This window comes from Shewanella sp. SM95, from assembly GCF_025653595.1.
GTDB lineage: Bacteria > Pseudomonadota > Gammaproteobacteria > Enterobacterales > Shewanellaceae > Shewanella > Shewanella oncorhynchi.
Genome location: NZ_JAKKSE010000022.1, coordinates 1 through 57,671 on the forward strand (window position 1 = coordinate 1; position 57,671 = coordinate 57,671).

General features: G+C 45.2%; 57 protein-coding genes (1 of these 57 running past the window's edge). 32 read left to right on the forward strand and 25 right to left on the reverse strand.

Going from position 1 to position 57,671, the window contains the following annotated elements; all coding sequences use genetic code 11:
• Positions 1-300: 300 nt before the first annotated feature.
• Positions 301-849 (forward strand): gamma carbonic anhydrase family protein, encoded by a 549-nt coding sequence (locus L5M29_RS19010; protein WP_168827558.1) that lies wholly within the window; start codon positions 301-303, stop codon positions 847-849.
• 134 nt (positions 850-983) lie between these two features.
• Here the strand turns inward: L5M29_RS19010 and L5M29_RS19015 are convergent, their stop codons facing one another.
• Entirely contained in the window at positions 984-1,259 is a 276-nt protein-coding gene (locus L5M29_RS19015; RefSeq protein ID WP_113941387.1) for a DUF1488 domain-containing protein, read from the reverse strand.
• 5 nt (positions 1,260-1,264) lie between these two features.
• Positions 1,265-2,113, reverse strand: coding sequence for a shikimate dehydrogenase (aroE, locus tag L5M29_RS19020; protein ID WP_263169528.1), 849 nt, complete (start codon positions 2,111-2,113; stop codon positions 1,265-1,267).
• Positions 2,114-2,266: 153 nt separating this feature from the next.
• Between aroE and L5M29_RS19025 the strand changes: the two genes are divergently transcribed.
• Positions 2,267-2,704 carry a group II truncated hemoglobin gene (locus tag L5M29_RS19025; RefSeq protein ID WP_263169479.1) on the forward strand — a complete coding sequence of 146 codons (438 nt, stop codon included), beginning with the start codon at positions 2,267-2,269 and terminating at the stop codon, positions 2,702-2,704.
• Between the two features lie 33 nt (positions 2,705-2,737).
• Here L5M29_RS19025 and hemF read toward each other — a convergent pair whose 3' ends face one another.
• From hemF to L5M29_RS19055, 6 genes are all read right to left on the reverse strand, one after another.
• Positions 2,738-3,646, reverse strand: coding sequence for an oxygen-dependent coproporphyrinogen oxidase (hemF, locus tag L5M29_RS19030; protein WP_259216072.1), 909 nt, complete (start codon positions 3,644-3,646; stop codon positions 2,738-2,740).
• A gap of 25 nt (positions 3,647-3,671) precedes the next feature.
• A complete protein-coding gene (locus L5M29_RS19035) occupies positions 3,672-4,238 on the reverse strand; it encodes an L-threonylcarbamoyladenylate synthase (RefSeq protein WP_263169481.1) in 567 nt (188 codons plus the stop codon).
• 147 nt (positions 4,239-4,385) lie between these two features.
• A complete protein-coding gene (locus L5M29_RS19040; RefSeq protein ID WP_105253028.1) occupies positions 4,386-4,949 on the reverse strand; it encodes a type I DNA topoisomerase in 564 nt (187 codons plus the stop codon).
• Positions 4,950-5,068: 119 nt separating this feature from the next.
• Entirely contained in the window at positions 5,069-5,542 is a 474-nt protein-coding gene (locus L5M29_RS19045) for a DUF494 family protein (protein WP_006083793.1), read from the reverse strand.
• Between the two features lie 2 nt (positions 5,543-5,544).
• Entirely contained in the window at positions 5,545-6,561 is a 1,017-nt protein-coding gene (gene dprA / locus L5M29_RS19050; RefSeq protein ID WP_263164793.1) for a DNA-processing protein DprA, read from the reverse strand.
• An 83-nt stretch (positions 6,562-6,644) separates the two neighbouring features.
• The gene (locus L5M29_RS19055; RefSeq protein ID WP_131524499.1) at positions 6,645-7,775 is read right to left on the reverse strand and encodes a LysM peptidoglycan-binding domain-containing protein; all 1,131 of its coding nucleotides are present in this window, start codon (positions 7,773-7,775) and stop codon (positions 6,645-6,647) included.
• Between the two features lie 125 nt (positions 7,776-7,900).
• On the opposite strand from L5M29_RS19055, the gene def reads away from it, so the two are divergent.
• From def to L5M29_RS19080, 5 genes are read left to right on the forward strand one after another with little or no spacing between them, the layout of a single operon-like run.
• Entirely contained in the window at positions 7,901-8,413 is a 513-nt protein-coding gene (def, locus tag L5M29_RS19060) for a peptide deformylase (RefSeq protein WP_217363072.1), read from the forward strand.
• A gap of 8 nt (positions 8,414-8,421) precedes the next feature.
• Positions 8,422-9,378 (forward strand): methionyl-tRNA formyltransferase, encoded by a 957-nt coding sequence (gene fmt / locus L5M29_RS19065; RefSeq protein WP_131524501.1) that lies wholly within the window; start codon positions 8,422-8,424, stop codon positions 9,376-9,378.
• 2 nt (positions 9,379-9,380) lie between these two features.
• Positions 9,381-10,667 (forward strand): 16S rRNA (cytosine(967)-C(5))-methyltransferase RsmB, encoded by a 1,287-nt coding sequence (gene rsmB, locus L5M29_RS19070; RefSeq protein ID WP_173496116.1) that lies wholly within the window; start codon positions 9,381-9,383, stop codon positions 10,665-10,667.
• Between the two features lie 15 nt (positions 10,668-10,682).
• Positions 10,683-12,092 carry a Trk system potassium transporter TrkA gene (gene trkA, locus L5M29_RS19075; RefSeq protein ID WP_105250826.1) on the forward strand — a complete coding sequence of 470 codons (1,410 nt, stop codon included), beginning with the start codon at positions 10,683-10,685 and terminating at the stop codon, positions 12,090-12,092.
• 20 nt (positions 12,093-12,112) lie between these two features.
• Positions 12,113-13,555, forward strand: a complete 1,443-nt coding sequence (locus tag L5M29_RS19080; RefSeq protein WP_263169483.1) for a TrkH family potassium uptake protein — start codon at positions 12,113-12,115, stop codon at positions 13,553-13,555.
• Between the two features lie 69 nt (positions 13,556-13,624).
• Here L5M29_RS19080 and hemG (L5M29_RS19085) read toward each other — a convergent pair whose 3' ends face one another.
• Positions 13,625-14,176 (reverse strand): menaquinone-dependent protoporphyrinogen IX dehydrogenase, encoded by a 552-nt coding sequence (gene hemG, locus L5M29_RS19085; protein ID WP_113941396.1) that lies wholly within the window; start codon positions 14,174-14,176, stop codon positions 13,625-13,627.
• Between the two features lie 199 nt (positions 14,177-14,375).
• Here hemG (L5M29_RS19085) and L5M29_RS19090 point away from each other — a divergent pair, with 199 nt between their 5' ends.
• On the forward strand, positions 14,376-14,684 hold the full coding sequence (locus L5M29_RS19090) for an ArsR/SmtB family transcription factor (protein ID WP_105250823.1): 309 nt from the start codon (positions 14,376-14,378) through the stop codon (positions 14,682-14,684).
• A gap of 63 nt (positions 14,685-14,747) precedes the next feature.
• Here the strand turns inward: L5M29_RS19090 and hemG (L5M29_RS19095) are convergent, their stop codons facing one another.
• From hemG (L5M29_RS19095) to pepQ, 4 genes are all read right to left on the reverse strand, one after another.
• The gene (hemG, locus tag L5M29_RS19095; protein ID WP_168827577.1) at positions 14,748-15,272 is read right to left on the reverse strand and encodes a menaquinone-dependent protoporphyrinogen IX dehydrogenase; all 525 of its coding nucleotides are present in this window, start codon (positions 15,270-15,272) and stop codon (positions 14,748-14,750) included.
• Positions 15,273-15,274: 2 nt separating this feature from the next.
• Positions 15,275-16,732: a TrkH family potassium uptake protein gene (locus tag L5M29_RS19100; RefSeq protein WP_105250821.1), complete on the reverse strand. Its 1,458-nt coding sequence runs from the start codon at positions 16,730-16,732 to the stop codon at positions 15,275-15,277.
• Between the two features lie 77 nt (positions 16,733-16,809).
• On the reverse strand, positions 16,810-17,424 hold the full coding sequence (locus L5M29_RS19105) for a YigZ family protein (protein ID WP_168827579.1): 615 nt from the start codon (positions 17,422-17,424) through the stop codon (positions 16,810-16,812).
• A 27-nt stretch (positions 17,425-17,451) separates the two neighbouring features.
• Positions 17,452-18,774 carry a Xaa-Pro dipeptidase gene (gene pepQ / locus L5M29_RS19110; RefSeq protein WP_263169487.1) on the reverse strand — a complete coding sequence of 441 codons (1,323 nt, stop codon included), beginning with the start codon at positions 18,772-18,774 and terminating at the stop codon, positions 17,452-17,454.
• A gap of 490 nt (positions 18,775-19,264) precedes the next feature.
• Between pepQ and fadB the strand changes: the two genes are divergently transcribed.
• The 6 genes from fadB to L5M29_RS19140 all read left to right on the forward strand — a co-directional run bounded on the left by fadB (position 19,265) and on the right by L5M29_RS19140 (position 28,356).
• The gene (fadB, locus tag L5M29_RS19115; RefSeq protein WP_263169489.1) at positions 19,265-21,415 is read left to right on the forward strand and encodes a fatty acid oxidation complex subunit alpha FadB; all 2,151 of its coding nucleotides are present in this window, start codon (positions 19,265-19,267) and stop codon (positions 21,413-21,415) included.
• A 22-nt stretch (positions 21,416-21,437) separates the two neighbouring features.
• Entirely contained in the window at positions 21,438-22,601 is a 1,164-nt protein-coding gene (gene fadA / locus L5M29_RS19120; RefSeq protein WP_006083808.1) for an acetyl-CoA C-acyltransferase FadA, read from the forward strand.
• A gap of 239 nt (positions 22,602-22,840) precedes the next feature.
• The gene (locus L5M29_RS19125; protein WP_113941402.1) at positions 22,841-24,007 is read left to right on the forward strand and encodes a diguanylate cyclase domain-containing protein; all 1,167 of its coding nucleotides are present in this window, start codon (positions 22,841-22,843) and stop codon (positions 24,005-24,007) included.
• A gap of 175 nt (positions 24,008-24,182) precedes the next feature.
• Positions 24,183-24,428 (forward strand): sulfurtransferase TusA, encoded by a 246-nt coding sequence (tusA, locus tag L5M29_RS19130; protein WP_168827595.1) that lies wholly within the window; start codon positions 24,183-24,185, stop codon positions 24,426-24,428.
• 48 nt (positions 24,429-24,476) lie between these two features.
• Positions 24,477-24,923, forward strand: a complete 447-nt coding sequence (locus L5M29_RS19135) for an MOSC domain-containing protein (RefSeq protein ID WP_168827597.1) — start codon at positions 24,477-24,479, stop codon at positions 24,921-24,923.
• A gap of 244 nt (positions 24,924-25,167) precedes the next feature.
• Positions 25,168-28,356: an amidohydrolase family protein gene (locus tag L5M29_RS19140; protein ID WP_263169491.1), complete on the forward strand. Its 3,189-nt coding sequence runs from the start codon at positions 25,168-25,170 to the stop codon at positions 28,354-28,356.
• Between the two features lie 171 nt (positions 28,357-28,527).
• Here the strand turns inward: L5M29_RS19140 and L5M29_RS19145 are convergent, their stop codons facing one another.
• Entirely contained in the window at positions 28,528-29,118 is a 591-nt protein-coding gene (locus L5M29_RS19145; RefSeq protein ID WP_263169493.1) for a DNA-3-methyladenine glycosylase I, read from the reverse strand.
• Between the two features lie 117 nt (positions 29,119-29,235).
• Between L5M29_RS19145 and glyQ the strand changes: the two genes are divergently transcribed.
• Together glyQ and glyS are read left to right on the forward strand one after the other, a co-directional pair.
• Positions 29,236-30,141 carry a glycine--tRNA ligase subunit alpha gene (gene glyQ / locus L5M29_RS19150; protein WP_263169494.1) on the forward strand — a complete coding sequence of 302 codons (906 nt, stop codon included), beginning with the start codon at positions 29,236-29,238 and terminating at the stop codon, positions 30,139-30,141.
• A 10-nt stretch (positions 30,142-30,151) separates the two neighbouring features.
• A complete protein-coding gene (gene glyS / locus L5M29_RS19155; protein ID WP_263169496.1) occupies positions 30,152-32,221 on the forward strand; it encodes a glycine--tRNA ligase subunit beta in 2,070 nt (689 codons plus the stop codon).
• 87 nt (positions 32,222-32,308) lie between these two features.
• Here glyS and L5M29_RS19160 read toward each other — a convergent pair whose 3' ends face one another.
• Positions 32,309-33,349 (reverse strand): HDOD domain-containing protein, encoded by a 1,041-nt coding sequence (locus tag L5M29_RS19160; protein WP_263169498.1) that lies wholly within the window; start codon positions 33,347-33,349, stop codon positions 32,309-32,311.
• A gap of 333 nt (positions 33,350-33,682) precedes the next feature.
• Between L5M29_RS19160 and L5M29_RS19165 the strand changes: the two genes are divergently transcribed.
• Positions 33,683-34,603, forward strand: coding sequence for a biotin-dependent carboxyltransferase family protein (locus tag L5M29_RS19165; RefSeq protein WP_263169500.1), 921 nt, complete (start codon positions 33,683-33,685; stop codon positions 34,601-34,603).
• A 94-nt stretch (positions 34,604-34,697) separates the two neighbouring features.
• Here the strand turns inward: L5M29_RS19165 and L5M29_RS19170 are convergent, their stop codons facing one another.
• From L5M29_RS19170 to L5M29_RS19185, 4 genes are read right to left on the reverse strand one after another with little or no spacing between them, the layout of a single operon-like run.
• On the reverse strand, positions 34,698-35,033 hold the full coding sequence (locus tag L5M29_RS19170; protein ID WP_198573716.1) for a c-type cytochrome: 336 nt from the start codon (positions 35,031-35,033) through the stop codon (positions 34,698-34,700).
• On the reverse strand, positions 35,030-35,413 hold the full coding sequence (locus tag L5M29_RS19175; RefSeq protein WP_263169502.1) for a cytochrome C: 384 nt from the start codon (positions 35,411-35,413) through the stop codon (positions 35,030-35,032). Before L5M29_RS19175 ends, L5M29_RS19170 begins: the two co-directional genes overlap by 4 nt.
• Positions 35,413-36,639, reverse strand: coding sequence for a sulfite oxidase (locus L5M29_RS19180; RefSeq protein WP_263169504.1), 1,227 nt, complete (start codon positions 36,637-36,639; stop codon positions 35,413-35,415). Before L5M29_RS19180 ends, L5M29_RS19175 begins: the two co-directional genes overlap by 1 nt.
• 1 nt (position 36,640) lies before the next feature.
• Positions 36,641-36,943, reverse strand: coding sequence for a c-type cytochrome (locus L5M29_RS19185; protein ID WP_105250807.1), 303 nt, complete (start codon positions 36,941-36,943; stop codon positions 36,641-36,643).
• 240 nt (positions 36,944-37,183) lie between these two features.
• Between L5M29_RS19185 and L5M29_RS19190 the strand changes: the two genes are divergently transcribed.
• Positions 37,184-37,846 (forward strand): glutathione S-transferase family protein, encoded by a 663-nt coding sequence (locus L5M29_RS19190; protein WP_263169505.1) that lies wholly within the window; start codon positions 37,184-37,186, stop codon positions 37,844-37,846.
• Positions 37,847-37,958: 112 nt separating this feature from the next.
• Here L5M29_RS19190 and gyrB read toward each other — a convergent pair whose 3' ends face one another.
• The 5 genes from gyrB to dnaA are packed head-to-tail and all read right to left on the reverse strand — an operon-like array spanning position 37,959 to position 44,185.
• Positions 37,959-40,376 carry a DNA topoisomerase (ATP-hydrolyzing) subunit B gene (gyrB, locus tag L5M29_RS19195; RefSeq protein ID WP_263169507.1) on the reverse strand — a complete coding sequence of 806 codons (2,418 nt, stop codon included), beginning with the start codon at positions 40,374-40,376 and terminating at the stop codon, positions 37,959-37,961.
• Positions 40,377-40,392: 16 nt separating this feature from the next.
• Positions 40,393-41,475 carry a DNA replication/repair protein RecF gene (gene recF / locus L5M29_RS19200; RefSeq protein WP_263169508.1) on the reverse strand — a complete coding sequence of 361 codons (1,083 nt, stop codon included), beginning with the start codon at positions 41,473-41,475 and terminating at the stop codon, positions 40,393-40,395.
• Positions 41,472-41,702, reverse strand: a complete 231-nt coding sequence (locus L5M29_RS19205) for a hypothetical protein (RefSeq protein ID WP_263169510.1) — start codon at positions 41,700-41,702, stop codon at positions 41,472-41,474. The genes recF and L5M29_RS19205 overlap by 4 nt, the downstream gene beginning before the upstream one ends.
• Entirely contained in the window at positions 41,677-42,777 is a 1,101-nt protein-coding gene (gene dnaN / locus L5M29_RS19210) for a DNA polymerase III subunit beta (RefSeq protein ID WP_105250803.1), read from the reverse strand. Before dnaN ends, L5M29_RS19205 begins: the two co-directional genes overlap by 26 nt.
• Positions 42,778-42,796: 19 nt before the next feature.
• A complete protein-coding gene (gene dnaA / locus L5M29_RS19215) occupies positions 42,797-44,185 on the reverse strand; it encodes a chromosomal replication initiator protein DnaA (protein ID WP_006083826.1) in 1,389 nt (462 codons plus the stop codon).
• A gap of 445 nt (positions 44,186-44,630) precedes the next feature.
• Here dnaA and rpmH point away from each other — a divergent pair, with 445 nt between their 5' ends.
• The 5 genes from rpmH to mnmE all read left to right on the forward strand — a co-directional run bounded on the left by rpmH (position 44,631) and on the right by mnmE (position 48,461).
• Positions 44,631-44,768: a 50S ribosomal protein L34 gene (rpmH, locus tag L5M29_RS19220; protein WP_006083827.1), complete on the forward strand. Its 138-nt coding sequence runs from the start codon at positions 44,631-44,633 to the stop codon at positions 44,766-44,768.
• 15 nt (positions 44,769-44,783) lie between these two features.
• Positions 44,784-45,140: a ribonuclease P protein component gene (rnpA, locus tag L5M29_RS19225; protein ID WP_105250802.1), complete on the forward strand. Its 357-nt coding sequence runs from the start codon at positions 44,784-44,786 to the stop codon at positions 45,138-45,140.
• Complete coding sequence (gene yidD, locus L5M29_RS19230; RefSeq protein WP_006083829.1) at positions 45,107-45,361, forward strand: membrane protein insertion efficiency factor YidD; 255 nt, start codon at positions 45,107-45,109, stop codon at positions 45,359-45,361. Before rnpA ends, yidD begins: the two co-directional genes overlap by 34 nt.
• A 3-nt stretch (positions 45,362-45,364) precedes the next feature.
• Entirely contained in the window at positions 45,365-46,993 is a 1,629-nt protein-coding gene (yidC, locus tag L5M29_RS19235; RefSeq protein ID WP_105250801.1) for a membrane protein insertase YidC, read from the forward strand.
• Positions 46,994-47,099: 106 nt separating this feature from the next.
• Complete coding sequence (gene mnmE, locus L5M29_RS19240; RefSeq protein ID WP_263169512.1) at positions 47,100-48,461, forward strand: tRNA uridine-5-carboxymethylaminomethyl(34) synthesis GTPase MnmE; 1,362 nt, start codon at positions 47,100-47,102, stop codon at positions 48,459-48,461.
• Between the two features lie 90 nt (positions 48,462-48,551).
• Here mnmE and L5M29_RS19245 read toward each other — a convergent pair whose 3' ends face one another.
• Positions 48,552-50,105, reverse strand: a complete 1,554-nt coding sequence (locus tag L5M29_RS19245) for an oligopeptide:H+ symporter (RefSeq protein WP_263169514.1) — start codon at positions 50,103-50,105, stop codon at positions 48,552-48,554.
• Positions 50,106-50,355: 250 nt separating this feature from the next.
• Between L5M29_RS19245 and mioC the strand changes: the two genes are divergently transcribed.
• The 9 genes from mioC to atpF all read left to right on the forward strand — a co-directional run.
• Complete coding sequence (gene mioC / locus L5M29_RS19250) at positions 50,356-50,796, forward strand: FMN-binding protein MioC (RefSeq protein WP_219235712.1); 441 nt, start codon at positions 50,356-50,358, stop codon at positions 50,794-50,796.
• 439 nt (positions 50,797-51,235) lie between these two features.
• The gene (gene mnmG, locus L5M29_RS19255) at positions 51,236-53,125 is read left to right on the forward strand and encodes a tRNA uridine-5-carboxymethylaminomethyl(34) synthesis enzyme MnmG (protein WP_263169516.1); all 1,890 of its coding nucleotides are present in this window, start codon (positions 51,236-51,238) and stop codon (positions 53,123-53,125) included.
• A gap of 117 nt (positions 53,126-53,242) precedes the next feature.
• On the forward strand, positions 53,243-53,863 hold the full coding sequence (gene rsmG, locus L5M29_RS19260; RefSeq protein WP_113941418.1) for a 16S rRNA (guanine(527)-N(7))-methyltransferase RsmG: 621 nt from the start codon (positions 53,243-53,245) through the stop codon (positions 53,861-53,863).
• A gap of 73 nt (positions 53,864-53,936) precedes the next feature.
• A complete protein-coding gene (locus L5M29_RS19265) occupies positions 53,937-54,725 on the forward strand; it encodes a ParA family protein (RefSeq protein WP_105250796.1) in 789 nt (262 codons plus the stop codon).
• A 9-nt stretch (positions 54,726-54,734) separates the two neighbouring features.
• Complete coding sequence (locus L5M29_RS19270; RefSeq protein WP_263169517.1) at positions 54,735-55,613, forward strand: ParB/RepB/Spo0J family partition protein; 879 nt, start codon at positions 54,735-54,737, stop codon at positions 55,611-55,613.
• Positions 55,614-55,838: 225 nt separating this feature from the next.
• Positions 55,839-56,222: an ATP synthase subunit I gene (locus L5M29_RS19275; protein WP_126493379.1), complete on the forward strand. Its 384-nt coding sequence runs from the start codon at positions 55,839-55,841 to the stop codon at positions 56,220-56,222.
• A 12-nt stretch (positions 56,223-56,234) separates the two neighbouring features.
• Positions 56,235-57,029 carry a F0F1 ATP synthase subunit A gene (gene atpB / locus L5M29_RS19280; protein WP_263169521.1) on the forward strand — a complete coding sequence of 265 codons (795 nt, stop codon included), beginning with the start codon at positions 56,235-56,237 and terminating at the stop codon, positions 57,027-57,029.
• A 64-nt stretch (positions 57,030-57,093) separates the two neighbouring features.
• The gene (gene atpE, locus L5M29_RS19285) at positions 57,094-57,345 is read left to right on the forward strand and encodes a F0F1 ATP synthase subunit C (protein ID WP_006083840.1); all 252 of its coding nucleotides are present in this window, start codon (positions 57,094-57,096) and stop codon (positions 57,343-57,345) included.
• A gap of 37 nt (positions 57,346-57,382) precedes the next feature.
• Positions 57,383-57,671: the 5' portion of a F0F1 ATP synthase subunit B gene (atpF, locus tag L5M29_RS19290; RefSeq protein ID WP_006083841.1), read on the forward strand. Its footprint extends 182 nt past the window's final position; only the first 289 of its 471 coding nucleotides appear in the window; the start codon lies at positions 57,383-57,385; its stop codon lies beyond the right edge, outside the window.

A 57,671-nucleotide genomic window follows, 5' to 3' on the forward strand; every position in this document is an offset into this window, starting at 1 on the left:
TTGCTTCATCAGCTCAGGGTCGTGTATTTTACGCATTTCCCGTTTCGCGTCAAGGAGTATTTTTCAACTTCTTGCTGCGCTTGAATTAAGTGCTTAAAAGCCACTCAATTCAACTTAACTCGTCAGCTTACTTTCGCTGTCTGCCGTGTCAGTGGATGCGCATTATAGGGAGATTGAGAAAGTCCGCAACCCCTATTTTTAAGATAATTGTCATTTCCTCACTGTTCGTTGGATATTTGACCTGACCCGCTAGTTTTTAACCTTTATAATGCTAAAAACCACTCAATTAGGGACTTTTCTATGTCAGGGCCACTCAGAACTTACCAAGGTATTCATCCTCAATTAGGCAATAACGTATATGTAGATGAAGCTTCGGTGCTTGTTGGCGATATTGCGTTAGATACTGATGCCAGTATTTGGCCTATGGTGGCGGCGCGTGGTGATGTTAACCATATTCGTATTGGTAAGCGCTCGAACGTACAAGACGGTAGCATATTACATGTGACGCGTAAGTCAGCTGCTCGTCCCGATGGTCATCCACTGATTATTGGTGATGATGTAACTATTGGTCACAAGGCTATGCTTCACGGTTGCAAAGTCGGTAACCGAGTATTAGTGGGTATGGGCGCGATTATTCTCGACGGTGCGATTTTAGAAGATGATGTGATCTTAGGTGCGGGGTCTTTAGTGCCACCGGGCAAGGTATTACAGAGTGGCTATTTATATGTAGGCAGCCCAGTTAAGCAGGCTCGCCCATTAACGCCAGCCGAAATTGCCTTTTTGCCAGAATCTGCCGACAACTATGTCAGACTGAAAAACGAATACTTAGTTGAGTTACAAAACATCTAATCACTTATAGCCAATCTCTTATAGTTAGTCGCTTAGTGTCACTATAGCTATATAAGAAAGGCGGTAGAGACTCATTGAGTCTCTACCGCCTTTTGCTATTCGCTGAGTCAGAAAAGTATCTAAGTTCGATAAGTTTAGCCTAAGTGTACTGCCCCAAACTCATCAAACTCTTCGGCTTCAATTAAGTCTTCCGCCATTTCTTCGGCATCAAATCTCACCGCATCAAACAATGCCAGCATAGCGGCGGCTTCATTGGCACTCGGCTGTTCAGAGAAATCATTCAGCTCGGCTAACTTATTCACACTGATATAGCACTTGATGTTCATCCCCTGTGACTGCGCGATAAAGCAGACTCGCTTGTGGGCGTCGTCCCAATATTGCAGTTCGGGGAAAAGAATACTTTGATTCATGCTTCCTACTTAGGCTCGGCCATTAGTTTATCCCTCAAAAGATTTAATACCACTTGAGTGTCGGGCTCGATACCTCGCCATAGGGTAAAACTCTTAGCCGCTTGTCCGACTAACATGCCGAGCCCATCAATAACCTTAGCTGCACCTTGAGATAGCGCCCATTGGTTAAAAGCGGTGACCGAGGCGCCGTACATCATGTCATAACAAACAGTTTGGGTGGTGATGATATGCGCTGGCAAAGTTGGCAACTCGCCCGCAAGACTCGCCGAAGTTGAATTGATGATGACATCGAACTCGCCCACAAGCTCATTCATTTCTACGGCGGTGACTCTATTTGCGAAAGCACCGTTATCCACCGAAGTAAAGATATCGACCAGAAGCTGTACCTTAGTGTGAGTGCGATTACTGATGATCAGCTGCGCAATTCCCGCATTTAATAACGGCAGAATACAACCGCGCGCCGCACCACCAGCACCAATAAGTAACACGCGCTTATCTTGCAGGCTGCCTAAGTTAACGATGAGATCGGCCACCAGCCCTAAGCCGTCGGTGTTATCACCGCGAATAGTGCCATCGGCCAATAAACTTAAGGTGTTTACCGCGCCGGCAAGCTTAGCCTCTGGGCTGAGACTGTCACACAGCGCAAAAGCTTGCTCCTTAAAAGGCACTGTCACATTCGCGCCCTTGCCGCCCGCATTGAAAAACGCCGTCAGTGAGGCTTCAAAACCATCGACCGGAGCAAGAATGGCTTCATAGGTTAATAACTCTTGGGTGGGCGCGGCAAATTGTCCATGAATGAACGGCGATTTACTGTGGCTAATTGGATTGCCAAACACTGCGTATCTGTCTGTCATAGCGATATGAAATTTTAGGTTCAATGGCTTTGCAGTCTACCGCGCTTTTGAGCCTAGGCAAGACGAATTATGTTCAACTAAATTTCACGTTGGGTTTCACGCTATAATGCGCCATCGGCTCAATACTCTCTATTTTAGTGAACGACTATTCCAATGAACTGGCTTAAAAAGATTTTTAGCAAACACACTCCATCGCAGGATGATCGCGATCCGAGCCAATCTAACGCTTACGACTTAATCGGCGGCGAAAAAGTGATCCGCGCTATCACCAAATGCTTTTATCAGAAGATGGCAAGCTCTGCAGAAACGACAACACTGCTTGCCATTCATAGAGCGCCAATTGCGGAATCAGAGCAGAAGTTGTTCGAATTTTTAAGTGGTTGGCTCGGCGGGCCGCAGCTCTACCAGCAAAAATATGGTCATCCCGCATTGCGAGCACGACACATGCATGTCGATATTGATGAAGCGATGCGCGATCAATGGCTGTTTTGTATGAAGTTTGCGATTGAAGAGAATATTAAAAAGCCAGAGCATCGAGCCGCCATCTTTGAGGCGATTTCAACTCTGGCCGATCATATGCGTAATCAATAAAGTGGACATCGCATCCACTTTTTAAAATTAAGGCTAAACCCAGTCGCGGGGTTTGAGGTAGTTATCGTACAAATCTGCCTCTGGGCTTCCCGCCTCTGGTGTATAAGCATATTGCCAACGCACTAATGGCGGCATCGACATTAAGATAGACTCGGTACGGCCGCCCGTCTGCAGACCAAATAAAGTGCCTCTGTCGTAGACTAAGTTGAACTCAACATAACGACCACGACGATAGAGTTGGAACTCGCGCTCACGCTCACCGAATTCAGTCTCTTTACGACGCTCGACAATCGGCGCATAGGCCGTTAAGAAGCCATTACCTACAGCTTGCATAAAGCTAAAGCTTTGCTCGAATCCTGCTTGATTCAAGTCATCGAAAAACAATCCACCCACGCCGCGGGTTTCATTACGATGCGGTAGGAAGAAATACTCATCGCACCATTTTTTATACTTGGGATAAACCTCATCCCCGAAAGGCGCGCAAATATCCTTAGAAGTCTGGTGCCACTCGCGCACATCTTCCTCGAACGGATAATAAGGCGTTAAATCAAAGCCACCGCCAAACCACCACACGGGATCGGCGCCCTCTTTTTGCGCGATAAAGAAACGCACATTGGCATGAGTCGTTGGGATATAAGGATTATTAGGATGAATAACTAAAGAAACGCCCATAGCTTCAAAACTACGACCCGCTAACTCAGGGCGATGCGCCGTAGCCGACGCAGGCATAGCAGCGCCAGTCACATGGGAAAAGTTAACCCCTGCTTGCTCGAACACAGCACCTTGGGTTAATACTCGGCTCGTACCACCACCGCCTTCGGCGCGAGTCCATGAATCGGCGGCGAACGTGGCTTGGCCATCCAGCACCTGTAAACCAGCACAAATTCGGTTTTGTAGATCGATTAAAAACGCTTTTACCACTGCAACATCAGGCACACTCATCTTGTTATCCTTATTATTGGTTTGCTCATTGTCCATTTCGTAAAATCTTACCGCTTCGCGCATCGATAATGGTCGAGGGCTGACCTTGCTCACCGAGTTCACCTAATACGAGTGCATCAATTTTACCTGTAAAATCTGCGAGAATTTCATCGGCAGTTAATGCTGGCTCTTCGCCTGCAAGGTTAGCGCTGGTCGACACTAAAGGTTTATTGAGCGCGCGGCACAGGGCTTGCACCCCAGTATGGGCAGATACTCGCACTGCGATAGAGTCAAATTCACCACAGAGGTATTTTGAAACCTGCGCTTTGATTGGCATTACAAAGGTAAAAGGCCCCGGCCACTTGGAAAATGCAAACTCGAGCTGCTCAGCCGTTAATTGTGATTCATCAACATAAGCTAAAAGCTGCTGAAAATCACTGGCGACTAAGATCAGTCCCTTTTGCCATGGGCGCTGTTTTACCGCCAATAACTTTTGGATAGCAGTGTCGTTATCAGGGTCACAACCTAGGCCATAAACAGCCTCGGTTGGATAAGCGATGACACCACCGTTAAGCACAATATCTTTTATGTCAGATGGGTGCAGCTGCAACATCTTAGGATCACCTTTTGAGTATTGTCGATTTCAACAATCAAATTATTGGATAAATTCGAATACTGACCGCCCCATCAGCGGTCAGCCGAGGATTATACGCAAGCCACTTTCATCGGCCAAATATTAAGATGCAGGTCACACAATAAACTAAAGTGGTCTTTTGTATTTACAGCTTTTTTGCGGGCATTCTAAACGCATCCCAGCCGCACCTTTACGCTCGACTAAGATCCCAAAACCACAACTCGGGCAAGCTTCAGCAACCGGAGGATAATTCACAATAAACTTACACTTAGGGTAAGCACTGCAGGCATAAAAACTCTTTCCGAAGCGACTCGTTCTGTGCTCAAGCTTACCCGCTTTGCATTCAGGGCAAGGAATGTCAGGCTTGTCACTCGCTTGATCCTGTTTTTCAATATGCGTGCAGCTAGGATATTGAGTACACCCAATAAAGATCCCAAAGCGCCCTGACTTTACTGCCAGTTCGTGACCGCATTCAGGGCATACAGAACCTTCAATCACTTGAGTTTCAATAGATTCGTGCTGCACTAAGGGTCGAGTGTAATTACAGCTAGGGTAATTATTACAGCCAATAAAACCACCGTGCTTACTGTGTTTGACCGATAACTCGCTGCCACATTCGGGACAAAGTTCGTATTCTTTTTCCAGTGCGTGTTCGTGGGCACTAAATAATTGTTCATCAATCTTAGACATAATCATTCACCACCTGTCGTAGCGCATTAGGATATCAAGCGCAGTGCCATCAAGGAATTTATGGCATCAAAAAAGGAGGTCTTAGCCTCCTTTCTCTCATAATTCATCTTTCACAACAATTAAGAATGCAGTCGGCCTTCGGGCTGTTCGAAGATTAAATCTTCCATTTGCTCATAAGCGGACTCATGGCCAGGAGCATTAAACAGTACCATTAAGATAACCCATTTGAGATCTTCTAAAATCAGGGTTGGTTCATCCAACTCCATAACTCTATCGATCACCATTTCACGGGTTTCGACATTCAGCACTTTAACTTGCTCTAAAAACAACAAGAAACCGCGGGATTCTACATCTAGCTTGTCCATTTCGTCCTTCGTATAGATACGAAACGAATGCTGATCGTGATTACAAAGATAAGGTTTATCCCCTTCTTGTAATTCAGCTAAGCGCTCTAACCAAGTTAACGCTTTTAAAATCTCGGATTGATGAAATCCGGCACGAGTGAGTTCCTTGGTTAACTCGTCTTCATCAACTAGTAGTTCAACTTCACTGTGAACATAGTTTTCAAATAGATACATGAGGATATCAAACATGGCTAGCTCCTCTTTACTCTGACGTAACCACCGGGTACTGCTATTACCCAACCTTGCAACTCAAGTTCAAGCATTTGTTCTAACACCAGATCTATCGTTTTTCCACTATGTTCAACGACTGCATCAATTGATGTAGTTTCATAACCTACACTAGCTAACAGAGACGAAAATGGCAAATTACAAATCTCGCCTTGCTGTATATGGTGGCATAACTTCAATTCTTCAAGGTGGAAAGCGGTTAAACTTGCCAACTCTTCCACTATATCGGCAGCGGTTTCCACAAGCTTTGCTCCATCACGTAATAAATCATGGCAGCCTTGATGGTAACCACCTAAGATTGAGCCCGGAACGGCAAACACCTCACGCCCTTGTTCCATCGCCAACCTAGCAGTGATTAAAGAGCCGCTTTTGCGACAGGCTTCAACCACAAGAGTCCCTAAAGATAGACCGCTAATAATGCGATTTCGTTTCGGAAAATTACCCGCAAAGGGACCAGTATCGGGCCAAAACTCGCTAAGTATACAGCCTTGCTGCTGAATATCATGATAAAGCTGTCGATGTTTTCGTGGATAAATGATCTCTATGCCCGTTCCTAGTACGGCAATAGTGCGCCCTTGATGGTCAACACAGGCTTTATGGGCCGCCCCATCAATCCCCATCGCCATACCACTACAGATACCAAATCCCATTGAGGACATCTCAGCAGCCAGTTGATAAGCGACCTGCAATCCGCCAGGAGAAGCATTACGACTGCCAACAATCGCAAGATAAGGAAGGGCTAACGCCTCTAAGCAACCTTTAACGAACAGGACGGCGGGCGGATCTGAGAGTTGTTTTAATAATGGGGGATAAAGCGGATCAGAGAAACAAAGCAGATGATGATCGGCGGCTTGCTGTTGCCATTCGAGGGCGACATCCACTTTTTGATAATCAATAACAAGGCTATAGAGCAGATGATCAGATAGAGGTAGCGCTTGTCTCTCATGCTCTAACCTTTGTCTGAGGTCGTCCACTTCCATGTGCGTTAATAATTGTTGGATCCGAGCGGGTCCTAGCCCAGATACAGCACAAACAACTAACCAATCGACCAAATTTTCAGAGATTATAGACCTCTTAAGGCTAAAGATTCTGGGGCGATTAACTTATCGTCGACACGAACAGGCCGCTCGGTGGAGACAATCAAACCTAAGCTCGCCTTATCAAACACTTTAAACACTAACAACTTACCATGATAAACATCCGGCATCTTAACTGCACGATCCGAAGATACTGACGCCATTAGGTTATCATAGGCAGTACGTTCAATTGCAGGAACCGGCATACCGTCATTGTTGATAACAATAACCTCACCATCACGGTAAATAGAAAATACCACCCCAGGCTCGACGCCATCCTGAGTGCCTTTATCTAAGTACACGACATTCAACTTACCCGCTTCACGCAAATTTGATTCTGTTGCTAATACTAAAGCCGGTATCTTTAATTCCGCAGGTTTAGGAGTAAAGTAAGCTGACATCAAGGAATCACTTTCCATCGGCAATACTCTGAAGCCCGCTTTGGTTTCGCGAAAGCTCGTTAGCAACTTAATTTTTGAAACCTTACCAGACTCAATCACTTGCCCAGTAGACGACAAAATGGCTTCTTGTCCTAACGCTTCGCCTGACTCTTTATTGAAAAACTCGCGACCGCGTTCGTAAATACCATATTTTTGGTTTATTGGCAGTTCAGCATCAATATAAATCACATCACCCACAATATGGTGACGCGATGGACTTTCACCTGCCAGCACCATAGGTTGCTCAGTAAGCCAGTGAGTCTCGACGACCCGATTCTGCACTAAATATTGTTCAATCAAGGCTAAATCAACGGCTGGAATAGCATTACTCTTAGCAATGACACGTCCCTCGGGACTCTTTCTTACATGGGGTTTAGCACTATCGACAGTAGCACCATTACGCACAAGGCGGGGCTGACCATCAATAAATACCAGAGTGAGTTGATCGCCAGGGTAAATAAGGTGGGGGTTAGCAATCTGTGGATTTACATCCCAAAGACTCGGCCATTTCCATGGGTCATTCAGAAACGCGGCGGAGATATCCCAAAGAGTATCGCCCTTTTTCACTACATATGACTCAGGATGCCCCGCCTTAAGCGTCAGGGTATCTGCGGCAACAAACGTGCAATTGAATGTCATTAACGCGAGTAAAATTAACCGTTTCATGGGTATTTCCATGTTGTTTAACTCTTAGTTTGAGCTTTTACTGTTATTGGTAGGCACTAAAGATTAAAATTAACTCATTAGCATCAGTCAGTATAACTAACTGGCAGAGATTTGACAGACTTGTTAAGAGTTTATGTATGACACTATTAAAAGTATTACAATTCCCTGACGAAAGATTACGAACACAAGCCACACCCATCACAGAGTTTAATGCCGAGCTGCAGACTCAAATTGATGATATGTTCGAAACCATGTACCAAGAAAAAGGTATCGGTCTGGCCGCGACCCAAGTTGATTACCATAAACAACTTATTGTCATGGACTTACAGGATGAAGTCGAACGACCTAAAGTGTTTATCAATCCCGAAATTATCACCAGCAGCGGTGACTTCTGTAATGAAGAAGGTTGCCTGTCGGTTCCGGGGATTTACGCCAAAGTCGATCGCGCCGAATTTGTCACGGTAAAAGCCTTAGACAGGCACGGTAACGAATTTATAGTTGAGGCCGATGAGCTATTTGCCATTTGTATTCAACACGAAATGGATCACCTCAAAGGCAAATTGTTTGTCGATTATTTGTCGCCGCTAAAACGTCAGCGGATCAAACAAAAACTTGAAAAAGCGGCCCGATTGGACGCCAAAGAAGCATAGGATCAGATTTGAAACCACTCAACATCATCTTTGCCGGAACACCGGATTTTGCCGCTCGCCACTTACAAGCACTTTTAAACTCACACCACAATGTGATTGGCGTTTACACTCAGCCCGATAGACCCGCTGGCCGCGGCAAGAAACTGACCGCCAGCCCAGTAAAAGAACTCGCTATCGCCAATAGTATTCCAGTGTTTCAACCCGGCTCATTACGTAAAGAACCCGCGCAACAAGAACTTGCCGCACTCAACGCCGATATCATGGTGGTCGTCGCTTACGGTCTGATCTTGCCAAAAGTCGTATTAGATACACCGCGTTTAGGTTGTATTAACGTTCATGGTTCTATTTTGCCACGCTGGCGCGGTGCAGCACCGATCCAACGCGCACTTTGGGCCGGCGACAAAGAAACTGGCGTAACCGTTATGCAGATGGATGTGGGTTTAGATACTGGTGACATGCTGCTTAAAACCTATCTGCCGATCGAAGATAACGACACGTCAGCCAGCCTTTACGAGAAACTGGCAGAACAAGGTCCCGTTGCCCTATTGCAAGCACTCGAAGGTTTGGCAAATGGCACCTTAGCCGCTGAAAAACAAGATGAAGCCTTAGCAAACTACGCAGAAAAACTCAGCAAAGAAGAAGCCAGACTCGACTGGAATAAATCCGCTAAACAGTTATGGCAAGAAGTCCGCGCCTTTAATCCTTGGCCTGTGAGTTACTTTGAGCACCAAGGTAACACTATTAAAGTGTGGCAAACCCAAGTCAGCGAAACCACCAGCACAGCTGCTCCGGGCACTATTATCAGCGCCAGCAAAAAAGGCATAGACGTCGCCACCGCTGATGGTGTGTTAACCCTGCTGAGTATGCAGCTTCCGGGGAAAAAGCCACTCAATGTTGCCGATATTCTCAATGCTCGAGGTGAATGGTTTAGCCCGAATACTCGCCTCGCAAACGAGGCACAATAATCATGAACTTGCGCGCGCTAGCTGCGAAAGCCATCTTCGAAGTATTAGAAAAAGGCGTGTCGCTGTCAGTGGCATTGCCTGATCAACAAAAGCATCTTGCCAGCGGCAAAGATAAAGCCCTACTTGCAGAGATCTGCTACGGCGTGATGCGCACTCTGCCGCAAATAGAAAAACGCATCAGTGAATGCCTAGCGAAACCACTTAAAGGCAAACAAAGGATTATCCACCAGCTCCTGATCGTAGGTTGCTATCAACTTTACTTCACTCGCATTCCAAGCCACGCCGCGATTTCAGAAACCGCCGAAGCCTGTCGCCAGTTAAAATTTGAAGGCATGGTCAAGGTCGTTAATGGTGTACTGCGCAACATTCAGCGCCAGCTATCGCCGCTAAGCACAGAATCAGATACCTTAAGCTATAACACACCCGCTTGGTTAATTAAGCGCTTAAAAGAAGCCTATCCCGAGCAGTGGCAAGACATCATTCAACAAAGCCATGAACGCCCGCCCATGTGGCTGCGTAACAATCGCTTATCCCAGAGCCGTGCCGAATACCTCGCTGCCCTAGCCGAAATCGACATTGAAGCGAGCGAAGGCAGCAGTGCCGATGCCATTCTCCTAGCGCAACCAAAGGATGTCGCCACACTGCCACACTTTCATGAAGGTGCGGCATCAGTACAAGATGGCGCGGCACAATGGGCGGCGACCTTACTTGCCCCGCAATCGAATGAATTAATACTCGATGCCTGCGCGGCACCCGGTGGCAAAAGTTGTCACTTACTCGAACTTGAGCCGAGTATCAAATTAGTGGCTGTTGATTTTGATGCCAAACGCCTTGAACGTGTGCAACAGAACCTTGACCGCTTATCATTAAAAGCGGAGCTTATACATGGTGATGCGGCCAACATAGACTCATGGTGGCAAGGCGGACAATTTGATCGTATCTTACTGGACGCGCCTTGCTCAGCCACAGGAGTGATCCGCCGCCATCCCGATATTAAATGGTTGCGAAAAAACCATGACATCGAAGAGTTGGCTGAACTACAACAGCAAATTCTCGATCATTGCTGGAAGTGGCTAAAACCCGGTGGCACGCTTCTTTATGCCACTTGTTCGATTTTACCGCAGGAAAACCGCGACCAGATCAGTGCGTTTTTAGATAGAACGGTAGATGCTAAGCTAGACACACTTGCCCAGCAAAATTCGCCACAGGATATAGGTTGGCAAATCACGCCAGGACAAGACAATATGGATGGGTTTTATTATGCCCGTTTATTGAAAGCGACTGATTAGGAAGTAAGCAAGGCCATGAAAATTATCATATTAGGTGCGGGTCAAGTTGGGGGAACCTTGGCCGAAAATTTGGTGGGTGAGAACAATGACATCACCATTGTCGATTATGACAAATCCAGATTACGCGCCCTGCAAGATAAATATGACCTTCGCGTCGTAGCGGGCCATGCCGCTCACCCTGATGTTCTCAGAGAAGCAGGCGCAGAAGATGCCGACATGCTTATCGCTGTAACCAATAGTGATGAATGCAATATGGCTGCCTGCCAGATTGCCTATACCCTTTTTGGTACGCCGACTAAAATTGCCCGTATCCGCTCAGAACCCTATTTGGCGATGCGCGATAAACTCTTTATCGACAGTGAAACCAAAAATAGCGATGGTCGTCCCCGTGGCGGCTTCGTGATCGATGAATTAATCGCCCCTGAACAGCTAGTGACCGCTTACATCCAACGACTCGTAGAATATCCAGGCGCATTGCAAGTGCTTGAATTTGCGGAAGGCCGCTTGAGCCTAGTGGCTGTTCGAGCCTATTACGGCGGCCCACTGGTGGGGAATGCATTAGCGGCACTTCGCGAGCATATGCCCAATATTGATACCCGGGTCGCGGCGATTTTCCGCCAAGGCCGCGCTATTATGCCTCGCGGAACGACCATTATCGAAGCCGATGATGAAGTCTTCTTCGTTGCAGACAGTCGCCACATTCGCGCTGTCATGAGCGAAATGCAAAAACTCGATAACTCCTACCGCAACATTATGATCGCCGGTGGCGGTAACATAGGCCTAGGTTTAGCAAAACGCCTTGAGCGCACCCACTCGGTCAAACTGATTGAGCATAAATTAGAACGTGCAGAAGCATTATCGGAGCAGCTGGAAAATACCACAGTGTTCTGCGGTGATGCCTCAGATCAAGAATTACTGCTCGAAGAACACATAGACCAAACCGACGTATTTATTGCGGTCACCAATGACGACGAAGCCAATATTATGTCCGCCCTGCTAGCAAAACGTATGGGCGCGAAAAAGGTCATGGTGCTTATTCAACGCGAAGCCTATGTGGATATAGTGCAAGAAGCCAACATCGATATTGCAATCTCACCACAACAAGCGACGATTTCGGCACTATTAACTCATATTCGTCAGGGTGATATCTGTAACGTTTACTCTTTACGTCGTGGGGCGGCCGAGGCAATTGAAGCCATCGCCCACGGAGATGCCAGCACTTCTAAAGTCGTTGGCAAAGCCATTGGTGATATTAAGTTGCCACCGGGGACAACGATTGGTGCCATTGTCCGCAATGATGAAGTGCTAATGGCCCACGACAAAACCGTGATAGAGCAAGGAGATCACGTGATCTTGTTCTTAGTGAATAAAAAGTTTGTCGGCGAAGTCGAGAAGCTTTTCCAACCAAGTGCTTTCTTCTTCTAAGAACCTTAGTAAGCCAACTTATGCTGAACTTTAGACCGCTATTGTTTATTTTAGGGCTTTTTTTGTCCATGCTGACAGCTTTCATGCTGATCCCTCTGCTCCTCGCCGCATACAAAGGTGAGGAAACCGTGGGCTCTTTTATGGTGTCGGCATTAGTCACAGGCATTAGCTCAAGCCTGTGTTTACACAATGGCCAGAGCAAAAGCATTAACCTCAATATCCGCGATATGTTCCTGCTAACCAGCCTAACGTGGTTGATCGTAAGCCTATTCGCGGCCATGCCATTTACCCTTTATCACGGTATTGGTTATACCGACGCCTTCTTTGAAACCATGTCCGGCATCACGACCACAGGTTCTACTGTACTCTCAGGGTTGGATACTATGGATCACAGTATCTTAATCTGGCGCTCTTTATTGCAATGGCTAGGTGGGATTGGTTTTATCGTAATGGCGGTGGCGATTCTGCCCTTCTTAAACGTCGGCGGGATGCGGCTATTCCGCACTGAATCATCCGATTGGAGCGATAAAGCAGTGCCTCGCACCCAAAGCATGGCTAAGTATTTATTCTTTATATATATTTTACTAACGAGTATCTGCTGTGTTGCCTATCATCTGGCGGGAATGACTTGGTTTCAGGCCATCAATCATGCAATGACCACCCTCTCGACTGGTGGCTACTCGACCTCAGATAGCTCAATGGCGGCGTTCTCCAACTCTGCACACTGGGTTGGGATTTTCTTTATGGCAGCAGGTGGCTTGCCACTGCTCATGTTTGTACAAACCATACAGCAAAGGGAGCTACGGATTTGGAACGATGCTCAGGTCAAAGGCTTCTTATTTTTCCTCACATTTGTATCTTGTTCTATTGGCTTCTGGCTGTGGCAAACCCGCGACATTGAGCTTCTAGATGCACTGCGTTTATCCAGCTTTAACGTGGTATCGGTAGTCACCACTACAGGTTATGGCTTAACGGACTACGGTGCTTGGGGCGCCTTTGCCAATATCGCCTTCCTGTTTTTAATGTTTGTCGGTAGTTGCTCTGGTTCAACTTCGGGCGGGATTAAGATCTTCCGTTTTCAAATTGCTGGGGCCATTATGCGCGAGCAATTGAAACAGCAATGTCATCCAAACGGTATCTTTAGGGAACGTTACAACAACCGCATCATCAGTGATGATATCGTGCGCTCTCTGATCACTTTCGTACTGCTGTTTGTGATGGTGATTGTAGGCTTGTCAGTGATTTTAGTGCTCACGGGTCTCGATCCTATGACCAGTTTCACGGGCGCGATTACGGCAGTCACTAACGTGGGCCCTGGTTTAGGCCCGATTATTGGACCTGTAGGTAACTTCTCAACGCTACCCGATGTCGCTAAATGGGCGTTGTCACTCGGCATGCTCCTCGGTCGTTTAGAAATCTTAACCGTGGCGGTGTTGTTCCACCCGAGTTTCTGGAAGTACTAATTCAGTAGAGCTTAAATACTAAAAAGGCGCTTAACTTGTTAAGCGCCTTTTTATTAAGCCTGACCCGTCCTAAATAGCGGTAACGTCGACTAATTCCAATAGATGATCAGCATAAACTTTCACATCTGCCCAGTCGGTATAATCGATAACTGACTTAGGATCAGTTGGACCCTTAGTCATCTTCATAATCAACTGAATCGCCAATCTGTCGTACCAAGGCCATGAAGGATAATCCACTTTGCCCGCAATAATTTTAAGATCAGCAGGCGTCCATGGCGATAACGCAATGAACTTTTGCAGATATTTATTATTTGCAGGGATACGTTTTTCAGGATTTCTCGCCACAACATTGACGCAGAAAAAACTGTTTGGCAATGCGCCCAGAGCCTGTGCATGCTGCTCAATAAATTGAAAAACGCTCTTATCATAGGTGCCATAGAGCACGCAGGCACCTAAGGCAACGACATCATAATCTGGCCAATTAATACAAGTCGCTGCAGCACTGTTGATATCGATGAGGTCAACCTTAGCGTCACGAAATCTTAATTGCTCGGCAATTGCACTGGCAATCTTGGCCGTATGGCCACCACGGGTAAAATAAAGTACGAGGACGCGTGTCATAGGCAATTCCCGATCCACTGAGTAATACCACCATTGTGGCAAGGTTACGTTAAATAAACCTCTGATAGGATCACAAATCAGTCGTATCTCATATTCTGAGATGCAAAAATTGAGATCTGCATTGCCGAGCAGTATGATTGCGTAAACACATGTGTTCAATTAGAATTATCTAATCAAAAGCGATAAAGTGAGTGACCTTATGCAAAATGATATAGATGTAGATGCAATGGTAACTAATGCGGAAAGTGCGGCTAAATGGCTCAAGGCCATAGCGAACCCTTATCGCCTAATGATTTTATGTCTATTACTAGACAAAGAGTTGAGCGTAACCGAGCTCAACGCCACAGTGCCATTAAGCCAGTCGGCCCTATCCCAGCATTTAGCCGTATTACGCGCAGAAGATCTCGTGGATACCCGTAAGAGCTCGCAGATTGTTTACTATAAACTCAAGAACGAGCAAGTCACCCAAGTGATTTCGATTCTGCATAGCCGCTACTGCGCAGCCTAACACTGCAAAATTAGCCTAAATTTAAGCCCTAACCTCTTGCAAGTGATTAGGGCTTAATGGTTTTTAATGTTGGCTAAAACGGTTACCGAAGGCATCGACTTTTGCCCAATCGGTAAACTCAAAAGTGCCAGTGATATCCGTTGGCCCTTTAGTCAACCACATGATAAAACGTATCATGGTCCGGTCGAAGAAACCGTATTTAGGGTAATCAATCTTGCCCGCAAACACTTCTAACAGCTGGGGTTGCCACAGTGAAAGCTTGAGAAACTTTTGCATATAAGGATTGGTTTCAGGCGTATTTTTTAAGGGTTTGCGCGCCACTACGTTAACGGTAAAAAAACCATTAATCTTAGTATCTAGCACTGCATGGTGGCGGTTCACATACTGATAAAGCTCTGGTCTATGTTTACCATAGCGAATACTGGCACCAATCAGCACTTTATCAAAATCCACTAAGCTCAACGCTTCCGCCTGCTCTAATGTGACGAGCGAAACCTGCTCTCCCGCCTGTTCAGCAATCGTCTTCATTTTTTGGCAAATTGCCAATGTTTGGCCATCTATCGTCGAATAGATTATTAACGTCTGCATGATTAATTCTTCCAAAAAGTTGGCGTAAACAAAATCAGTAAGGTAAATACTTCGAGGCGACCAAACAGCATAGCCACGACCAATACCCACTTAGCTCCATCACCAATGCTGGCATAATTGCTCGCGACCTCACCTAAACCTGGACCTAAGTTGTTTAAGCATGCCGCCGTGGCACTAAAAGCCGTAATATCATCTAATCCCATCGCCATGAGTGCAAGCATACAAATCACAAACACCAGCGCATAGGCAGAAAAGAATCCCCAAACAGCATCAACCACGCGGTCGGGTAAGGCTTTAGAGCCAATCCTAATCGAAAACATTGCCTTAGGGTGAACGAGTCGTTTCAATTCACGTGAACCCTGTAGCAGCAGTAAAATTACTCGAATGACCTTAATCCCACCCGCAGTTGAGCCACCACAGCCACCGATAAAACTCGAAAACATTAATAGTATGGGTAAAAATAATGGCCACAGATGGAAGCTATCAGTGCCAAATCCAGCCGTAGTGGCAACTGAAACTGCCTGAAATAAAGCATGATCTAAGGTTTCTTCTGGCGAATCATAAATACCAGAACGATAAAGCGTGAAGAAACAAATCGCTGTGAGAATAAGTTGAATCGCCACAAGCATCTTAAATTCAGCATCTTTAAAATAGACTCTAACGTTAATCCCACGTCGTGAAAATGCCGCAAAATGCACGCTAAAGTTAACCGCAGAAACAATTAAAAAGAACACACAAATAAGATTAATAGTAGGACTATCGAAATAGCCCATACTGGCATCGTGGGTCGAAAAACCTCCGATGGCTATGGTCGAAAATGAATGACAAATGGCGTCAAAAATACTCATGCCCGCCCACCAATAAGCCGTCGCGCAGGAAATCGTTAGCAGTAAATAGATATACCACAGTGCTTTAGCGGTTTCGGCTATCCGTGGGGTCATCTTACTGTCTTTCACTGGCCCCGGAATTTCTGCGCGATAAAGCTGCATTCCTCCCACACCGAGCACAGGTAAAATAGCCACAGCGAGCACAATAATCCCCATGCCGCCAAGCCATTGCAGCATATGGCGGTAAAACAAAATGGCCTTAGGTAAAAAATCGAGCCCGACAATGACAGTGGCTCCGGTGGTGGTTAACGCAGAAAAAGATTCAAAGAAGCTGTCTGTCCAGCTTAAGTCTGGCTGACTCGAAAAGATAAACGGCAAGGCACCAATAGAACCCAGTACAGTCCAGAACAGCACGACAATCAGGAAGCCCTCTCGCGTACGCAATTCTTCTTTGCAGTGGCGGTTCGGATACCAGAGCCAAAAACCAATAAATAGGCTAACAAAAAATGCCTGCATAAACGCCGTGCCGCCGCCATCGTTATACCAAACAGCGATCAGTGCTGGTGGCAGCATAGTGATTGAAAATAAACCAATCAGCAGGCCTATGATTCTAATTATGGTTTTATATTGCATTACGCGAGTTCAATTATTCCATTGGCTGTAAAGGTATTTTCAGCATTTGGGCTATTTTGGCATAATTTACGCAGGCATCACAGCTCAAACTCGGGCCTCAAACTTCCTTGACTCAGTGTCGCCAGCGACTCACAAAGCCATGCCTGTTGCTCTCGCCCTATCTCAAACACAATATCGACTGCTGCGGCAAATTGCTTATCAATGATCACGGCATCCACTTGCTGTAATAGATGCTCGACATCGCGCAGCTGCGCATAATCACAATGCAACTTGGCGGGATACCGTAACTGTTTGAGTTGCGTCGGTAATTGAATCAAGCCTTGCCTTAAGCCCGACGTATAAGCCCGAACGAGTCCACCTACGCCTAGCTTAGTACCGCCATAGTAACGCACGACAACAGCGCCAACTTCGCCAATATGTGCCCCTTGCAACACAGCTAACATAGGGCGGCCTGCACTGCCAGCGGGCTCACCGTCATCACTCGAACCAATCAAGACGCTATCATCCGGTGCGCCAGCAACAAAAGCTGAGCAATAGTGGCTTGCGCCGGGATAGTCACGCTTTATGTCAGTAAGTACTAACTTTAATTTATCGACACTATCGCAATGAAAGAGAAAAGAGATAAAGCGACTATGCTTTATCTCTTCTTCAATGACGATTTCATCACAGGGAACGTTATAACTTTCGAGCACGAATTCGCCCTAATCTATTTTCAAACATCAATCGGCTAAGCCGAGCTCACGGGTCATGTTCTCGTTTCTATCTTGATGCACTATGACGTTATCTTCGATACGAATACCGCCAAAAGGCCTTAACTCATCAACCGTTTGCCAATTGATCTGTTGGCCACGACTATCTTGTTTAAGCTCATTGAGCAAAGTATCTATGATGTATAACCCAGGTTCCATAGTCAGCACTTGGTTTGGCGCTAAAATGCGGGTGCAACGTAGGAATGGATGGGCCTCGGGCGCCGCGATATGGGTACCGCGCTCATCGTGGGAGAAGCCACCCACGTCATGTACTTGTAAACCTAACATATGGCCTAAACCATGGGGGAAGAAAGCACTGGTAATGCCTTGATCAACCAAACCTTGGGCATCCCCCGTGGCTAAATCAAAATCCAATAGCATTTGCGCGACTTTAGCGTGAGTCGCTAAGTGTAAATCAGGATAACGCACGCCGGGGCGCATCATGTCGATAAGCTCCAGCTGCGCCTTATTCATCGCAGCGATCAACTCATCGAAACGATTCTTCTCGAATGCATAGGTTCTAGTGATATCAGACGCATAACCAAAGTAGCTCGCGCCCGCATCGATAAGAAAAGACAAACGTTTCACAGGGCTTTGATGCTCGAGCGCGGTGTAATGCAAAATCGCCGCATTTTGATTAAGAGCGATAATATTGCCGTAGGGCACTTCATTTTCGCTCTGGCCCACGGCAGATAAATAATGCTGTTGGATCTCGAACTCATTCGCACCGTTATAAAACGCATTTTTAGCCGCCAAATGTCCCTGCACCGCAATTTGGTTGGCGCGGCGCATACATTCCAGCTCATATTCAGTTTTAGTGGTTCTGTGGTAATGCAAATAGCTCATCACAGCATCGGGATTGCGACTGGTAAAACCCAGCACTTCGGCTACATCTAAATGCTCACCCAAATAAGCCCAATTAACTGTGTCTTTAGGTAACAGCTCAGCGACCTTATCGGCCTTAGTTAACAGCTTAATATCAAAATGCTCGGTCCAGAACATATCCGGCACATCGGATACTTTGTGCCAAAAATCCACAGGACGATAAAAAATCAGCTGCGGCTTATCGCGACCATTGACGACTAACCAGCAATTCGGATTATCCAACACAGGCAACCATGCCTTGAAGTGCGGGTTTGCTTTAAAGGGATAATTGATATCATCCAAAAACATCCGATGCGGCTGACCCGAATGGATCACTAAACCAGACAAGGCTTCTCGAGACAAAATCTCTGCGACTCGGCGGTTTAACTCGGCAATATGGGCACGATAGTGATGAGCCAACTGATCCATTTGTCATCTCCTGCAATGAATAAAAGTTAATATTATGAGCCAAATTTGCCCACATAATCTTAATCTGATCATGAACAACAGATTCAATCAAAACGTTAAACTGTCACTCAATCTAAAATACATGGCTGCTGAATAAAGAACATTAAAGCGATAACGTCATGATTATTTTTAATAATTCTATTCAACCCTAGCATGGCTACAGCGTTTAAACGTCTAAGGAAAACAGCCACAAAGACCTATTTATCCGCAAAGTGATTTAACGCATTCTAGGTGTTCTACACTCTGTGCAGTGTATCACAAAGGTAAAAAATCACTCTAGCCGACAAGAAATTAAACAGTCGTTTAAATTGGGTGTTGTAATTTATCGAATTTCGAAGCACACTGGCACACAACTGGTCAAATGATGGCCGAAGCTGCTGTGAGATAGAGAGTCGTACTAGCACCAACACATAATGGTGGGTATCACTTTTAAGCCAAAAGGAAGCAAGCAATGATCTACCAAAGTCCTACAATTCAAGTTGAGTTACTCGAGGATAATATTGCCAAGCTGTGCTTTAACGCACCCGGTTCGGTGAACAAATTCGACAGAGAAACCCTCGCCTCGCTCGATGCGGCATTAGACAGCATCAAGCAAGATTCCAATATCAAAGCGTTAGTGCTGACCTCAAGTAAAGATACCTTTATTGTGGGCGCCGACATTACCGAATTTTTAGGCCTGTTCGCACAAGATGATGCCGTATTGCTCTCTTGGGTTGAACAAGCTAATGCAGTCTTCAACAAACTCGAAGACTTGCCTTTCCCAACTGCATCAGCAATCAAAGGCTTTGCCTTAGGTGGCGGCTGTGAAACCATTCTGGCAACGGATTTCCGTATCGCAGACACCACAGCCAAAATCGGTTTACCCGAAACTAAACTCGGCATCATCCCAGGTTTTGGCGGCACAGTTCGTCTGCCACGTGTGATTGGTGCAGATAACGCACTTGAGTGGATCACGACCGGTAAAGACCAACGCGCTGAAGATGCACTGAAAGTCGGCGCTGTTGATGCCGTGGTTGCACCGCAAGCGTTAGAAGCTGCTGCGATTCAAATGCTGAAAGATGCTGTTGCTGAAAAGCTGGATTGGCAAGCACGTCGTAACCGTAAACTGTCTGCACTAACACTGCCAAAACTTGAAGCTATGATGTCATTCACCACAGCCAAAGGCATGGTGTTTGCTGTTGCGGGTAAACACTACCCTGCACCAATGGCTGCAGTAAGCGTAATTGAGCAAGCATCGACTAAAGGTCGTGCTGAAGCATTACAAATCGAACATCAAGCCTTTATCAAGCTCGCTAAAACTGACGTTGCTAAGGCACTTATCGGTATTTTCCTTAACGATCAATTTGTTAAAGGTAAAGCGAAGAAAGCCGGCAAGTTAGCGAAAGAAGTCAACAACGCGGCCGTATTAGGTGCAGGCATTATGGGCGGCGGCATAGCTTACCAAAGCGCCAGCAAAGGCACACCGATTGTCATGAAAGACATTGCCCAGCCAGCCTTAGATTTAGGCCTCAATGAAGCCGCTAAACTGCTATCTGCCCAAGTCGCCCGTGGCCGTTCAACGCCAGAAAAAATGGCCAAAGTGCTAAACAACATCACGCCTTCGTTAGATTATGCCGCAATTAAACACAGTGATGTTGTCGTTGAAGCCGTTGTTGAACATCCAAAAATCAAAGCACAGGTTTTAGCCGAAGTTGAAGGTTATGTGAGTGAAGATGCAATTATCGCGTCAAACACCTCAACAATTTCAATCAACTTACTCGCTAAGAGCATGAAGAAACCTGAGCGTTTCTGCGGTATGCATTTCTTCAACCCAGTGCACAAAATGCCTTTGGTCGAAGTTATCCGTGGCGAGCACAGCTCTGAAGAAACCATCGCCTCTGTTGTGGCTTATGCCAGCAAAATGGGTAAGACCCCAATCGTTGTTAATGATTGCCCGGGTTTCTTCGTTAACCGCGTACTCTTCCCTTACTTTGCAGGCTTTAACGGCTTACTTGCCGAAGGTGGCGACTTTGCTGCAATCGACAAAGTGATGGAAAAACAATTCGGTTGGCCAATGGGCCCTGCTTACCTGCTCGACGTAGTGGGTTTAGATACAGGTCATCACGCCCAAGCCGTTATGGCTGAAGGTTTCCCTGATCGCATGGGTAAATCAGGCACTGATGCGATTGATGTGATGTTTGAGAACAAACGTCTTGGTCAGAAAAATGGCAAAGGTTTCTATGTCTATTCAGTCGATAGCCGTGGTAAACCGAAGAAAGATGTCGATCCTACGAGCTACGGCCTATTGAAAGCTGCCTTTGGCGAGTTAAAAGCCTTTGAAGCCGATGACATTATTGCCCGTACTATGATCCCTATGATCATCGAAACCGTGCGCTGTTTAGAAGAAGGTATTGTCGCATCACCAGCCGAAGCGGATATGGGCCTAGTTTATGGCTTAGGTTTCCCGCCATTCAGAGGCGGCGTGTTCCGTTATTTGGATACCATGGGTGTCGCAAACTTTGTGGCCTTAGCAGACAAATATGCTCACTTGGGCGGTCTGTATCAAGTCACAGATGCGATGCGTACATTAGCAGCCAATAACGGTAGCTACTACCAAGCCTAATTAGCGGGAAAGGAATTTAATCATGAAACAAGCTGTTATCGTAGACTGTATTCGTACTCCGATGGGCCGCTCAAAGGCTGGCGTATTTCGTAATGTACGTGCAGAAACTCTGTCTGCCGAATTGATGAAAGGTCTGTTGCTGCGTAATCCGCAACTCGACCCAAACCTAATTGAAGACGTGATTTGGGGTTGTGTGCAACAAACCCTAGAGCAAGGCTTCAACATTGCCCGTAATGCTTCACTATTAGCCGGCATTCCAAAAACCGCTGGCGCTGTGACGGTTAACCGCCTGTGTGGCTCATCAATGGATGCTATCCATCAAGCGGCGCGTGCGATTATGACTGGCATGGGCGACACCTTTATTATTGGTGGCGTAGAACACATGGGCCATGTGCCTATGAGCCATGGTGTCGACTTCCACCCTGGTCTTGCTAATAACGTGGCAAAAGCCTCTGGCATGATGGGGTTAACTGCTGAAATGCTAGGTAAACTGCACGGTATTACCCGTGAGCAGCAAGATGCTTTTGCGGTACGTTCTCATCAACGCGCTTATGCAGCCACAGTTGAAGGCCGTTTTGCCAAGGAAATCTATGGCATTGAAGGTCACGATGCTAACGGTGCCTTAATTAAAGTCCTGCAAGACGAAGTGATCCGCCCAGAAACCACAATGGAATCTCTAGCAGCACTGCGTCCGGTATTTGATCCAGTCAACGGCACTGTGACTGCAGGTACTTCTTCTGCACTGTCTGATGGCGCTTCAGCCATGCTGATCATGGAAGAATCTAAAGCGCGCGCACTTGGCTTACCAATTCGTGCACGTATTCGCTCTATGGCGGTTGCGGGTTGTGACGCGGCTATCATGGGTTACGGCCCTGTTCCTGCCACGCAAAAAGCGCTGGCTCGTGCCGGTATCACAGTTGCCGATTTAGATGTGATTGAACTGAACGAAGCGTTTGCAGCTCAGTCTTTACCTTGTGTGAAAGATTTAGGTTTAGCGGATGTGGTTGACGACAAAATCAACCTCAACGGCGGCGCGATTGCACTAGGTCACCCACTGGGTTGTTCAGGTGCGCGTATCTCTACGACGCTGATCAACTTGATGGAAGACAAAGACGCGACCTTAGGTTTAGCGACCATGTGTATTGGTTTAGGCCAAGGTATCGCAACCGTGTTCGAACGCGTTTAATTCGTTACTCAAATAATCAAAGCCGGAACTTGTTCCGGCTTTTTTATGCCAAATATTCTGCCATCGTAAATATTAATATTTCTCATTTCTTCTGCTGTTCATTTGAAAATCAGTCCGTTATCGACTTAACTACAAGGGCATTACTGGCTATTGTGGACGACAAGTGGCAGCAATCATCAGCCAAATCTAGGCAGTGTAGTGCAAGGATGCAATTCGTTGTTTTACCAGAGGAATGCCAGATGCTACAAACGGAACAGACCCTTTTCGAACAAATGCGGATCACTGAGCTGGAGATCGAGTCTCGTAAGGCGCTCTTCTCTTTTACAGGGGCGGACGTAAAGGCCCTGCAATCCTTTAAGCCCATCATTGAAGAAAACATAGATAAAATCGTCGACGACTTTTACGGCTTACAAACCAGTGTGTCAGAAATTGCGCTCTTGATTGGAGACTCAGACACCCTTGCCCGCCTACGTACCGCACAGAGAAGATATGTGCTTGATTTATTTAATGGTGTTTATGATCTTGAGTACGTAAACAATCGCCTGCGGATTGGGTTAGTCCATAAACGCATTGGTGTTGAGCCCAAACTTTACCTGTCTGCGGTGCACACACTCAAGGAGTTGATCTATGCAGTGATCAACGGCTCAGTACAAGATGTACGTCAAGCTGAACGTATTCGAGCCGCAATTGATAAACTCGTGCTGTTTGATGTCACACTAGTATTCGATACTTATATTCGCAGCTTAGTCTCCGAGATTGAGAACGCTAAAGATAAGGCTGAGAAATATGCCCAAAGCATGGAAAGCAAAGTCAAAGAGCGGACCCAGCAGTTAGAAGAACTCTCGCAAACCGATCCCTTAACAGGTTTGCTCAACGTAAGGCACTTACAAGAAACCGCAACTCGCATACTCAGAGCTGCCCAAAGACGCGCCGAGCCAGTGTGTGTCATCTACTTAGATGTAGATGATTTTAAATTATTTAATGACACTCAAGGCCATAGATCAGGTGATGAAGTACTTTGTGCTGTCGCAAAAGCGATTAAAGAAACCACTCGTGCTGAAGATCATTGTTTTCGATATGGTGGAGATGAGTTCTGTATCATCATGCCTAACTGTCGTGAGGAACAAGCTCGCGAGAATTTCATCACTCGGTTTAATCAAAAAATAAAACTCAGTCTAAACAATATTTCCTTAAGCTTTGGCATTACAGATACAGGCCCCTATGAATACGAAGAAGCCAATAGCTTAATTCATAAAGCCGATCAAAAAATGTATAGCTACAAACGGGCGTCCAAATTGCAGCAACAAACTATGGCAGCTGCAAATGATTTAGCACCAGAGAATAGTACTGCAGTTATCCATCCGATCTCTCAATCTCAAAGCGCTGCTGATAAAGCCGTTGAGTAATGTTAATTATCATAAGCCATAAGTTTGTTCCACGTGGAACATTTTATCTCTAGCTTTGGTAACGACAAAAAGCACACCAATCAAACCACATCACAAATTGAGACCACCAACTTGGTTTATCATGGGGGCTGGAGTAACATTAGCTAATTCTGCTTAACCGTTCAGTAGAGGTAATATGAACGACGCTTTCTCAACCGCACAGCATAGGCTCGATGCAATAGGCTTACGTTGCCCAGAACCTGTAATGATGGTGCGTAAAACGGTAAGACAAATGGCTGCAGGCGAGACACTGCTGATCATTGCCGATGACCCTGCAACGACACGCGATATTCCAAGCTTCTGTGAGTTTATGGATCACACCCTTATCGCCAGCGAAACGGCTCAGACGCCATACCAATATTTGATCAAAAAAGGACTTTAAGTCGTATCGTTTTAGCGACTTAATCATTAAAAAAGGATGTGAGGAACTATGCCAAAACTGCTGGCAATTGCCTATAAAACTGTAAAGCGCGGCCCAATGAATGAGGTTCTCTGTGCCAATGTCACCCAGTTAAATGGTGTAGAGAAAGATGTATTTGGTCGTCCAGGCAAACGCCAAGTCACTGTGCTTTCCAAACTACAATGGCAACAAGCCTGTCGTGCTATCGAGGCAGAATTGCCTTGGACGACTCGCAGAGCAAATCTGCTCGTTGATGGTCTAGTATTTAGCAGTGCAGATGTTGGTAAACATTTACAGATTGGTGAGTTACTACTTGAAATTACAGGTGAGACCGATCCTTGTAAAAAAATGGAAATTGCACATGTTGGTTTAGAAGCCGCACTCACCCCAGATTGGCGAGGAGGTGTAACATGCAGGGTATTGAATGACGCTATGATCCACTTAGGTGATGAGATAGCAATTTTCTTTCCTAGCTAATCCAATCAGCCTATCTCAGCTAGTTCTCCATACTCCTCTATAAATAGAACCAAATAACTTGGTTCTATTTCTGTTGTCCCAATCCTAATATAAATATCAGCTTTCTAGCTCGAACATCAATTGAAACAGTATTTACGTTTTCCTTCCTATCTATTTATGCGATAACTACACCAAGTATTAACAAAACTTTATCTTGTGATTAATACCGCTCATGTAGCCCATAAGAACGATAACAGGAAGTGACATGTTGAACTCTAAACTTACCCCGCTTTATATTGCCCTCACTCTTGGGATGAATACCCTCGCAGTTAACGCCACAGAAACGAAAGAATCGACTTGGAATGTTAACGCTCCAGCGAATGCTCCCTTAGTGCAAGTCAAAGTTGATGTTAATGAAGGCACTTGGATGAACTTGAGTGTCAGTCCAGATGGTAAGCATATCGTCTTCGACTTACTCGGTGACATCTACCAAATTCCAGTAACAGGCGGTGAAGCTAAGCCATTAGCCCAAGGCATAGCTTGGCAGATGCAGCCCGTCTATAGCCCTGATGGCAAGCACATTGCTTTTACGTCCGATGGTGATGGTGGTGATAACATTTGGATTATGGATGCTGATGGCAAAAACCCAAGAACAGTCACCCAAGAAACCTTCAGGCTGCTAAACAGTCCAGCTTGGAGCCCAGACTCCCAGTATCTGGTTGCCCGTAAGCACTTTACCGCCAGTCGTAGTTTGGGTGCGGGCGAAGTGTGGCTATACCACGTTGCGGGTGGTGAAGGCGTTAAATTGACCGAACGTCCTAATGATGAGAAAGATTTAGGTGAACCCGCGTATTCACCCGATGGTCGCTATATCTACTTTAGTCAGGATGACACGCCGGGTAAAACATTCCATTACTCAAAGGATTCGGTCAACGGTATCTACAAAATAAAACGCTACGATACTCAAACTGGTGAGATTGAGGTATTAATCGAAGACACGGGTGGAGCGATTCGGCCAACGCCGAGCCCAGACGGTACTAAGCTCGCCTATATTAAGCGCGATGATTTCCAGTCATCACTCTACCTACTCGACCTTAAGTCGGGAGAAACAACTAAGCTGTTTGGCGAACTTGACCGTGATATGCAGGAGACTTGGGCCATTCATGGCGTCTATCCAACAATGGCATGGACACAAGATAACAAGGATATTTTCTTCTGGGCTAAGGGAAAAATTAATCGTCTGAATGTTGCCAATAAAACACTCACAGATATCCCCTTTAGTGTAAAAACTGAGTTAGCCGTACAGCCCTCGGTGCGCTTTAAGCAAGATATCGATAAAGACGTTTTCGATGTAAAAATGCTACGTATGGCGCAGGTCTCACCGGATGGTAGCAAAGTCGCCTTCGAAGCACTGGGTAAAATTTGGTTAAAATCCTTACCCGATGGCAGAATGTCACGCTTGACTGAGCTAGACAAAAATATTGCAGAACTTTATCCCCAATGGTCGCGCGATGGTAAAAATATTGTTTTCACCACTTGGAATGACCAAGACCAAGGCACAGTGCAAGTGATCAGCGCCAAAGGTAGCAAACCTAAGCAGCTAACATCTGAGCCAGGAAAGTATGTCGAACCCACCTTTTCACCCAATGGTGAACTCGTAGTGTATCGTAAAACTCAAGGCGGTAACCTCACACCAAGAACTTGGTCGCAGGAACCTGGGCTATATAAAGTCGATATTAAAGGTAAACAAAATAGCAAGATCAGTGCCGATGGCTATCAAGCTCAATTCGGTGCTAATGCCGATCGCGTCTTTTTTATGAATAGCAGCGAAGATGAAACGCCGCAGTTATCATCCATCAACTTAGACGGCTTCGATAAACGGGTTCATTACAGCAGCAAACATGCAACTGAATTTAGGGTTTCACCCGATGGTGAGCAACTCGCCTTTGCTGAACGATTCAAGGTTTGGGTAACACCTTTTGCTAAACACAGCGAGACAGTTGAGATTGGCCCCAATGCCAGCAATCTACCCGTAAGCCAATTGAGTGCCCGTGCGGGTGAAAGTATCAGTTGGAACAGTAAAAGCGACCAACTATATTGGACTCTTGGCCCCGAGTTGTACCAAGCCAAGGTTGACACTCAATATCGCAACAAAGATGAAAAGGCACAACCAAGCATTATCGATTTAGGCTTTACCGAAAAGGCCGATGTTCCACGTGGAACAATCGCGTTTGTCGGTGGTAAAGTGATTACGATGGAAAATGACCAAGTGATTGATAATGGTGTGGTCATAGTCAAAGACAATCATATTGTCGCCGTAGGCGATGCCAATGTTGCGATTCCTAAGGATGCGCAGATCATCGACATCAAAGGCAAATCCATTATGCCAGGACTATTCGATGCCCACGCCCATGGACCGCAAGCAGATCATGAAATTGTGCCACAACAGAACTGGGCGCTGTATTCAGGCTTATCCTTGGGTGTCACCACTATTCACGATCCATCGAATGACACTACAGAAATCTTTGCCGCATCTGAGCAACAAAAAGCAGGCAATATTGTTGGCCCACGAATATTCTCCACCGGCACCATACTCTATGGCGCAAATGCGCCTGGCTACACATCGCACATAGACTCACTGGATGATGCCAAATTCCATCTTGAACGCCTGAAAAAAGTCGGAGCCTTTAGCGTAAAAAGCTATAACCAACCGCGCCGCAATCAGAGACAGCAAGTCATAGCCGCAGCGCGTGAACTTGAAATGATGGTTGTCCCTGAAGGTGGCAGCTTGCTGCAACATAATTTAAGCATGGTCGCCGATGGACATACTACGATTGAGCACTCGCTCCCCGTTGGTTCAATCTATAATGATATCAAACAGTTTTGGAGCCAGACTCAAGTTGGTTACACGCCAACCTTAGTGGTTGCCTATGGTGGTATTTCTGGTGAAAACTACTGGTATGATAAAACCGATGTGTGGGCACATCCACGCCTATCCATGTATGTGCCAGCCGATATTTTACAAGCAAGATCAATGCGACGCCCCCATGCACCAGAGAGCCACTACAATCATTTCAATGTTGCTAAGGTGGCTAACGAACTCAATAAGTTAGGGGTTCACCCAAATATTGGCGCCCACGGTCAACGTGAAGGTTTAGCGGCACATTGGGAAATGTGGATGTTTGCCCAAGGCGGCATGAGCAATATGGAAGTGTTGAAAACGGCCACCATTAATCCAGCGACGACCTTTGGCATGGAGCAGCAACTCGGTTCTATCAAAGAAGGCAAGCTCGCAGACTTGATCGTTATTGATGGTGATCCATTAGCCGACATTCGAGTCACCGACAGAGTCACTCATACTATGGTCAATGGTAAGTTATTTGATGCAGAGACTATGAATGAACTTAATGGGGATAAAGCACAGCGTAAGCCGTTTTTCTTTGAGAAACTCTAAGGGCAACTTTCAAGTCTAAGGAAAATAGCTTTCCTGTTGAGACCGTTTAAGTTTAACAAGATGAGTTCCAGCGAAGCTCAAAAAGCATGTTCCACGTGGAACATGCTTTTTTGTATTTGGATACTCTACAAGAGTTTTCTTTAATATCAGTCAGATCAACGATTAATGATTCTAGTGGCTATGCTCAGCACAGGAATCAACACAGGTTTGATAGGAAATACACTCGACAAGGTGATCGTTCACCATACCCACCGCCTGCATAAAGGCATAACAAATGGTTGGGCCGACAAAATTGAATCCGAGTTTCTTCAACGCTTTTGACATGGCTTCAGATTCTGGTGTTTGTGCAGGAACCTGCGACATTGCCGTAATCTGATTAACTATGGGTTTTCCGCCCACAAAGCTCCATAAAAATGCAGAGAAATCCTTCCCGTCGGCAGTATATGCTAAATAACCTTTGGCATTCTTGATGATAGAGTTCACCTTCAAGCGATTGCGCACTATGCCGGGATCCAGCATGAGCTCCTCCACTTTCGCCTCATCAAAAGTCGCAATAATCTCAGGTTCAAAATTAGCAAAGGCCTGTTCATAGTTTTGTTGCTTCTTCAGGATAGTTATCCAAGATAATCCGGCCTGTTGACCATCTAAACACAACTTAGCAAACAGCTCCTTTGGATCATAAACAGGTCGCCCCCACACTTTGTCGTGATACTCACGATACAAGGGATCATCACTTACCCAGCCACAGCGGATCTCTTCCATGGTATATAACCTTATTGTTTTAATTAAGAAGGTAAAAAATAACCTACATAAGCAGATATCTACAAGGTATAATCGAACCCATTTTCTATTCAGGCTGACGGCAGTAGACAAGTAGACATGACGACAAAACACGACGTAAAAACATTTCAGGGTTTCATTCTCACCCTGCAGGAATATTGGGCACAGCAAGGCTGTGCAATTGTTCAACCTTTAGATATGGAAGTCGGCGCTGGTACATTCCACCCACAAACTTTCCTACGTTCTTTAGGGCCTGAACCTATGAGCAGTGCCTATGTGCAGCCATCGCGCCGCCCTACGGATGGTCGTTACGGTGAAAACCCTAACCGTCTGCAGCACTACTACCAATTCCAAGTCGTGTTGAAGCCTTCACCTAACAATATTCAAGAGCTGTATTTAGGCTCACTGCAAGCACTGGGTATTGATACTCAAATCCACGATATCCGCTTTGTGGAAGATAACTGGGAATCACCAACACTAGGTGCTTGGGGCTTAGGCTGGGAAGTCTGGCTTAATGGTATGGAAGTGACTCAGTTTACTTACTTCCAGCAGGTCGGCGGCATCGAATGCAGCCCAGTCACAGGTGAAATCACTTATGGCCTAGAGCGTCTGGCCATGTATATCCAAGGCGTAGATAGTGTTTATGATCTCGTATGGACCGATGGTCCACTGGGCCTAATCACCTATGGCGATGTGTTCCATCAAAACGAAGTCGAGCAATCGACCTATAACTTCGAACACGCCGATGTGGATTTTATGTTCGCCTTGTTCGATCAATGCGAAAAAATGTGTCAGCATTTATTGTCGCTAGAAAAACCTTTACCTCTGCCCGCATACGAGCAAGTGATGAAAGCCTCACACGCCTTCAACCTGCTCGATGCCCGCCATGCCATTTCAGTTACCGAGCGCCAGCGCTACATCTTACGTGTTCGTACTATGGCGAAAGCGGTCGCTGAATCTTATTATCAGGCACGCGAAGCGCTTGGCTTCCCAATGTGTAAGTAGAGGTAAAAACATGAATTTTGAAAACTTACTCATAGAGTTAGGCACGGAAGAATTACCACCTAAGTCACTGCGTAAACTGGCTGAATCCTTTTTAGCTAACTTTACTGAAGAACTCACCAAAGCCGATTTAGCGTTCAGCTCAGCCGTTTGGTACGCAGCGCCACGTCGTCTGGCAATTAACGTCACTGAACTTGCCCTTGCGCAAGCTGACAAAGTGGTTGAGAAACGTGGCCCCGCCGTGAGTTCAGCATTCGATGCTGAAGGCAAACCGACTAAAGCCGCTGAAGGTTGGGCACGTGGTAATGGCATTACCGTTGAGCAAGCCGAACGTTTAGTCACAGATAAAGGCGAATGGTTAGTCCATAACGCCAAAGTTGAGGGCGTCGAAACCAAAAGTTTGATCGCCGCTATGGCTCAACGTGCACTCGATAAATTGCCCATTCCTAAGCCAATGCGTTGGGGCAATAATAAAACCCAATTTATTCGCCCCGTTCATACAGCCACTATCTTGTTAGGCAGTGAGTTGATTGAAGGTGAATTGCTGGGTATCAAATCGGCACGCACTGTTCGCGGTCACCGCTTTATGGGGCTCAAGCAGTTTGAATTAGCACACGCTGATCACTACCTTGCCGACCTAAAAGAAAAAGGTAAAGTCATCGCCGATTACGAAAGCCGTAAAGCATTAATCAAAGCCGATGCCGAAAAAGCCGCAGCTAAGATTGGTGGCACAGCGGATATCGAAGATAGCCTGCTTGAAGAGGTCACCTCTTTGGTTGAATGGCCTGTGGTATTGACCGCCAGCTTCGAAGAAAAATTCTTAAGTGTACCGTCTGAAGCTTTGGTCTATACCATGAAAGGCGACCAAAAATACTTCCCAGTCTTTGATGATGCAGGCAAGTTACTGCCAAACTTTATCTTTGTGGCCAATATCGAATCTAAAAATCCCGCGCAAATTATCTCTGGTAACGAGAAAGTCGTTCGCCCACGTCTTGCCGACGCCGAGTTCTTTTTTAATACCGATAAAAATCACACGCTGGAATCGCGTTTACCTAGCCTAGAAACCGTCCTGTTCCAACAACAGCTCGGCACCTTAAAAGACAAAGTAAATCGTATTTCTGCTCTAGCCGCCTTTATTGCCGGACAAACTGGCGCGAATGCAGTTGATGCAGCCCGTGCAGGTTTGTTATCTAAAACCGATTTGATGACCAATATGGTGATGGAGTTTACCGACACTCAAGGCACTATGGGCATGCACTACGCCCGCCTCGATGGTGAAACCGAAGCCGTTGCAGTTGCAATGGAAGAGCAATACAAGCCTAAGTTCTCTGGCGATACAGTGCCTAATGCCGGTGTATCTTGCGCTGTCGCATTAGCAGACAAGCTCGACACCTTAGTCGGCATCTTTGGTATTGGCCAAGCACCAAAAGGCGCTGCCGATCCCTTTGCCCTACGCCGTGCCGCCATCGGTGTGCTGCGTATTATCGTTGAGAACAAACTGCCACTGGACTTAGTAACGCTGATAGCTAAAGCTCAGGAGCTCCACGGTACTAACTTAAGCAACGCCAATGCAAGCGATGAAGTGTTAGAGTTCTTAATGGCACGCTTCCGCGCTTGGTATCAAGATAAAGGTATTGGTGTTGATGTGATCTTAGCCGTGCTAGCACGTCGCCCAACACGCCCAGCTGATTTTGATAGCCGTATCAATGCGGTATCACACTTTAGAAGCCTAGAAGCTTCTAGTGCACTTGCGGCAGCGAACAAACGTGTATCAAACATTCTAGCTAAGGTTGAAGGTGCTTTACCGACAACGATCAATGCGAGTCTGTTAACCGAAGCCGCAGAACAAGCATTGGCAGCCAAGTTGAACGAGCTGCAACCGCAATTGGCGCCTTTGTTTGCCAATGCCGATTACCAACAAGCCTTAACCTTGTTAGCTGGCCTACGTGAAAGCGTGGATCAGTTCTTCGAAGATGTGATGGTCATGGCGGATGATGAAGCGTTGAAAAACAATCGTTTAGCATTATTGAATAATCTACGCGAGCAGTTCCTGCACGTCGCGGATATATCACTACTGCAATAACGATACTAACGTTTTTTAAATTATCGCTTTAGAAAAAACGCGCTCAATAGCGCGTTTTTTATTGTCCTGATTTCTTAAACAGCCCAATCAGAACTGCGTCAGTTGTTGATGTAAGCCATCAAATTGAGTTTGATCTAAGTTAACTTGCTGCAGTAAATTCGCCAGTATTTCAGGAGACAATTGCCCTGCTTGATGCAGCATAGAAATCTCGCTGATCACATTCGCCCGCCATACCACAGCTGCGAGCCCAGCTTGCGGACGCGAGTTCACACTGGCGAGCTTGTCTAATTCTGTTTCAAAGGTATTAGGTAGCTGCCAATACTTAGCGAGCAATGAACTTAAGGTTAACGATTTCGTCGTCATCACTTGTCTAAATAACCCAGAATTAGGCTGTTCTCCGGGCTCCGCCTGCACAAACGCATCGAGTAGCATTTTGAAAATGGCCAGCTTGCCGACATCATGCAATAAGCCCAATAAAAAAGCCGTATCTTGATCTTCATCGCTTAACTCACTGGCGAGAAAGGCGACCTGCATCGAGTGGCGCCAAATTTCAGCGCCGAAACGACGAAAATAGATTGGTTTGATATCCAACATTTCACGCACTAAACAAGTGGTGACAAATTTTCTCAACTGTTCGCGGCCAAGCTGTACCAAAGCCTGCTGTAAACTGGTGATATCCCTATCACTACGTTTAAACGCAGGGGAATTGCACAGCTTAAGCACCTCCACACTCAGTAAAGGATCACGCTCGATAAGTGCTAATAGAGCCTTAATATCAAACTGTGGGTCGGACAATTTACGATCTAACTCCAATACTTTTGACGGCAGTTTTAACACTTTTTCGGCGATCACTTGTGGCGATGCCAAGGCCTGCTCTATCTCCGTCATGACTCGACGTTCAAGATTATTGGCTACACCGCCAGTGTCCTTAACCCGTGTCGGAAATAACAAACTATAAAAGAGTGCAGATAAATCCACAGATACCACACTAATGTCTTCGAGAGGTTTAGCTGGCTTTCGCGCAGGTTCAAGCGACTTACCTAAGTCCGTCGTTGAAAAACTTTTGGGTCTCTCAACGGTCGCCGTATCGCGAATATTAAAGAGTTTATTAAAAAGTGATTTAATCAAGAAGCATCAACCTGTCATTATAAATAATTGTTAAAAAGTCAGTTAAATATTGCCCATCATAAATCCATTTTGATCAGCTCAAGCCGTGTATTAAGACATTGTAGACAGGCTAATACTTAGCTTAAGTGTAACATATTCAATTCATTTCGGACTTCTTCTATCCCACCATTACTGCTTTTACAAAGACAATCTTGGTTACAAGTTGAAACCTCAAAAAACTTACATTTCAGCATCATTTAACTGACAATATGTCTACCATTCATAAAGGGATACGTATTTTGTCTCCCTTTAAGTGATTAACAATCTACTCGCGAGCTAACAACGGAAAATTTGATGATCGAGGTAATAAAAGCGGGTGCACTAACCACAGTTCAAGATATCGGACGCATGGGATATCGACATTTAGGCGTAACCCAAGCTGGTGCCTTAGATAGACCTGCACTGTGTTTAGCAAACCGCCTACTCTCAAACCCAGACAATACACCCGTACTGGAATTGACCTTCGGCCAATCGATTTTTTTGTTTAAACGTGATGCTTGGATTGCCTTAACGGGTGCCGATTTCGATGCCCGCATAGACAATAAACCCATAGTTTGCGGCTGGCGTTACTCAATTAAGGCAGGACAAAAACTCAGTCTTAGAGGGGGAAATAAAGGCATGCGTGCCTATGTTGCGATTGATGGCGGCGTTAGAGTGCCGTTAGTGATGGATTCTGCTGCAACTGATTTAACCTCAGGTATCGGTGGATTTCATGGTCGCGCATTAGAAGCTGGCGATAACCTGACCTTAGGTTCAGCTCATCCAATAAGAAGGCAAGTTGGCGCAATTCAAAAAAGTTGGAATGGGCATATTCGCGCACTCGCAACAAAGCACACCCAAGCCTTCTCGTTGAAATCTCAGCAAACATTCTGGCAAACACAGTGGCAACTGTCGGCAGAAAGCAATCGTGCAAGTGCAATACTCAACGGGGAAATATTGACCTTAGCAAAACCATTTCCCGTTCAATCCCATACAGTCAAGCCCGGAGTCATTCAAGTGTCAGCTTCAGGGCAACCTTTAGTGTTACTTGCCGATGCTAAGACCACCAGCAATCATCCTCAAATAGCCGTGATTATTGAAGCCGATCTGTGGAAACTCGCGCAAACTCGCCCAGGGCAGACAATTAAATTCGAATTGGTTGACGATGAACAAGCGGCAACGGCACAAGCGGAATGGCATGACTACTTCTATCGACTACAACGTAGCCTAGATTAACGAACCACTGCATAATCAAATCTACAAAATATCACCCCGTATTCCCTAACTAAACCCTATATCGGTTTTATTCAAATAACGCACTATACTCGCGCTAATTCGCACTTAGGTTCGGTGTAACTTGCTGGCTATAAAATAGCGCCACATCTTGTAATTGCTCTGAGCTTAACGCGCTGACTTGTGATTGCATCAAAGGATCGAGTCGTAAACCGGTTTTAAAATCGACGAGCTGTTTATTAAGATAAGCTAATTTTTGTCCCTTTAAGTTTGGGAATTGCTTGGCCATAGCGATCACCGCATTGCCATGGCATGACTCACACTGTGCCGTAGCCAATGCCTGACCTCGCTCTATATCTGCTTGATAAACCTCCCCATTAACCTCTGTGGATAAGCCACATAGCGCAATCAAACTTATGATAATCGCTTTCATTTTGGCTCCTTAGGGAAAGGGTTAACTAGCGCAGGCTGCAGGCTCGGTTCTAAAGGTAGACGTCTGAAGATCGTCATATCCATTTCAGCCTGCCCATAATGAGTGCTTAGATAACTCAAGGTCGGCGCCCAAGTATCCGACAAGTCCCATAAACCCTGAGTGTCTATCATCCACTGCAAAGTTTCATTCCAAAAGGCTTTATCGCCGTGGTTTTGCACGACTATCATACTGGTATGGTAGGCATTACATTGATAGTTCACTAACTCCCAGCCAGGAGCCATGATCAAACCCGATTTAGGGTCCACTGGATACTCAGCGGCTAGCGAAATACTGGATGCTACTAGCCCAAGCAATATCAGTTTATTGATATGCGACTTCATCACACCACCCTAACGGCAATACGGTGGCAACCGTTAAACATATATCCCTTAGGATTCCATTGCGGTTGTACGACAGGCTGACTATCACCTTCACTATCTGTCGCTTTGGCCCAGATTTCATAATAGCCCTGCGACGGTAATTGCAATTCAATCTTCCATTGCTGCCATGCTGTTATGTTTTTAGGTTTTTCTAATTCAGCGGCAAACCAACGGGTGCCATAATCGTAACTGACTTCCACCTTAACCACTTCCCGCAATCCCGCCCAAGCATGGCCTGCGATAGTCATCTTTTGACCCACAGCTAATTCGGTTCCAGATTGGGGTTGAGTGATCAATGACTTCACTATCATTTCTTCAATGATTTTATAGTCTTTATCATCAACAGACTCACCTGGCGCTATCGGATATTTAGGGAGTTGATACGCTGGCGCTTCCATTTTATGCCCATCATGGACTTTATTACGCACACTGATCCCCGTCGCCGCTTTTTGCGAAACGGATCCTGGCCGTCCACCAAACACAATACGTAAGGGATATCCATGTAGATAAGGAATGTCCTCACCATTCATCGACCATGCAATAAGCCCAAGCTCTTCGAGCGCCGCCTTTATTGGTACGCCGCGTGAAATCGCCTCACCTTTGCCGCTCAAATGCCGATCAACACCGTGATGGCCTGTGTAAACGGCATCAACTTTAATACCGCAATCCTTAAGCACATCACTCACTAAGACACCTGTCCACTCAGAACAAAATACGCCGGCATTATTCCATTGATTGCCTTTAGTGCTAGGAAAGAAGCCTGAACGGCTATTACCACCACATTCAATCAGTAACTGTAATGTGTAATGCTTAAAGCGGCGCTTGAGCTCATCGATTGTGTAGGTTTTCGGAGTAGCAACGGACTCGCCATCCACTTTAAAAGTCCAAGTCTTAGCATCCAGCGCCTTAAAATCAGGCACTATGCCATTCCAACGGATAAACGAGGCATCGGCAGGCGTCACAGCTGGAGCGAGCTTATGCTCCGGCGGAAACGCATTCAGTGGATGAGTGTTTAACACTTTGAAATAACTCGGCAAGTCCTCACCCTTAGTCCAAGTTAATGCTGATATATCCAGAGGAATGACCTCTGCAGGAAGCTGATCGGCAAATACCCACTTAACGGGTAAGGCAGATAAAACAGAAGTCGCTACCGCACCTTTAATAAAAACCCGACGATTAAGATCCATGTTATTTATCCTTTCCGAGGTAAAAGTAATCCGCCATCAGCTGCATATCAGCCTCAGTCAAGAGTTGGGCGACTTTAGTCATAGTGGGATCTTGGCGATCCCCCGCCTTAAAGGCTCGCAGTTGCTTCAATAGGTATTCTGAGTTTTGCCATCCAATGTTAGGAATATGCTCAAAACGACTCACACCGGACTCGCCATGACAGGCCTTACACATATTCAATAACTTATTTGCCTCATCGGCGTTTGCCACCGCCGATAGCATAAAAATCAGTGCACTTACGGGGTAAATCACTCGCTGCCACATCCATTTATCTCGCCAATTAGCCTTCATCTCGACAGAATCCATCGAACAAAGTAATTAAGATATGGTTAAATTATCTCAATGCTGTGAGTCGTTTAAATTCAATAAAAGTGACTCGTAAGCTCAAGAGAAATGACGCGTATTAGCGGATGTAGAAAGGGTAAAATATTCATTAGTCATAGGTGAAATGAGTCCATATAGTAGCTTTGCAGAAACACTCGGCATTTCACTCAAGGACAAACAATGGATCTTTATATTGGCAATAAGAACTACTCTAGCTGGTCACTGCGAGCTTGGTTAATGGCCGCAAAATCTGGCGTGCAGTTCAACGAAGTATTACTGCAACTCGATACCGACAGCTTCTATCAGCAACTCAAAGCCATTTCGCCGACTTTAAAAGTACCGACATTAGTCGATGGTGACATTAGGGTATGGGATTCACTATCAATTTGTGAATACCTCAACGACACCTATCTTGCAGGTAGCGCATGGCCGCAAGATCCTAAACAAAAAGCCAAGGCTAGATCGATTGCCAGTGAAATGCATTCAGGCTTTAATGCCGTGCGTAACGCTCTACCAATGAACATACGCGCGAGGCGCTATGTAGAACTCACTGATGCGGTCCGCAAAGACATTGAGCGCATCGATGCGATTTGGTCTGCACAGATGGCCGAGTTTGCCCCATCAAATTCCGAAGGTATTTGGTTATTTGGCCAATGGTCGATTGCCGACATGATGTTTGCCCCTGTGGTTATGCGTTTTCTTACCTACGATATTGAAGTCTCGCAGGCAAGCCGTGCCTATATGCAGCATGTGATCAGCTGTCCGGAAATGCAGGCGTGGATTAATGCGGCTAAAGCAGAGACTGAAATTGTTGCAGCGGATGAAGCGGGTATTGATCGATAAAGAGATAAATCATAGAGATAAAAAAGGGAAAGCCTTGGCTTTCCCTTAATCATTCACGTACTAACGCGAGTCACTTAACACGCATTACACGTCTAATATTATACATCTAGCATTAAACGTCTAAGTTAGCCACGTTCAATGCGTTCGCTTCGATGAACTCACGACGAGGTTCAACTTGATCACCCATCAAACAAGTGAACAACTGATCGGCACCCACGGCATCATCAATCGTGACTTGCAACATACGGCGTGATTCAGGATCCATTGTAGTTTCCCACAATTGCTCAGGGTTCATCTCACCCAATCCTTTATAACGTTGAATGTATAAGCCGCGTTTGGCTTCAGAAATCGTCCAATCTAGCGCTTCGAGGAAGCTGCCGACTTCTTTAACACGATCGCCGCGTTGTACATAGCCGCCGTCTTCAATCATGCCATCTAACGCCGCACCTAACTTACCGATACGTTGATAATCGCTTGATTGGAAGAAGTCATAAGTAAACAGATAGTTAGTATCGATACCGTGTTTACGAATAGTGATCTTAGGCAGATACACTTTACGCTCAGGATCGAGAATCGGCTCAGCAGAATACAGTACACCGCTGTTTTCCATTTCCACCAGCTCATGGATAAAGGCATCGATCCACTCTTTCATCTTGCCTTCATCGGCCAACATCTCGTTGGTGATCATTGGGTGGTAAAGCATACGGTTAGTAATATGCGTTGGATAGCGCTGCTCTAAACGAGCCACAATGGCTTCCACTTCACGATACTGAGTCACTAAACGCTCTAACGGCTCACCTGACATACCAATCGCACCTTGCGTTGGGTACACAATAGTGCCATCCAATGCTTGAGTCGTTAGATATTGAGTCAATGCTGGCTCATCTTTCAAATACTGTTCTTGCTTGCCCTTTTTCACTTTAAATAAAGGCGGTTGAGCAATATACACATAACCACGCTCAATCAATTCAGGCATTTGACGGAAGAAGAAGGTCAACAGCAAAGTACGAATGTGCGAGCCGTCGACGTCAGCATCCGTCATGATGATGATGTTGTGATAACGGGTTTTATCTGGGTTATATTCGTCGCGACCAATACCACAGCCAAGTGCCGTGATCAGTGTGGCCACTTCTTGAGAAGACAACATCTTATCGAAGCGGGCCTTCTCAACGTTTAGAATTTTACCTTTCAGTGGCAGAATCGCTTGGTTCTTACGGTTACGTCCCTGCTTAGCGCTACCGCCAGCAGAGTCACCTTCCACTATGTAAATTTCTGAAAGACCAGGATCTTTTTCTTGGCAATCGGCCAGCTTACCTGGCAAACCACCTAAATCCAGTGCGCCTTTACGACGGGTCATTTCACGGGCTTTACGCGCCGCTTCACGGGCACGGGCCGCATCGACAATCTTCCCGACGATCAACTTCGCATCAGCTGGGTTTTCCAGCAGATAATCGTTCAGCTTCTCACCCATGGTTTGTTCAACCGCGGTTTTCACTTCACTAGAAACCAGTTTGTCTTTGGTTTGCGAGCTGAACTTAGGATCTGGCACTTTAACAGAGATAACAGCAGTCAAGCCTTCGCGGGCATCGTCGCCAGTCGCGCTGGTTTTACCTTTCTTGTTATAGCCTTCGTTTTCCATGTAGCTGTTGAGGTTACGTGTCAACGCACTACGGAAACCGACTAAGTGAGTACCACCATCACGCTGTGGGATGTTGTTGGTAAAACAGAAAATATTTTCCTGATAACCGTCATTCCACTGCATAGCCACTTCAACGGTAATGCCATCTTCACGCTCTTGCATAAAGTGGAATACATCTTTGTTGACTGGCGTTTTATTACGGTTCAGGTAATCGACGAATGCGCTAATACCGCCTTCGTATTTGAAAAATTCATTTTTATTGTCGCGTTCATCAACCAGACGAATACCCACGCCTGAGTTAAGGAAAGACAGTTCACGCACACGCTTTGCCAGAATTTCAAAGTGAAACTCAACATCGCTGAAGGTATCTTCACTTGGCCAAAAACGGATTTCAGTACCGGTTTTGGTTGCATCACCAATCTCTTTGATCGGCGCATCAGGCACACCGTGAGTATAAAACTGCTCGTATACTTTGCCAGCACGACGAATGGTCATTTGCAGCTTTTTAGATAAAGCGTTTACAACCGATACACCCACGCCGTGGAGACCGCCAGACACTTTATAGGAGTTATCGTCGAACTTACCGCCGGCATGCAATACCGTCATAATAACTTCTGCCGCCGATACGCCTTCTTCCTCATGGATAGAGACCGGAATACCACGGCCGTCATCCTTAACAGAAACCGAACCATCTACATGGATAGTAATCGTAATATCGCTACAGTGGCCGGCTAAGGCTTCATCGATAGAGTTATCGACTACTTCGAACACCATATGATGTAGACCCGTACCGTCGTCGGTGTCACCAATATACATCCCAGGTCTCTTACGTACTGCATCAAGGCCCTTAAGGACCTTAATACTCGAAGAATCGTAACTATTCTCTGACATATTATTCTCTCAATGGTTATTCAATTACCGTTACACGTCCCTGTTCCACATGAAACATCCTACTGGGAGGCGTGTGTAACGAATCGACTATTGCAGCAGGATCAATGGCGGTCACAAAAACTTGTGCTCCGGTATCCGTTAACTGCTTAAGCAATAGCTGCCTATGCTGTGCATCCAACTCGGACGGAAGATCGTCCACAAGATAAATACTGTTTTTATCTATTTGTTGTTTGAGCAACTTTCCCTGTGCAATACGCAGTGCACAGACTAATAATTTCAATTGACCACGGGACAGGGCATCCTGCGCCGGCAAAGTGCCTACACGAAGTCTAAGGTCAGCTTTATGGGGACCGCTGACGGTATGACCTGTGGCCAAATCTCTGGAATATTGGTTTTCGAGTAGTTCTGCAAAATCCGTTTTACTATCCCAGCCGCGCGTAAATGAAACCTTCACATCTACACTCGGTAAAAACTCCCCGATTATACCCTTAAGTAGCTCATTTAACGAGTCTACATAATGGTTTCGTATTTCGGTGACCTGCTCGGCATAGCGCACAAACTCTTGGTCCCAAAATTGAATATGACTGTAAGCTGAGCCGTTCCTAAGTAATTGATTTCTTTGCTTAAGAATGCGACGAACATTCGTCCAAGCGCCATAAAACTGTGGGTCAGCATGAAATGCGCCCCAATCGATAAATTGTCGACGGGATTTTGGGCCTTCAAACAGTAAAGAAAAGCTTTCAGGTGTGATCACTTGAATAGGTAAAGCTTCGGCTAAGGTCGACAGACGTTTGACTTTTTCGCCGTCGATTTTCACTTCCGTCTCACCATTGCGAAATCGGCGTAAACCAATTTTACTGTCACCGCGCGCTAAATTTAAAGTCGCAAATAGCGTTAATTTATCGTCATCGTGATTAATCACTCGTTGGGATAAATGGCTTCGAAACGAGCGCCCCATACCGAGGAAATAAATGGCCTCTAAAATACTGGTTTTTCCGCTGCCATTTTGACCATAAATCACGTTAATCCCAGGTGCGGGGATTAACTGTGCGGACTGAATGTTGCGAAACGCTTCGATATTGAGACGGGTCAGGCTCATGCATTACTCATTAAGCCGCGTAAACGGCGTAGGCAAGGATTCATAGCACTTAACGAGCAACTCAATCGCTGCCACAGGCTAAGACTATCGGTAAATGAGTGAAAGAATGGCCAATGCTGTGCATTTAACACTGTGCCGCCGTTAAGCGGCATAGACATCGAAGACAGAGGTACAGACACGGGTAACGTAAAAATCGATGGTTTATAAGCGCATCGGCATAACCACATACATGGAATCTTCTTCCAAATGGTTTTCGATTAGGGCGCTGGAGTTACCATCAATGAGCGTGATACGCACATCATCGGACTTAAGGTTGTTGAGCACGTCCAGTAAGTAACTGACGTTAAAACCAATTTCTAAGGCCTGATTGTTGTATTCCACATCAATGATTTCTTCCGCTTCTTCCTGTTCAGGATTATTAGCGGTGATCTTGAGCAAACCATTTTCGAGTTGAATACGCACACCACGGAATTTTTCATTGGATAAAATAGAAGCCCGCGTCAGCGCTTGCTTCAAGTGATTACGACTCGCAATCACAATTTTATCACCGCCCTTTGGCAATACACGGCGATAATCAGGGAAGCGACCATCGACTAATTTACTGGTAAATACTGTGTTAGCCGTGGTGGCACGAATAGCATTATCACCAATAGCAATGGTGATATCGAGATCGTCAGACTCCAATAAGCGCGCCATTTCAATTACGCCTTTACGGGGCACAATGACTTGTTTTTCTGGTAATTGTGCTTCAATCGTACGATGACTTAAGGCTAAACGATGGCCGTCGGTCGCTATCGCACGCAACACATTACCTTCAGTTTCAAACAATAAACCGTTGAGGTAATAGCGTACATCTTGGTTAGCCATCGAAAACTGCGTCGAGTCGATAATCGACTTCAACACGCCCTGCTTCAAGCTAAATTCAATCTCAGCTTGGAAGGCTTCAACGTTAGGGTATTCTTCTGCGGGCAAAGTCGCTAAGGAAAAACGGCTACGGCCTGAGCGCAGCAACCATTTATTATCTTGTTGTTCGACTTTCAGTTCGCTTTGTTCTGGCAAAGACTTAACAATATCGAGCAGTTTCTTCGCTGGAACCGTAGTACGACCTTCTTCGATATCACCGTGAACCACAGCTTGGCCCACGAGTTCGACTTCTAAATCTGTACCAGTCAGCTTAAGTGAGTGACCACTTACTTCTACAAGGAGGTTAGACAAAATGGGCAAGTTATGGCGTCTTTCTACCGCACCACACACCAATTGCAACGGCTTTAATAGGGCATCCCTATCAATTGAGAATTTCATCGTGTCCAAATTCCTTGTTTTAAGAAGATAAGGTTCTAATCAAATTAGCATAATCTTCTTTAATGTCGTGGCTCTCTTCCCGTAGCTGAGCAATCTTACGACAGGCATGCAACACTGTGGTGTGATCTCTACCACCAAAAGCATCACCAATTTCCGGCAAGCTTTGGTTAGTTAATTCTTTGGATAACGCCATTGCCACTTGCCTTGGGCGCGCGACACTGCGTGAACGACGCTTAGACAACATATCAGCCATCTTGATCTTGTAGTATTCAGCTACGGTTTTCTGAATATTGTCTATAGTGACTAATTTTTCTTGAAGTGCCAAGAGGTCACGTAAGGCTTCACGAACAAAATCAATAGTAATTGGCCGACCAGTGAAGTTAGCGTTGGCGATAACGCGGTTTAACGCCCCTTCGAGCTCACGCACGTTTGAACGTAAACGCTTAGCAATAAAGAAAGCCACTTCATCGGGCAAATTAATGCCGCTCTCTTGAGCTTTACGCATCAAGATCGCTACGCGGGTCTCTAACTCTGGTGGCTCAATAGCCACAGTTAAACCCCAACCGAAACGCGATTTCAATCTGTCTTCAACACCGTCGATCTCTTTTGGATAACGATCTGAAGTCAAAATAATTTGGTGATTCCCTTCAAGTAACGCATTGAAGGTATGAAAGAATTCTTCTTGGGATCTGTCTTTATTGGCAAAAAATTGAATATCATCAATAAACAAGGCATCGACGCTACGGTAGTAACGTTTAAATTCTTCGATCGCATTGTTTTGCAGCGCTTTAACCATGTCCTGGACAAAACGCTCGGAATGCATGTAAACCACTTTGGCATTAGGATTATTTTTAATGATCCCGTTACCAACAGCGTGCAACAAGTGAGTCTTACCTAGACCTGTTCCGCCATATAAAAATAGTGGGTTATAAGCACCACCCGGATTTTCAGCCACTTGTAACGCCGCAGCTTTACCTAATTGGTTAGACTTACCTTCTACGAAGTTATCAAACTGGTAGCTCGGATTAATGTTACTGCGGTGATTCGCGTTCGCCATAGGCTCGGCTTGGACATTAAACGTCGTGCCTACCGTCGCTTTAGTTTGGGTATTCGCTACACGAGTTGGCGCAATCGGTGCTGGAACACTAGGCTTTTTCGCCGAAGGACGACTACCTATATCGAAACGCAATTTAGGCGCGTCGCTACCCATTTGCTCAGTAAAGAACTGATTAATGATATTGATGTACTTATCTCTGACCCAATCAAGCACGAAGCGGTTGGGCGCATAAAGCACCAGAGTATCTCCATCCATTTCGGCTTGTAACGGTCTGATCCACATACTGAACTGCTGAGCAGAAAGCTCATCTTGCAGTCGTCCGATACATTGTTGCCAAAGTGAAACAGCCACTTAGTTATCCCCAAAAGATCATCAAAAAAGAGGTGTATTCTATAGCGAGATCTCAAGGATCGCTATCCTTAAAAAATATTTATCCCCAGCGAGATCATTCTATGTGGATATCCTCGATCATCAAAGATCCAAAACGATCCTTTTATTCAGCACTAACCGCAAATCCTGCTTTATTAAGCGATCCACATTGATCTATAATGGCGCCCCTTCGATCGGCTCGAAGATCCCCTGCACTACTACATGTAGTGTCCGTACACAGAGTTATCCACATCTTATGGTGTATTCTGGGGGTTGATCTAAGGATACGCTGGCAGAAATAAAGCACTTACTTACTTTCGTTGTTGACGTGACTAAGTATTGTGATTACAATTCGGCCTCTTTTTTGCCCTTACCTCTATCCTAGAGATAAGGATATGTTCACTAATAACAAAGACGGATTGCCATCATGAGTAAACGTACTTTTCAACCTAGCAACCTGAAGCGCAAGCGTTCTCACGGCTTCCGCGCTCGTATGGCTACTGTAGGCGGCCGTAAGGTGCTTGCACGTCGTCGTGCGAAAGGTCGCGCTCGTTTATCTGCTTAATAAGTGGGTAACTAGTTGACTAGCTATACCTTTTCGCGGGAGTTACGTTTGTTAACTCCCGCGCAATTTAAATCTGTATTTTCCAATCCCATCAAAGCATCTTCTGCTGAAATTACCTTGCTCGCTATTCCTAACACGGAACAACATCCGCGTATGGGCCTTACTGTTGCTAAACGCTATGTAAAACGCGCCAATCAACGTAACCGTATTAAGCGCGTGATCAGAGATAGTTTTCGCTTAAATCAACACGACATTCCTCATCTTGATATTGTTGTGCTTGTCAGAAATGGCGTGATGGAAATGGAAAACGCTGAAATCAACAAATTGATAGAAAAGCTATGGCGCAAACTCAGTCGCCGCTACAATGGCTAGCGACCACGTTAATTCGTGGCTATCAAGTATTCATAAGCCCTATACTGGGCCCTCGATGCCGTTTCAATCCCACCTGCTCTCACTACGCTATTGAAGCAATAAAAGTGCATGGAACCGCGAAAGGTTGTTGGTTTGCATTGAAACGCATATTAAAATGTCACCCTTTACATCCCGGCGGTAGTGATCCCGTCCCCCCTAAAAATGATAGGTGTAATAAATAGGCTATGGAATCTCAACGCAATATATTGCTCATAGGACTACTGTTTGTCAGCTTTTTGCTGTGGCAACAGTGGCAAGCAGACAAAGCTCCTAAACCCGTTGCAACCGAATCGTCCTTAGTGGCGAACGCGGCAAGCTCGCACAGTGCCGATGTTCCAGAAGCTGATACAGGTGTTCCTGCTGCTGCAGTTACTGCAAACAGCAAACTGATTACGGTAAAAACAGATCAGTTAGACATTCAGATCAATCCAGTGGGTGGTGACATCGTTTTTGCTGCGTTAGTTTCGCACAAAAAAGAACTAGAGAAAGATCAACCATTCGTATTGCTTGAGCAAACGAATGATTTCACTTATATCGCTCAAAGCGGCCTAATTGGTCGCGATGGTATCGATAGCAGCGCAAAAGGCCGTGCCGCATTTAGCACAACGGCAACTGAATATACCTTAGCCGAAGGCCAAGATACCTTAGAAGTACCGTTAACTTATATCGCTGACAATGGTGTGACTTACACTAAAGTGTTCGTATTCCATCGCGGTAAGTTCAACATAGATGTTGACTATAAAATCAACAACACTTCAGCAGCACCGCTGCAAGTTCAGATGTACGGTCAGATTAAACAAACGATCAAGCCATCTGAAAGCAGCATGATGATGCCTACCTATCGTGGTGGTGCGTTCTCAACGAATGATGTGCGCTATGAAAAATACAACTTTGACGACATGGCCAAAAGTAACCTGAACCAAGCCACTTTAGGCGGTTGGGCAGCCATGTTACAACACTATTTCGTTTCAGCTTGGGTGCCACCCGCAACTGACAGTAACACCATTTTTTCTAGTGTCAGTGCTGGCGGTCTAGCTAATATTGGTTTCCGCGGCGCGGTATACGATATTGCACCTGGTGCCAGCCAAGAAATTAGCTCACAGTTCTATGTAGGTCCTAAGGATCAAGCGGCACTGTCAGCGATTTCTGAAACCCTAAATCTAGTGGTCGATTACGGTTTCTTATGGTGGTTAGCGGTTCCTATTCACTGGTTATTGATGTTCTATCAATCATTCGTCGGTAACTGGGGTGTGGCAATTATTCTGATCACATTAACCGTTCGTGGTTTACTGTTCCCGCTGACAAAAGCGCAGTACACCTCAATGGCTAAGATGCGTAACCTGCAACCTAAGCTGACAGATTTGAAAGAACGCTTTGGTGATGACCGTCAAAAGATGGGTCAAGCCATGATGGAACTGTATAAGAAAGAAAAAGTTAACCCTATGGGTGGCTGTTTACCTATTATTTTACAGATGCCAATCTTCATTGCCTTATACTGGGTATTGCTAGAAAGCTTCGAATTACGTCATGCACCATTTATGCTGTGGATCCACGATTTATCAGTACAAGATCCTTACTACATACTGCCGCTGCTGATGGGCGTCTCTATGTTTGTAATGCAGAAGATGCAACCAATTGCGCCGACAATGGATCCAATGCAAGTGAAAATGATGCAATGGATGCCAGTAATCTTTACCGTATTCTTCCTGTGGTTCCCATCGGGTCTAGTACTGTACTGGTTAGTAGGTAACATAGTTGCCATCACGCAGCAGAAGATTATTTATGCAGGTCTTGAGAAAAAAGGCTTAAAATAAGCCCTACCTTTAGCAAAGCATAAAGTGAAAATAATACTAAAGGCGGCTTAATTAGCCGCCTTTTCCTTTACATGATTTGGTAGATATTAGTTTGGTGGGTATTTCCGTGACAACTGACACTATCGTGGCTCAAGCCACCGCGCCCGGACGTGGCGGCGTTGGCATCATCCGAATTTCAGGCAACAAGGCCAGTGATGTGGCTATGGCCGTATTGGGTCATCTTCCTAAAACGAGATATGCCGATTATTGCGACTTTAAAAGTGCAACAGGCCAAGTAATCGACCAAGGCATAGCGCTGTTTTTTAAAGGCCCCAATTCCTTTACTGGCGAAGATGTATTGGAACTTCAAGGCCACGGCGGCCAAATCGTTCTAGACATGCTGATCAAACGTGTAATGGAAGTCGGTGGTATTCGAATAGCCAAACCCGGTGAGTTCAGCGAACAAGCCTTTATGAACGATAAGCTAGACTTGACCCAAGCCGAAGCGATTGCCGATCTTATCGATGCCACCAGTGAGCAAGCGGCTAAAAGTGCGCTGCAATCACTCCAGGGTGAATTTTCTAAGGAAGTCCATGAGCTGGTGGATCAAGTCACTAACCTACGTTTATATGTAGAAGCTGCGATTGATTTCCCCGATGAAGAAGTCGACTTTTTAAGTGATGGCAAAATTGCCAATGCACTCTATAAAATCATCGACAAACTTGACCTAGTGCAAGCCAGTGCTAAACAAGGTTCTATCATCCGCGAAGGCATGAAAGTCGTGATCGCGGGTCGTCCTAACGCCGGAAAATCCAGCTTATTAAACGCCTTAGCCGGTAAAGAATCGGCTATTGTTACCGAAATTGCTGGTACAACACGGGATGTATTACGTGAGCACATCCACTTAGATGGCATGCCGCTGCACATTATCGATACCGCAGGCCTACGTGATACGACAGATACCGTTGAACAAATTGGCATAGAACGCGCTTGGAATGAAATAAACAATGCCGATCGGGTGTTATTTATGGTTGATGGCACCACCACAGCCGCCGTTAATCCCCATGATATTTGGCCTGACTTTGTCGATCGCCTGCCCTCAAATTTAGGTGTAACAGTGATCCGCAATAAAGCCGATCTCACTGGCGAAGACTTAATGATGACCGAAGAACAAGGTTATAGTGTTTACCGGATCTCGGCCAAAACGGGCTTAGGTGTTGAACAGTTAAAGCAGCATTTAAAATCACTCATGGGCTACCAGAGTAACCTCGAAGGTGGCTTTATCGCCCGGCGTCGTCACTTAGAAGCCCTTGAACTAGCCGCAAGCCATCTGCAATTGGGTAAAGAACAATTAGAAGTGTATCTAGCAGGAGAACTGCTGGCAGAAGAGTTACGCATGTGCCAATTAGCACTATCAGAAATCACTGGCCGCTTCACCTCAGATGATCTCTTAGGCAAAATTTTTAGCTCTTTCTGTATCGGAAAATAACTAACCTTAATATTATTTCCATATAAATCAGCCCATACAATATGGGCTGATTTTTTATCTACAACTGAATATTTCCACTCATCGACTAACTCATGATTCGACGTGGCGGTAATTATCTTGCATTTGATAGGATCTTGCATAAAGCGCAAACATCAATGCTGCCAAGATGGCAAAACCTGCGAAGAAAAACATCTGAAATGCGGTAATACTGATCCCCGTCTGGGCAATTTGTTCCGTCACTACCGGACTTTTCACACTGACGTTCGCTAGTAGCACCCATAAGTTACCGACGGTCACCGATAAGGTCCAAAAACTCATAATAGTGCCTTTCATGGCTTTAGGCGCTTGGCTGTAGGCAAACTCTAGCCCAGTGGCAGAGACTAATACTTCACCAAAGGTGAGCAAAGCATAGGGCACAATCTGCCAAAATATTGATAATACCGAGCCGCCATCCATCACCAATTGAATGCTACCAACGACTATCCAACTCACGCCCGTGATGGCAATCCCAGCCCCCATTTTACGCAAAGCAGTTAACTTTATCCCCATGCGCTCAATCGCCGGATATAACACAAAGTTATTAAATGGGATCAATAACATAACTAATAATGGGTTTAAAGCTTGCATCATGGCGGGTTCAAACCAATCCGGTTTAGACATATCATTTGCTTGCAGTATCCATGTGGACGCTTTCTGATCGAACAAAGACCAAAAAGGAGTCACTAACGCAAATAAGATTAAGATCCGTAGTACTGAGCGTACCCCATCAACGGCGATATCCGGATGGATCCCCCTAGCGCGTTCGAGTTGCAATGAAGCCCCTGCGCCAACAAATCCCATCACTAGCACTAACGCACAACACAAACCAGCAACGATACCTAAGGTTGGAATATTCACTAAGGCATACGCTGCAGAAATTATCCCAACTAAAGCTAACACTAAACCTATGTTGGCTTGACCAGCGATTTTAGTGAGCAATGCGGTACGAATAACGGGTAAAAAACCATGGGGATTTTTCGGTTCGGGTGGCATATGCACATAACGTTTGCGGCCTAACCAGAAGAACACAGTTGCAATAAACATTAAGACACCAGGGATCCCAAATGCGACCGCAGCACCATAATATTTCAATAGTAATGGCATAGATAACGAGGCGAAGAAGGAGCCAAAGTTAATCGTAAAATAAAACAGATCAAACGCTTTCTGCGCCAATGTTTTATTGGTTTGATCAAATTGATCCCCCATAAAGGAAGAAACCAAGGGCTTAATCCCACCCGATCCGAGCGCAATTAAAAATAATCCCGTATAAAACCCTTGAATACTGTGTTCAAAAATAGCGAGAAACGCATGGCCAACACAGTAAATTAAACTTAACCATAAGATAGTATTGTATTTACCGAAAAAACGATCGGCAATCCAACCACCGAGTAACGGGAAAAAGTACACTCCAATGACAAAGGAATGGAACACATCCTTAGCCATAGTTCCGCGCAGTTCTTCTGGAATAGACAACAAAAGTGCTGTCATCAAGAATGGGGTAAGAATATTCCGCATACCGTAAAAGCTAAAACGTTCACAAGCTTCACTGGCTATGATGTAAGGAATTTGCCGTGGCCACTGGGGCGCATTTACGGGTGTTGTCATGGATCATCCTATTATAATTATTTGATTTTAAATGAAATTAACTTTTTAAATATATTAATTATGTATCAAGAAGCTAAAGGTAACATGTAAGCGAAACCAACCTTATATAAAGGATGCAAAAACTGCAAAAATCACGTATTGCTTCTGTGGTCCTATCCACATTTCCTTTATGATGAACATAATAATAGCCATTCAGCTATCTATTTAATTGAAATTAGTTTTAAAAACAACAACACACTGAGAAATCATAATGGCAAAGATTGAAGTAATCGTTGGTACAACATTGGGCAGTGCAGAGTATGTTGCCGACGAAATGATGGCCCAGTTAACGGAGCAAGGACACCAAGTTCAAGTTCATTTAACCCCAACATTGTGCGAAATAGACACCCATGCACTGTGGATTATCGTGTCATCAACTCATGGAGCTGGTGATCTTCCAGATAATATTCAGCCTTTTTTCAACGAAATTACCGAGCAAAAACCGGATCTCAGCCAAGTAAACTTTGCCTTATGTGCAATTGGTGACTCAAGTTACGATACCTTTTGCCAAGGCCCAGAAAAATTAATTTCGGCCATTCAAGACTGCGATGCAAAAGCCTTTGTGGATAAGATCCAGATCGATGTACAGCTTGATCCTGTGCCGGAAGACCCAGCCCTTGCATGGTTAGTACAATGGCAACAGGACATTTAAGATCGCTTATTGGATAAGGTCCCGATCTATGTACAGTTTAGATCCTATTTATCCACAATTTACTTATTTAAAGTATAAACATGTGGATAAGCTATTATTTAGATCTGATCAACCTCTGTACTATTCACAGTCCGATCTGCTTAATGATCCGCCTTGTGGATAAGTAGGCGATCTATCCCCATGTTTAATGACGTTAGATCGCGATCAGATCACAGGATCAAGATCGCGCTAATTAATGATTTATATCATGAATTTGGGTTATGCACAGAAAAACGCGATCCTAATAGTAAACATAATAAGAAGATCTATATAAAGATCTTAAGATCTATTAGTCCGGATCATCTCGATCGAACAGCGTAAAATGATCATTCACCTAAGACGAAGCAAATGCTAAAATGCTCGGCTCGTACTGAGTCTCTTAGCAATTGAAGGTAGTGGCATGCATTTTCATGAACGGTTTGATGTTATTGTTGTTGGTGGTGGTCATGCCGGAACTGAAGCCGCGTTGGCAGCAGCAAGAATGGGATCAAAAACATTATTACTAACGCACAATATCGATACGTTAGGACAAATGTCATGTAATCCAGCGATCGGTGGCATAGGCAAAGGCCATTTAGTGAAAGAAATTGACGCCTTAGGTGGTGCAATGGCAATCGCAACCGATTATGCAGGGATCCAATTTAGAACCTTAAATTCAAGTAAAGGCCCAGCAGTACGAGCAACACGAGCACAGGCTGACCGTGCACTGTATCGTCAAAAAATCCAAAATATATTACAAAACCAACCTAACTTACGTATTTTCCAACAAGCAGTAGATGACTTAATTGTTGAAAATCATCAAGTAGTTGGTGTAGTTACCCAAATGGGTTTAGCTTTTGAATCTCCAGCTGTTGTATTAACAACAGGTACATTCTTAAGCGGCAAAATTCATATAGGCTTAGAAAACTACAGCGGTGGCCGTGCAGGCGATCCACCAGCGATTGCTTTAGCAAATCGATTACGTGAATTACCGATCCGAGTCGGCCGTTTAAAAACAGGTACACCGCCACGTATCGATGCAAACACGATCGATTTTTCTCAAATGGCTGAACAGAAAGGCGATTCTCCGTTACCTGTCATGTCATTTATGGGGGATATCAGTCATCATCCAAAACAGATTTCTTGCTGGATCACTCACACCAATGAAAAAACCCATGAAATTATTCGTGGTGGTTTAGACAGAAGCCCTATGTATTCAGGCGTCATCGAAGGTATTGGTCCACGTTATTGCCCATCGATTGAAGACAAGATCCACCGCTTTGCGGATAAATCTTCGCATCAGATCTTCATCGAACCAGAAGGTTTAAATACCAATGAGATCTATCCTAACGGGATCTCTACTAGTTTACCTTTCGATGTACAGTTGAATTTAGTACGTTCGATCAAAGGCATGGAAAACGCAGAAATCATGCGTCCAGGTTATGCGATCGAATACGATTACTTCGATCCAAGAGATCTGAAAAACTCATTAGAAACCAAAGCGATCAACGGTTTATTCTTCGCAGGCCAAATAAACGGCACTACAGGTTATGAAGAAGCTGGTGCTCAAGGTTTATTAGCAGGCATGAATGCCTCACTGCAAGTACAAGGCAAAGAAGCCTGGTGTCCACGCCGTGACGAAGCATATCTTGGAGTACTAGTTGACGATTTATCAACTCTGGGTACCAAAGAACCGTACCGCATGTTTACTAGCCGTGCCGAATACCGTTTGTTACTCCGTGAAGATAACGCTGATATTCGCTTAACGGCAAAAGGCCGCGAATTAGGTTTAGTTGACGACACTCGCTGGGCGGCATTTAGTGAGAAGTTAGAATCGATCGAACTTGAGTTACAACGTTTGCGCGCTCAATGGGTGCATCCAAATTCACCTTTGATCCATGCGTTAAACCCACACTTGAATACGCCGATCTCTCGCGAAGCATCATTTGAAGAATTACTGCGTCGTCCAGAAATGGATTACAGCAAGTTGATGCAGATCGAAGGTTTTGGTCCAGGGCTTGAAGATCCACTGGCGGCTGAGCAAGTTCAGATCCAAGTTAAGTATTCTGGTTATATTCAACGTCAGCAGGAAGAGATCAACAAAGCTGTGCGTAATGAGAACACAGGTTTACCTTTGACGCTCGATTACAAAGAAGTACCAGGCTTATCGAATGAAGTGATTGCTAAGTTAAATAACCACAAACCAGAAACCATAGGTCAAGCGTCACGGATCTCTGGCATTACCCCTGCGGCTATTTCAATTTTGTTAGTTCACCTCAAAAAGCGTGGCTTATTACGTAAGAGTGCGTAAAAGCTAGCTTAATCGCTGCTTAGGTCATAGAAGGGAAGCATTCAGGCTTCCCTTCATCGTTTTCGGGCTTCATAATAGCCTTCGCGTTCATAATCGTATCTTTGTTGAGGTTGCTCAGTGTTATCTGCCCAGTTAGAGGCTTATTTAGCCGAAATTAATTTGCCCGCAACCGTCGAGCAGAAAAAACAACTAATTGATTTTGTTGGTATGCTCAACAAATGGAATAAAGCCTATAACCTGACATCGGTGAGAGATCCCGAAGCTATGCTGATCCGTCATATCATGGACAGTTTAGTGGTTTCAAAACACCTGCAAGGTAAACGTTTTATCGATGTAGGCACTGGACCGGGTTTACCTGGGATCCCGTTAGCCATTATGAACCCCGATAAACAATTTGTGTTATTGGACAGCTTAGGTAAACGTATTCGTTTTCAAAAACAAGTGTCCTTTGAATTAGGCATACATAACATCAGCTCAGTTGAAAGCCGCGTAGAAGCTTATCAACCGGAGGATAAATTCGACGGCGTATTAAGTCGTGCATTTGCCTCAATCCAAGATATGCTGACTTGGTGCCATCATCTCCCCGCCGAACATGGACAGTTTTATGCACTTAAAGGCCAGTTGAATGATGAAGAGATGCAACATATTCCAAGTGGATTTGTGGTGAAAGAAGTTATCGAGCTTAAGGTGCCTAAACTCGATGAAAAAAGACATTTATTGAAGATAATCAAAGAATAACAGGCTTAAAAGTGATAAATAAATCATTTATAAGCAAGGGCAATAAACCAGCATTTACATACAGGGTGATATTGTGGGTAAAGTGATTGCCGTGGCTAACCAGAAAGGTGGCGTAGGAAAAACAACTACTTGCGTTAACCTCGCCGCTTCGTTAGCAGCAACAAAACGTAAAGTATTATTGATCGATCTCGATCCTCAAGGTAATGCCACCATGGGGAGCGGTGTCGATAAGTATGACGTAGCTAATACAGCCTATGAATTATTGGTTGAAGAAAAATCCTTCGACGAGATCGTCATTAAAAACACTGCGGGTAAGTATGATTTGATCGCCAGTAATGGCGATGTCACTGCGGCAGAAATCAAATTGATGGAGTTTTTTGCCCGAGAGATCCGTTTGCGTAACGCGCTCGCACCGATCAAAGATCAATACGATTATATCTTTATCGACTGCCCTCCTTCATTGAACATGTTGACCGTAAACGCTATGTCAGCGGCCGACTCTGTACTCGTGCCTATGCAGTGTGAATATTACGCCCTCGAAGGCTTAACAGCGCTGATTGATACCATCACTAAGCTTGCTGCTATGGTTAATCCTGGACTTGGCATCGAAGGCATTTTACGTACTATGTATGATCCGCGTAATCGTTTGTCTAATGATGTGTCCGATCAGCTAAAACAACATTTTGGTGACAAAGTCTATCGTACCGTTATCCCACGTAATGTGAGACTAGCAGAAGCACCAAGTTTTGGAGCGCCTGCTATGTATTACGATAAATCGAGTGCTGGCGCTAAGGCGTATCTAGCGCTTGCGGGTGAAATGATCCGTCGTTCAGAACAACAAACTCAGGCTAAGCAAGCGTAAAGGATCACCATGACGTTGAAAAAAAGAGGATTAGGCAAAGGGTTAGATGCCCTACTGAGTAACAGTCATGCCGCCAGTAAAAAGCACACTGACGAAGCTGATGTTATCGATAAAAAAGAAGAGCTTATCCATCTCGATTTAGACTTATTACAGCCAGGTAAGTATCAACCTCGTAAAGACATGTCCCCCGAAGCGTTGGAAGAACTGGCACACTCTATCCGCAATCAAGGCATTATTCAGCCTATCGTTGTGAGACAAGTGACGAATAACATGTATGAGATCATTGCGGGTGAACGTCGTTGGCGTGCTGCGCAACTTGCTGGCTTGAATAAAATCCCCTGCATAGTAAAGCAAGTACCTGATGAAGCCGCTGTTGCTATTGCTTTGATTGAAAACATCCAGCGTGAAGACTTAAATGCCATGGAAGAAGCCATTGCATTGCAACGTTTAATGCAAGAGTTTGAACTGACTCACCAACAGGTTGCCGATGTTGTGGGAAAATCCAGAGCGAGTGTATCTAACTTGTTACGTTTAAACGGCTTAAATGAGCCGGTTAAGCGTCTACTTGAGTATGGCGACATTGATATGGGTCATGCTCGCGCTTTGTTGGCAATTGAGGGAGAAGAACAAACAAATCTTGCGAGATTAGTGGCCGCTAAGGAATTAACCGTTCGCGAAACTGAACGATTAATTAATCAAACCTTAAATCCGCCTAAACAAGCCGAAACTACGACTAAAGATCAAGATGTTTGTCGTTTAGAGCAGCAGTTAATTGAAAGATTAGGTGCCAAGGTTTCGATCGCTCATAGCAGTAAGGGCACGGGTAAAATTGTAATTAACTATCAGAATCTGGCTGAATTAGACGGAATTCTTAGTAAAATTCATTAATGTCTGTAGATTAATAGTTTTTAATGTAAATTTGTGACAGATGCTAATCTTACATTTTAACTCGTTTGGCGCGAGATCACGTTAAAAGTGTTGTTTTTCCTTATCTCAAAGTTGCAATGAAGGCGTGAAAAGGTATACTTTCGCAAGCTTTTTGTGCATCGACATAAATACGGGTATTTGTCATCCGGTCATCGAAACAAAAAGTATGAATGCGGAGAGGATGAATTGAGTAAGGTTTTAGCGCGTCGTGGCCGGTGGTCAGCCTATAAATTGGTGATGATGCAGGCGGCGGTCGCTGGGGGTGCTTCAATTCTCTTTTTCGCCGTGTGGGGAGTTCAGTTTGGCTATTCTGCATTAGCAGGTGGTTCAATCGCTGTGCTCCCTAATTTTGTATTCGCAACCCTCGCTTTCTCCCACACGGGAGCAAGTTCAGCTGCAAAAGTCATAAAGACTTTTTACTGGGGGGAAGCGGTAAAGTTGCTGTTAACCATCGCAATGTTTTCGTTTGTATTTATCAATATTAAGGTCGCTTTTATGCCGCTTTTTGTTTGTTATGTGCTGACGCTAATCGTGCATTGGACAGCTCCTTTATACTTCAAGCAAAGTTAAGTGGGATGAATCATGGCTGCAACTGGTGAAGCGTTAACACCGCAGGGCTATATCCAACATCACCTTACCAACTTAAGTGTTGGTGAAGGCTTTTGGACATGGCACATTGATTCGTTGTTCTTTTCGGTTGGTCTTGGTGTTCTGTTCCTGTGGATTTTCCGCAGCGTTGGTAAAAAAGCGACTTCCGGTGTTCCTAGCAAACTGCAATGTTTTGTTGAGATTATCGTCGAGTTCGTAAATAACAGCGTGAAAGAAAGTTTTCATGGTCGCAATGCTCTGATCGCACCTTTAGCTCTGACCATTTTTGTATGGGTATTCATGATGAACTTCATGGATATGATCCCTGTAGATTGGCTGCCTCACGCAGCAAGTTTAATGGGTATTCCATATCTTAAAGCGGTTCCGACGACTGACGTTAACATTACCTTTAGCTTAGCTATCGGTGTGTTCGTGCTGATTATTTTTTACAGCATTAAGGTCAAAGGTGTGTCTGGGTTTGTTAAAGAATTGACACTACAGCCCTTTAACCATAAGGCAATGATACCCGTCAACCTCCTATTAGAGACTGTTACTTTGATTGCTAAGCCAATTTCATTGGCATTGCGACTCTTTGGTAACTTGTACGCAGGTGAGTTGATCTTCATCCTTATTGCGCTGATGTATGGTACCAACTTGTTATTATCTACCCTAGGTGTGACTCTGCAACTGGGCTGGTTAATATTCCACATTTTGGTTATCACGCTGCAGGCGTTTATCTTCATGATGTTGACCATTGTTTATTTAAGCATGGCGCATGAAGATCATTAAGGATTGCTGAAGAAATTTTAAACTAAATCATCAACTAATATAGATTTAGATACTGGAGATACAGATGGAAACGATTTTAGGCATGACAGCTATCGCTGTTGCTCTGCTGATTGGTATGGGTGCTCTTGGTACTGCAATCGGTTTCGGCTTATTAGGCGGTAAGTTCTTGGAAGGCGCTGCGCGTCAACCAGAAATGGCTCCTATGCTACAAGTTAAAATGTTCATCGTAGCGGGTCTTCTTGACGCCGTAACTATGATCGGTGTTGGTATCGCATTATTTATGCTATTTACCAACCCACTGGGTGCAATGCTGTAAAAAACGCTTCTGTCTTAACTCTAAATAGGAGGCTGTTGTGAATTTCAACGCTACCCTAATCGGTCAGACGGTCGCCTTTATCATCTTCGTGTGGTTTTGCATGAAGTTTGTATGGCCCCCTTTGATGAATGCCATCGAAGAGCGCCAAAAAAGGATTGCTGACGGTCTAGCTGATGCTGATCGTGCGGTAAAAGACCTGGAGTTGGCACAAGCGAAAGCGACTGACCAACTAAAAGAAGCCAAGGTAACGGCTAATGAAATTATTGAGCAAGCTAACAAGCGTAAAGCTCAAATAGTTGAAGAAGCCAAAACCGAAGCAGACGCTG

Excerpts from the sequence above, each read along its gene's own strand:
- L5M29_RS19010 (WP_168827558.1), top strand. The coding sequence starts at position 301 with ATGTCAGGGCCACTCAGAACTTACCAAGGTATTCATCCTCAATTAGGC.
- L5M29_RS19015 (WP_113941387.1), bottom strand. The coding sequence starts at position 1,259 with ATGAATCAAAGTATTCTTTTCCCCGAACTGCAATATTGGGACGACGCC.
- aroE (WP_263169528.1), bottom strand. The coding sequence starts at position 2,113 with ATGACAGACAGATACGCAGTGTTTGGCAATCCAATTAGCCACAGTAAA.
- L5M29_RS19025 (WP_263169479.1), top strand. The coding sequence starts at position 2,267 with ATGAACTGGCTTAAAAAGATTTTTAGCAAACACACTCCATCGCAGGAT.
- hemF (WP_259216072.1), bottom strand. The coding sequence starts at position 3,646 with ATGAGTGTGCCTGATGTTGCAGTGGTAAAAGCGTTTTTAATCGATCTA.
- L5M29_RS19035 (WP_263169481.1), bottom strand. The coding sequence starts at position 4,238 with ATGTTGCAGCTGCACCCATCTGACATAAAAGATATTGTGCTTAACGGT.
- L5M29_RS19040 (WP_105253028.1), bottom strand. The coding sequence starts at position 4,949 with ATGTCTAAGATTGATGAACAATTATTTAGTGCCCACGAACACGCACTG.
- L5M29_RS19045 (WP_006083793.1), bottom strand. The coding sequence starts at position 5,542 with ATGTTTGATATCCTCATGTATCTATTTGAAAACTATGTTCACAGTGAA.
- dprA (WP_263164793.1), bottom strand. The coding sequence starts at position 6,561 with ATGGAAGTGGACGACCTCAGACAAAGGTTAGAGCATGAGAGACAAGCG.
- L5M29_RS19055 (WP_131524499.1), bottom strand. The coding sequence starts at position 7,775 with ATGGAAATACCCATGAAACGGTTAATTTTACTCGCGTTAATGACATTC.
- def (WP_217363072.1), top strand. The coding sequence starts at position 7,901 with ATGACACTATTAAAAGTATTACAATTCCCTGACGAAAGATTACGAACA.
- rsmB (WP_173496116.1), top strand. The coding sequence starts at position 9,381 with ATGAACTTGCGCGCGCTAGCTGCGAAAGCCATCTTCGAAGTATTAGAA.
- trkA (WP_105250826.1), top strand. The coding sequence starts at position 10,683 with ATGAAAATTATCATATTAGGTGCGGGTCAAGTTGGGGGAACCTTGGCC.
- L5M29_RS19080 (WP_263169483.1), top strand. The coding sequence starts at position 12,113 with ATGCTGAACTTTAGACCGCTATTGTTTATTTTAGGGCTTTTTTTGTCC.
- hemG (WP_113941396.1), bottom strand. The coding sequence starts at position 14,176 with ATGACACGCGTCCTCGTACTTTATTTTACCCGTGGTGGCCATACGGCC.
- L5M29_RS19090 (WP_105250823.1), top strand. The coding sequence starts at position 14,376 with ATGCAAAATGATATAGATGTAGATGCAATGGTAACTAATGCGGAAAGT.
- hemG (WP_168827577.1), bottom strand. The coding sequence starts at position 15,272 with ATGCAGACGTTAATAATCTATTCGACGATAGATGGCCAAACATTGGCA.
- L5M29_RS19100 (WP_105250821.1), bottom strand. The coding sequence starts at position 16,732 with ATGCAATATAAAACCATAATTAGAATCATAGGCCTGCTGATTGGTTTA.
- pepQ (WP_263169487.1), bottom strand. The coding sequence starts at position 18,774 with ATGGATCAGTTGGCTCATCACTATCGTGCCCATATTGCCGAGTTAAAC.
- fadB (WP_263169489.1), top strand. The coding sequence starts at position 19,265 with ATGATCTACCAAAGTCCTACAATTCAAGTTGAGTTACTCGAGGATAAT.
- fadA (WP_006083808.1), top strand. The coding sequence starts at position 21,438 with ATGAAACAAGCTGTTATCGTAGACTGTATTCGTACTCCGATGGGCCGC.
- L5M29_RS19125 (WP_113941402.1), top strand. The coding sequence starts at position 22,841 with ATGCTACAAACGGAACAGACCCTTTTCGAACAAATGCGGATCACTGAG.
- tusA (WP_168827595.1), top strand. The coding sequence starts at position 24,183 with ATGAACGACGCTTTCTCAACCGCACAGCATAGGCTCGATGCAATAGGC.
- L5M29_RS19135 (WP_168827597.1), top strand. The coding sequence starts at position 24,477 with ATGCCAAAACTGCTGGCAATTGCCTATAAAACTGTAAAGCGCGGCCCA.
- L5M29_RS19140 (WP_263169491.1), top strand. The coding sequence starts at position 25,168 with ATGTTGAACTCTAAACTTACCCCGCTTTATATTGCCCTCACTCTTGGG.
- L5M29_RS19145 (WP_263169493.1), bottom strand. The coding sequence starts at position 29,118 with ATGGAAGAGATCCGCTGTGGCTGGGTAAGTGATGATCCCTTGTATCGT.
- glyQ (WP_263169494.1), top strand. The coding sequence starts at position 29,236 with ATGACGACAAAACACGACGTAAAAACATTTCAGGGTTTCATTCTCACC.
- glyS (WP_263169496.1), top strand. The coding sequence starts at position 30,152 with ATGAATTTTGAAAACTTACTCATAGAGTTAGGCACGGAAGAATTACCA.
- L5M29_RS19165 (WP_263169500.1), top strand. The coding sequence starts at position 33,683 with ATGATCGAGGTAATAAAAGCGGGTGCACTAACCACAGTTCAAGATATC.
- L5M29_RS19170 (WP_198573716.1), bottom strand. The coding sequence starts at position 35,033 with ATGAAAGCGATTATCATAAGTTTGATTGCGCTATGTGGCTTATCCACA.
- L5M29_RS19175 (WP_263169502.1), bottom strand. The coding sequence starts at position 35,413 with ATGAAGTCGCATATCAATAAACTGATATTGCTTGGGCTAGTAGCATCC.
- L5M29_RS19180 (WP_263169504.1), bottom strand. The coding sequence starts at position 36,639 with ATGGATCTTAATCGTCGGGTTTTTATTAAAGGTGCGGTAGCGACTTCT.
- L5M29_RS19185 (WP_105250807.1), bottom strand. The coding sequence starts at position 36,943 with ATGTGGCAGCGAGTGATTTACCCCGTAAGTGCACTGATTTTTATGCTA.
- L5M29_RS19190 (WP_263169505.1), top strand. The coding sequence starts at position 37,184 with ATGGATCTTTATATTGGCAATAAGAACTACTCTAGCTGGTCACTGCGA.
- gyrB (WP_263169507.1), bottom strand. The coding sequence starts at position 40,376 with ATGTCAGAGAATAGTTACGATTCTTCGAGTATTAAGGTCCTTAAGGGC.
- recF (WP_263169508.1), bottom strand. The coding sequence starts at position 41,475 with ATGAGCCTGACCCGTCTCAATATCGAAGCGTTTCGCAACATTCAGTCC.
- L5M29_RS19205 (WP_263169510.1), bottom strand. The coding sequence starts at position 41,702 with ATGTGGTTATGCCGATGCGCTTATAAACCATCGATTTTTACGTTACCC.
- dnaN (WP_105250803.1), bottom strand. The coding sequence starts at position 42,777 with ATGAAATTCTCAATTGATAGGGATGCCCTATTAAAGCCGTTGCAATTG.
- rpmH (WP_006083827.1), top strand. The coding sequence starts at position 44,631 with ATGAGTAAACGTACTTTTCAACCTAGCAACCTGAAGCGCAAGCGTTCT.
- yidD (WP_006083829.1), top strand. The coding sequence starts at position 45,107 with ATGGCGCAAACTCAGTCGCCGCTACAATGGCTAGCGACCACGTTAATT.
- yidC (WP_105250801.1), top strand. The coding sequence starts at position 45,365 with ATGGAATCTCAACGCAATATATTGCTCATAGGACTACTGTTTGTCAGC.
- L5M29_RS19245 (WP_263169514.1), bottom strand. The coding sequence starts at position 50,105 with ATGACAACACCCGTAAATGCGCCCCAGTGGCCACGGCAAATTCCTTAC.
- mioC (WP_219235712.1), top strand. The coding sequence starts at position 50,356 with ATGGCAAAGATTGAAGTAATCGTTGGTACAACATTGGGCAGTGCAGAG.
- mnmG (WP_263169516.1), top strand. The coding sequence starts at position 51,236 with ATGCATTTTCATGAACGGTTTGATGTTATTGTTGTTGGTGGTGGTCAT.
- L5M29_RS19270 (WP_263169517.1), top strand. The coding sequence starts at position 54,735 with ATGACGTTGAAAAAAAGAGGATTAGGCAAAGGGTTAGATGCCCTACTG.
- atpB (WP_263169521.1), top strand. The coding sequence starts at position 56,235 with ATGGCTGCAACTGGTGAAGCGTTAACACCGCAGGGCTATATCCAACAT.
- atpE (WP_006083840.1), top strand. The coding sequence starts at position 57,094 with ATGGAAACGATTTTAGGCATGACAGCTATCGCTGTTGCTCTGCTGATT.